This window comes from Paenarthrobacter nicotinovorans (assembly GCF_007670255.1).
Lineage (GTDB): Bacteria > Actinomycetota > Actinomycetes > Actinomycetales > Micrococcaceae > Arthrobacter > Arthrobacter nicotinovorans_B.
The window spans coordinates 57,672-115,342 of record NZ_SZVS01000011.1; the positions used below are offsets into that span (position 1 = coordinate 57,672).

Annotated in this window: 49 protein-coding genes (1 of these 49 only partly in view); 16 read left to right on the forward strand and 33 right to left on the reverse strand. The window is 63.2% G+C overall.

Annotated elements, in window-relative coordinates:
- The first annotated feature begins 169 nt into the window (after positions 1–169).
- Positions 170–391 carry a DUF7455 domain-containing protein gene (locus FDP28_RS16020; protein WP_018778705.1) on the forward strand — a complete coding sequence of 74 codons (222 nt, stop codon included), beginning with the start codon at positions 170–172 and terminating at the stop codon, positions 389–391.
- A 229-nt stretch (positions 392–620) separates the two neighbouring features.
- Here the strand turns inward: FDP28_RS16020 and FDP28_RS16025 are convergent, their stop codons facing one another.
- From FDP28_RS16025 to FDP28_RS16040, 4 genes are all read right to left on the reverse strand, one after another.
- A complete protein-coding gene (locus tag FDP28_RS16025) occupies positions 621–1,931 on the reverse strand; it encodes an RNA polymerase sigma factor (RefSeq protein WP_144662537.1) in 1,311 nt (436 codons plus the stop codon).
- 244 nt (positions 1,932–2,175) lie between these two features.
- Positions 2,176–3,459, reverse strand: a complete 1,284-nt coding sequence (locus FDP28_RS16030; protein WP_144662538.1) for a DUF4192 domain-containing protein — start codon at positions 3,457–3,459, stop codon at positions 2,176–2,178.
- A gap of 77 nt (positions 3,460–3,536) precedes the next feature.
- Entirely contained in the window at positions 3,537–4,892 is a 1,356-nt protein-coding gene (locus tag FDP28_RS16035) for an MFS transporter (protein WP_144662539.1), read from the reverse strand.
- Positions 4,893–4,926: 34 nt separating this feature from the next.
- Positions 4,927–5,865, reverse strand: a complete 939-nt coding sequence (locus tag FDP28_RS16040; protein WP_144662540.1) for a proteasome assembly chaperone family protein — start codon at positions 5,863–5,865, stop codon at positions 4,927–4,929.
- A 276-nt stretch (positions 5,866–6,141) separates the two neighbouring features.
- On the opposite strand from FDP28_RS16040, the gene FDP28_RS16045 reads away from it, so the two are divergent.
- From FDP28_RS16045 to FDP28_RS16065, 5 genes are all read left to right on the forward strand, one after another.
- Complete coding sequence (locus tag FDP28_RS16045; protein ID WP_144662541.1) at positions 6,142–7,665, forward strand: leucyl aminopeptidase; 1,524 nt, start codon at positions 6,142–6,144, stop codon at positions 7,663–7,665.
- Between the two features lie 293 nt (positions 7,666–7,958).
- Positions 7,959–9,341 carry a dihydrolipoyl dehydrogenase gene (gene lpdA / locus FDP28_RS16050; RefSeq protein WP_144662542.1) on the forward strand — a complete coding sequence of 461 codons (1,383 nt, stop codon included), beginning with the start codon at positions 7,959–7,961 and terminating at the stop codon, positions 9,339–9,341.
- Positions 9,342–9,454: 113 nt separating this feature from the next.
- Positions 9,455–11,209: a 2-oxoglutarate dehydrogenase, E2 component, dihydrolipoamide succinyltransferase gene (sucB, locus tag FDP28_RS16055; RefSeq protein ID WP_144662543.1), complete on the forward strand. Its 1,755-nt coding sequence runs from the start codon at positions 9,455–9,457 to the stop codon at positions 11,207–11,209.
- Between the two features lie 138 nt (positions 11,210–11,347).
- On the forward strand, positions 11,348–11,701 hold the full coding sequence (locus tag FDP28_RS16060) for a hypothetical protein (RefSeq protein ID WP_144662544.1): 354 nt from the start codon (positions 11,348–11,350) through the stop codon (positions 11,699–11,701).
- Positions 11,702–11,893: 192 nt separating this feature from the next.
- On the forward strand, positions 11,894–12,322 hold the full coding sequence (locus FDP28_RS16065) for an OsmC family protein (protein ID WP_018778715.1): 429 nt from the start codon (positions 11,894–11,896) through the stop codon (positions 12,320–12,322).
- 102 nt (positions 12,323–12,424) lie between these two features.
- Here the strand turns inward: FDP28_RS16065 and FDP28_RS16070 are convergent, their stop codons facing one another.
- Complete coding sequence (locus FDP28_RS16070) at positions 12,425–15,922, reverse strand: S41 family peptidase (RefSeq protein WP_144662545.1); 3,498 nt, start codon at positions 15,920–15,922, stop codon at positions 12,425–12,427.
- 85 nt (positions 15,923–16,007) lie between these two features.
- On the opposite strand from FDP28_RS16070, the gene FDP28_RS16075 reads away from it, so the two are divergent.
- Entirely contained in the window at positions 16,008–16,913 is a 906-nt protein-coding gene (locus FDP28_RS16075) for a TIGR01777 family oxidoreductase (protein WP_144662546.1), read from the forward strand.
- Between the two features lies 1 nt (position 16,914).
- On the opposite strand, the gene FDP28_RS16080 is transcribed toward FDP28_RS16075, so the two are convergent.
- Positions 16,915–18,510, reverse strand: a complete 1,596-nt coding sequence (locus tag FDP28_RS16080) for a serine/threonine protein kinase (RefSeq protein WP_144662547.1) — start codon at positions 18,508–18,510, stop codon at positions 16,915–16,917.
- Positions 18,511–18,663: 153 nt separating this feature from the next.
- Here FDP28_RS16080 and lipB point away from each other — a divergent pair, with 153 nt between their 5' ends.
- The 3 genes from lipB to FDP28_RS16095 all read left to right on the forward strand — a co-directional run bounded on the left by lipB (position 18,664) and on the right by FDP28_RS16095 (position 21,213).
- The gene (gene lipB / locus FDP28_RS16085; protein ID WP_144662548.1) at positions 18,664–19,332 is read left to right on the forward strand and encodes a lipoyl(octanoyl) transferase LipB; all 669 of its coding nucleotides are present in this window, start codon (positions 18,664–18,666) and stop codon (positions 19,330–19,332) included.
- Positions 19,329–20,336 carry a lipoyl synthase gene (gene lipA, locus FDP28_RS16090; RefSeq protein ID WP_144662549.1) on the forward strand — a complete coding sequence of 336 codons (1,008 nt, stop codon included), beginning with the start codon at positions 19,329–19,331 and terminating at the stop codon, positions 20,334–20,336. Before lipB ends, lipA begins: the two co-directional genes overlap by 4 nt.
- Before the next feature lie 115 nt (positions 20,337–20,451).
- Positions 20,452–21,213 carry a DUF4191 domain-containing protein gene (locus FDP28_RS16095; protein ID WP_144662550.1) on the forward strand — a complete coding sequence of 254 codons (762 nt, stop codon included), beginning with the start codon at positions 20,452–20,454 and terminating at the stop codon, positions 21,211–21,213.
- 98 nt (positions 21,214–21,311) lie between these two features.
- On the opposite strand, the gene FDP28_RS16100 is transcribed toward FDP28_RS16095, so the two are convergent.
- Positions 21,312–21,749, reverse strand: a complete 438-nt coding sequence (locus FDP28_RS16100) for an RDD family protein (RefSeq protein WP_055977749.1) — start codon at positions 21,747–21,749, stop codon at positions 21,312–21,314.
- Positions 21,750–22,062: 313 nt separating this feature from the next.
- Between FDP28_RS16100 and glnA (FDP28_RS16105) the strand changes: the two genes are divergently transcribed.
- A complete protein-coding gene (gene glnA / locus FDP28_RS16105; protein ID WP_144662551.1) occupies positions 22,063–23,487 on the forward strand; it encodes a type I glutamate--ammonia ligase in 1,425 nt (474 codons plus the stop codon).
- 71 nt (positions 23,488–23,558) lie between these two features.
- Here glnA (FDP28_RS16105) and FDP28_RS16110 read toward each other — a convergent pair whose 3' ends face one another.
- The 4 genes from FDP28_RS16110 to glnA (FDP28_RS16125) form a co-directional block, all read right to left on the reverse strand.
- The gene (locus FDP28_RS16110) at positions 23,559–23,909 is read right to left on the reverse strand and encodes an MATH domain-containing protein (RefSeq protein ID WP_144662552.1); all 351 of its coding nucleotides are present in this window, start codon (positions 23,907–23,909) and stop codon (positions 23,559–23,561) included.
- Between the two features lie 75 nt (positions 23,910–23,984).
- The gene (locus FDP28_RS16115) at positions 23,985–24,515 is read right to left on the reverse strand and encodes a GNAT family N-acetyltransferase (protein WP_144662553.1); all 531 of its coding nucleotides are present in this window, start codon (positions 24,513–24,515) and stop codon (positions 23,985–23,987) included.
- Positions 24,516–24,549: 34 nt separating this feature from the next.
- Positions 24,550–27,561: a bifunctional [glutamine synthetase] adenylyltransferase/[glutamine synthetase]-adenylyl-L-tyrosine phosphorylase gene (locus tag FDP28_RS16120; protein WP_144662554.1), complete on the reverse strand. Its 3,012-nt coding sequence runs from the start codon at positions 27,559–27,561 to the stop codon at positions 24,550–24,552.
- A 9-nt stretch (positions 27,562–27,570) separates the two neighbouring features.
- Positions 27,571–28,911, reverse strand: coding sequence for a type I glutamate--ammonia ligase (glnA, locus tag FDP28_RS16125; protein ID WP_144662555.1), 1,341 nt, complete (start codon positions 28,909–28,911; stop codon positions 27,571–27,573).
- Between the two features lie 190 nt (positions 28,912–29,101).
- On the opposite strand from glnA (FDP28_RS16125), the gene panB reads away from it, so the two are divergent.
- Positions 29,102–30,007 (forward strand): 3-methyl-2-oxobutanoate hydroxymethyltransferase, encoded by a 906-nt coding sequence (gene panB, locus FDP28_RS16130; protein ID WP_144662556.1) that lies wholly within the window; start codon positions 29,102–29,104, stop codon positions 30,005–30,007.
- A 40-nt stretch (positions 30,008–30,047) separates the two neighbouring features.
- Here panB and FDP28_RS16135 read toward each other — a convergent pair whose 3' ends face one another.
- Positions 30,048–30,212, reverse strand: coding sequence for an SPOR domain-containing protein (locus FDP28_RS16135; protein ID WP_144662557.1), 165 nt, complete (start codon positions 30,210–30,212; stop codon positions 30,048–30,050).
- A gap of 108 nt (positions 30,213–30,320) precedes the next feature.
- Here FDP28_RS16135 and map point away from each other — a divergent pair, with 108 nt between their 5' ends.
- The 3 genes from map (at position 30,321) to FDP28_RS16150 (ending at position 32,265) form a co-directional block, all read left to right on the forward strand.
- Positions 30,321–31,199, forward strand: coding sequence for a type I methionyl aminopeptidase (gene map / locus FDP28_RS16140; RefSeq protein ID WP_144662558.1), 879 nt, complete (start codon positions 30,321–30,323; stop codon positions 31,197–31,199).
- Between the two features lie 72 nt (positions 31,200–31,271).
- Positions 31,272–32,075 (forward strand): polyphosphate--glucose phosphotransferase, encoded by an 804-nt coding sequence (ppgK, locus tag FDP28_RS16145; RefSeq protein ID WP_144662628.1) that lies wholly within the window; start codon positions 31,272–31,274, stop codon positions 32,073–32,075.
- A 7-nt stretch (positions 32,076–32,082) separates the two neighbouring features.
- Positions 32,083–32,265 (forward strand): SDR family oxidoreductase, encoded by a 183-nt coding sequence (locus FDP28_RS16150; protein WP_260842502.1) that lies wholly within the window; start codon positions 32,083–32,085, stop codon positions 32,263–32,265.
- A 61-nt stretch (positions 32,266–32,326) separates the two neighbouring features.
- On the opposite strand, the gene nrdR is transcribed toward FDP28_RS16150, so the two are convergent.
- The 3 genes from nrdR to FDP28_RS16165 all read right to left on the reverse strand — a co-directional run bounded on the left by nrdR (position 32,327) and on the right by FDP28_RS16165 (position 34,900).
- Positions 32,327–32,830 carry a transcriptional regulator NrdR gene (gene nrdR, locus FDP28_RS16155; protein ID WP_144662559.1) on the reverse strand — a complete coding sequence of 168 codons (504 nt, stop codon included), beginning with the start codon at positions 32,828–32,830 and terminating at the stop codon, positions 32,327–32,329.
- Positions 32,831–33,003: 173 nt separating this feature from the next.
- A complete protein-coding gene (gene hisD / locus FDP28_RS16160) occupies positions 33,004–34,362 on the reverse strand; it encodes a histidinol dehydrogenase (protein ID WP_144662560.1) in 1,359 nt (452 codons plus the stop codon).
- 4 nt (positions 34,363–34,366) lie between these two features.
- Positions 34,367–34,900 (reverse strand): hypothetical protein, encoded by a 534-nt coding sequence (locus FDP28_RS16165; RefSeq protein ID WP_144662561.1) that lies wholly within the window; start codon positions 34,898–34,900, stop codon positions 34,367–34,369.
- Positions 34,901–35,009: 109 nt separating this feature from the next.
- On the opposite strand from FDP28_RS16165, the gene FDP28_RS16170 reads away from it, so the two are divergent.
- Complete coding sequence (locus FDP28_RS16170; protein WP_313955648.1) at positions 35,010–35,510, forward strand: flavin reductase family protein; 501 nt, start codon at positions 35,010–35,012, stop codon at positions 35,508–35,510.
- 49 nt (positions 35,511–35,559) lie between these two features.
- Here the strand turns inward: FDP28_RS16170 and dnaE are convergent, their stop codons facing one another.
- From dnaE to FDP28_RS16260, 18 genes are all read right to left on the reverse strand, one after another.
- On the reverse strand, positions 35,560–39,117 hold the full coding sequence (gene dnaE, locus FDP28_RS16175; protein WP_144662562.1) for a DNA polymerase III subunit alpha: 3,558 nt from the start codon (positions 39,115–39,117) through the stop codon (positions 35,560–35,562).
- Positions 39,118–39,139: 22 nt separating this feature from the next.
- The gene (locus FDP28_RS16180; protein WP_144662563.1) at positions 39,140–40,066 is read right to left on the reverse strand and encodes an RluA family pseudouridine synthase; all 927 of its coding nucleotides are present in this window, start codon (positions 40,064–40,066) and stop codon (positions 39,140–39,142) included.
- Positions 40,059–40,655, reverse strand: a complete 597-nt coding sequence (gene lspA, locus FDP28_RS16185) for a signal peptidase II (RefSeq protein WP_144662564.1) — start codon at positions 40,653–40,655, stop codon at positions 40,059–40,061. Before lspA ends, FDP28_RS16180 begins: the two co-directional genes overlap by 8 nt.
- A gap of 118 nt (positions 40,656–40,773) precedes the next feature.
- Entirely contained in the window at positions 40,774–41,463 is a 690-nt protein-coding gene (locus FDP28_RS16190; protein WP_144662565.1) for a DivIVA domain-containing protein, read from the reverse strand.
- A 155-nt stretch (positions 41,464–41,618) separates the two neighbouring features.
- Positions 41,619–41,906 carry a YggT family protein gene (locus FDP28_RS16195; RefSeq protein ID WP_144662566.1) on the reverse strand — a complete coding sequence of 96 codons (288 nt, stop codon included), beginning with the start codon at positions 41,904–41,906 and terminating at the stop codon, positions 41,619–41,621.
- 108 nt (positions 41,907–42,014) lie between these two features.
- Complete coding sequence (locus tag FDP28_RS16200; RefSeq protein WP_144662567.1) at positions 42,015–42,551, reverse strand: cell division protein SepF; 537 nt, start codon at positions 42,549–42,551, stop codon at positions 42,015–42,017.
- Positions 42,552–42,636: 85 nt separating this feature from the next.
- Entirely contained in the window at positions 42,637–43,401 is a 765-nt protein-coding gene (locus FDP28_RS16205) for a YggS family pyridoxal phosphate-dependent enzyme (protein ID WP_144662568.1), read from the reverse strand.
- Complete coding sequence (locus FDP28_RS16210; RefSeq protein ID WP_144662569.1) at positions 43,394–44,107, reverse strand: purine nucleoside phosphorylase YfiH/LACC1 family protein; 714 nt, start codon at positions 44,105–44,107, stop codon at positions 43,394–43,396. The genes FDP28_RS16205 and FDP28_RS16210 overlap by 8 nt, the downstream gene beginning before the upstream one ends.
- A 26-nt stretch (positions 44,108–44,133) precedes the next feature.
- Positions 44,134–45,351 carry a cell division protein FtsZ gene (gene ftsZ, locus FDP28_RS16215; protein ID WP_144662570.1) on the reverse strand — a complete coding sequence of 406 codons (1,218 nt, stop codon included), beginning with the start codon at positions 45,349–45,351 and terminating at the stop codon, positions 44,134–44,136.
- Positions 45,352–45,566: 215 nt separating this feature from the next.
- Positions 45,567–46,526: a cell division protein FtsQ/DivIB gene (locus FDP28_RS16220; RefSeq protein ID WP_144662571.1), complete on the reverse strand. Its 960-nt coding sequence runs from the start codon at positions 46,524–46,526 to the stop codon at positions 45,567–45,569.
- Complete coding sequence (gene murC / locus FDP28_RS16225; RefSeq protein ID WP_144662572.1) at positions 46,519–47,889, reverse strand: UDP-N-acetylmuramate--L-alanine ligase; 1,371 nt, start codon at positions 47,887–47,889, stop codon at positions 46,519–46,521. The genes FDP28_RS16220 and murC overlap by 8 nt, the downstream gene beginning before the upstream one ends.
- Positions 47,886–49,001 (reverse strand): undecaprenyldiphospho-muramoylpentapeptide beta-N-acetylglucosaminyltransferase, encoded by a 1,116-nt coding sequence (murG, locus tag FDP28_RS16230; protein WP_144662573.1) that lies wholly within the window; start codon positions 48,999–49,001, stop codon positions 47,886–47,888. The genes murC and murG overlap by 4 nt, the downstream gene beginning before the upstream one ends.
- A 6-nt stretch (positions 49,002–49,007) precedes the next feature.
- The gene (ftsW, locus tag FDP28_RS16235; protein ID WP_144662574.1) at positions 49,008–50,309 is read right to left on the reverse strand and encodes a putative lipid II flippase FtsW; all 1,302 of its coding nucleotides are present in this window, start codon (positions 50,307–50,309) and stop codon (positions 49,008–49,010) included.
- 2 nt (positions 50,310–50,311) lie between these two features.
- A complete protein-coding gene (murD, locus tag FDP28_RS16240) occupies positions 50,312–51,901 on the reverse strand; it encodes a UDP-N-acetylmuramoyl-L-alanine--D-glutamate ligase (RefSeq protein ID WP_144662575.1) in 1,590 nt (529 codons plus the stop codon).
- Complete coding sequence (gene mraY, locus FDP28_RS16245) at positions 51,883–52,992, reverse strand: phospho-N-acetylmuramoyl-pentapeptide-transferase (protein ID WP_144662576.1); 1,110 nt, start codon at positions 52,990–52,992, stop codon at positions 51,883–51,885. The genes murD and mraY overlap by 19 nt, the downstream gene beginning before the upstream one ends.
- The gene (locus tag FDP28_RS16250; RefSeq protein WP_144662577.1) at positions 52,989–54,479 is read right to left on the reverse strand and encodes a UDP-N-acetylmuramoyl-tripeptide--D-alanyl-D-alanine ligase; all 1,491 of its coding nucleotides are present in this window, start codon (positions 54,477–54,479) and stop codon (positions 52,989–52,991) included. Before FDP28_RS16250 ends, mraY begins: the two co-directional genes overlap by 4 nt.
- Positions 54,480–54,485: 6 nt before the next feature.
- The gene (locus FDP28_RS16255) at positions 54,486–56,117 is read right to left on the reverse strand and encodes a UDP-N-acetylmuramoyl-L-alanyl-D-glutamate--2,6-diaminopimelate ligase (RefSeq protein WP_144662578.1); all 1,632 of its coding nucleotides are present in this window, start codon (positions 56,115–56,117) and stop codon (positions 54,486–54,488) included.
- Between the two features lie 101 nt (positions 56,118–56,218).
- Positions 56,219–57,671 carry the 3' portion of a peptidoglycan D,D-transpeptidase FtsI family protein gene (locus FDP28_RS16260; RefSeq protein ID WP_144662579.1) on the reverse strand. It continues 344 nt past the right edge of the window, so only the last 1,453 of its 1,797 coding nucleotides appear in the window; its start codon lies off the right edge, out of view — the gene reads right to left on this strand; it ends in the stop codon at positions 56,219–56,221.

Here is a 57,671-nt window from a genome sequence, read left to right on the forward strand (position 1 = left end):
GGTTAGCCGCGACGGGCCCTGCGTACCGGTTGCCACTCCCGGCCCGCGGCAAAAGGCCCAGTTGCGTTATGGACATGTGATACGCGGACAGCGAAAGTGACCCATCCTTGCCATGGATCTGCGTCGAATGCTGGTTATATGGATGTACAGAACTACTAAGGAGGCCGACATGACAACAGCAGTTGCAGACCGCACACTGAACGCCGCTGACCGGTGCGATCGTTGCGGAGCCCAGGCGTATGTCCGCGTTGTACTCGAGTCCTCCGGCGGTGAGCTGCTTTTCTGCGGCCACCACGCACGTGCAGTTGAAGCCACGCTCCGGCCCATGACTTCCGATTGGCACGATGAGACCGAGCGCCTCAACGAGAAGGCACCAGTCCCCGTCGACTAGAAGTGCAACCCGGCAAAGCCCGGAGTCACATCGCGCAGAAGGGCCCTTCCCCATTGGAAGGGCCCTTTTGCTGTGCCCCCCGGGTTCCGCGGTTCCCGCGCGGCTTGCAGTTTGCTGCGGCCGGGCCGGCGCATCCACGGCGGAGAACAGTCCACGCAGTGAACAAGAAGGCGGCCCAGCCGGAAATCCGACTGGGCCGCCTTCATGCGTCCTGGGTTGCGCGGACCGTTTAGTCCAGGTAGTCCCGCAGTACCTGCGAGCGGGACGGGTGCCGCAGCTTGGACATGGTCTTGGATTCGATCTGGCGGATACGCTCGCGCGTCACTCCGTAGACCTTGCCGATTTCGTCTAAAGTCTTCGGCTGTCCATCGGTGAGGCCGAAGCGCATGGCCACGACCCCTGCCTCGCGCTCGGACAGCGTGTCCAGCACGGAGTGCAGCTGCTCCTGCAGCAGCGTGAAGCTCACCGCGTCAGCCGGGACGACAGCTTCGGAGTCTTCGATCAGGTCGCCGAATTCCGAGTCACCGTCCTCACCGAGGGGTGTGTGGAGCGAAATGGGTTCACGACCATACTTCTGGACCTCGACAACCTTTTCGGGCGTCATGTCCAGCTCCAGGGCCAGCTCTTCAGGCGTGGGCTCACGGCCCAGGTCCTGAAGCATCTGGCGCTGAACGCGGGCCAGCTTGTTGATGACTTCAACCATGTGGACCGGGATACGGATCGTGCGGGCCTGGTCTGCCATGGCGCGGGTAATTGCCTGGCGGATCCACCAAGTGGCGTAGGTGGAGAACTTGAAGCCCTTGGTGTAGTCGAACTTCTCCACTGCGCGGATAAGTCCCAGGTTGCCTTCCTGGATCAGGTCCAGGAACAGCATGCCTCGCCCGGTGTAACGCTTGGCCAGCGAAACGACGAGGCGGAGGTTGGCCTCAAGCAGGTGGTTCTTGGCGCGCTTTCCATCATGGATGACGAATTCGAGCTCGCGCTTGAGCTTGGGATCCATGGATCCGTCGTCTGCATTGATCTTTTCCTCGGCGAACAGGCCAGCCTCGATGCGGAGGGCAAGATCGACTTCCTGCTCGGCATTCAGCAGGGCAACCTTGCCGATTTGCTTCAGGTAGTCCTTGACGGGGTCTGCAGTTGCACCGGCCGACATGACCTGCTGTACAGGTGCGTCGTCGTCATCGGCGTCCGAGTAGACGAAGCCGGAGCCGGACGGGGCAGCCTTGTCCTTGGCGGCAGTTGCGCCGTCCTCGGTGTCGTCGTCGCCGACTTCGACTTCCTCCGCTGCTGCGGGGTCAAAGTCTTCGTCCTCGACGCCTGGCTCTTCAGGATCGACGGCGGAGTCGCTCGCTGCTTCAGCAGCGGCCTTGGCGCCAGGCTTGGGTCCACGCTTCTTGGGGGCAGGCTTGTCAGAGTCGCCCTCTGAAGCCTTGTTGGCAGCACGTGTCGCGGCGCGCTTTGCCGATGTGGCCGCCTTCTTTTCCTCAGCGGACAATTCGGCCAGGGCGGCGGGTTCCTTCTCGACGGAAGACGGGGTCACAGAAAACCTTTCTAGCGGCGGTCTGTGGAATCACCATACGGGCAACACCACTATGACCCTGTCAAGTCCGCGATCAATTTCAAATGCGATCGCCGCCTGCAGAGTCTTTGATTACAACTACAGACGACACTGAATTGTTCCCGGCAGCCGGGCCAATCCAAGCATTCAAACGCGGACCCAACCGGGTCTCGGCATCCATTGTCTCACGGTTTTGCCAAACGTACGCCTGTTGGATGGCGTGGAACTAAACCGGGACATTCCTTGACCCCTTCCAGGCTGAGTCGGGACGGCGCGCCCACCCACAAACTGACCCCTGTCCCATGACCCCTATCAGCAGCTCCGCCAACCGGTAGTTGGCATGGGCCTCGAGGGCCCGGCTCAGGCAAGCGTGGGCAACGGTACCCATGCCCTTGCACCAAAAGATCCATCCTTGGAGCGTCAGTGCTGCGGCAGCCACTTCTCCCTGTTCTCCGTCGACGCCAAGTCCCGCCAGGAGTTGCTGCAGTACATCAAGGTCCTTCCAACATGGCAGCTCCGGACGCATGCCCAGCAGGACATCACCGTAGGTGTACACGTCGAGGGGCTCACTTGATCCGTCAGCACTGCCAGCCGACGGTCCGGGCCCGGTTGCACCCCGGTCCTGGCTAGCACGAGTGTCCACGCCCACGTCGCTGGGGTCGAAGGATCCGGCGAGGGGGTCCTCTGCCTCGAAGAATCCGAACCCGGCAGCTCCGGCCTTGGCAGCTCCGACGCCTGCAGCTGCCATCACCACTACGGCATCCCGCCAAGCCGGTATTTTCAGGGTGGTTCTGAGGAAACCCATGAGTCCTGCATCAGCTGAAGGCTCCAAGGGATCCCCTCGGTGGTGCCTGTCCAGCACGTGGCGCCACACAGCAAGTACAGAATCAAAGCAGGCCTCGCTGCGCCACAGGGGCAGGACGTGGTCGTCGAAGCCGTCTTCCGCTTCCAGCACCCGGGAGTCATGCGCTCCGGGCCGAGCCAAACGCAGTCCGTCAGCCCCCTTCCCAGGGAAGGGTCCAACAGCGCTGCCCTGGTACACGAGCTCTGTGCTGAGCCGGCTCTCCTTGATCCGTTCGATCGGGAATCCCGGAATCGGGCAGCAGCCCCCATCCTCGCAATAGGCGCCGCGCCAGTAATCTGTGCCCACCAACCATGCATCGCGGACAGTAAGGCCAGCGCGGTCAAAGCTGGCCCGCAGGGCATCGAGAAGTGGTGCGGTCCGCTGGATGACAGTGCCGTCATTCCACCCCTCCGCGGTGTACACGGCCAGAACAACGCCGTTGGCGGCCTCGTCGGCGATCAGATAGCTGAGGATTTGTTCGGCAAAGCAGGGCAGCCAGTCAGCTGGGGACAGGACGGGCAAGTCCACGCGGAGTGTGGCCCCCAGGACCTTTCCTTGCATGGTGATGGCCACGAGGCTGTCTTCAGGCCAGTAGCCCAGCATGTGGGGAATGTAGCCAAGGATGTCTTCGGGCTGGTGAATGCTGAGCGTTCTGTTGGTAGTCATGCTTCCAGCCTGCGCATCGGCGGAGGCAAGAAACAGGGAGCACTTTGCGTATGTGGAAAAGCCCCGGGAAAGGGATGCTACTGCTCCCCCGCCACCTTGGAGCGTGCTTCACGCCGCCGTTCCAGGCGCTCACGCCGCTGCCGTGCGAGCGCCGTTGCCAGTGGCGGCACGTGGATCCCTTGGGCGGCCATTTGCCGGCGGACCTTGCGGCGGGTCACAACAATGAGCAGGGTTCCGATCGCGAGCAACAGGAATTGGACGCTGAGGGCAATCCGGAACGGCGCCAGTCCGTACAGCTCCCCACCGGAAAAACCGCTGGCATTCAGGAGGTCGAGAACCAGGCCGATGAGGTAGATCGCGATCAGGGCTGCGATGAAGCCGCCCACATTGACTATCCCGGTCGCCGTACCGATGCGATGCGAAGGATTGAAGGTCCGCGCGAAGTCAAAGCCGATCATGGATCCTGGTCCGCCTACCGCCAGGACCACCACCAGGATGACCAGGAGCCACAGTGGAGCACGCTCGGGAAGAAGCAGTACGGCCGCCCAAGCGACGGCCGTTGCGGTAGTGATCAACAGCACCATGGCGGACCGTCGCATGGGATGCCGGGCCACGAACCGGCCGAAGCCAGGCCCGGCAACGATGGCGGTGGCCACGAACAGGGCCATCAAAGCAGAGACTGTTCCGGCGTCGAGTCCTTGGGCGGAGAGCAGGAACGGGTAACCCCAGGTCATCGCGAAGAGGTTGCCGCTGAACTGGACAGTGAAATGGCTCCAGAGCCCGAGCCGGGTTCCTGGCTGCTTCCAGGCGCGGGACAGGGAAACACCCGTGGCCCTCAGGCCTTGGGCCGTCACCGTGGCCGGATGTCCGGGAGGCGCATCCCTCAACAGAGTAAGGACCAGTACAACCGCCAGCACGGACATCGACGCCAGGGTCAGGAAAGCCGGCGTCCATCCCGCCGAGTGCAGCAGCAAAGCGAAGGGAACCACGCTGAACAGCTGGCCCAACTGCCCGCACATGCCGGTCAACTGCGTCACCAGCGGAACCCGGGACGGTGCGAACCACAGAGGAACCAGCCGGATGACGGAGATGAAGGTCATGGCGTCGCCGGCGCCCACCAGGACCCGGCCAAGGACGCCTCCAGGGATGCTGTCGGCGAAAGCCAGCTGCAGTTGTCCCGCCGCCATGAGGACAGCACCGCCGGCCACCATGACCCGGGATCCAAACCGGTCCACCAGCACGCCGACCGGGATCTGGAGACCGGCATAGACCAACAGCTGCAACACGGTGAAGAAGGAAATCGCCGAGGCACTGGCATGGAAACGTTCAGTTGCCTCCAGCCCGGCGACCCCGAAGGAGGTACGCTGCGCCACAGCCACGAGGTAGGCAAAGATGCCTATGGTCCAGATCAGCCAGGCGCGGGGAGAAGTCACACCTCAATTATGCCGGTCAACCGTTAAAGCTGATTTATTGAGGCGTGTCTTTACGAGCCAGGTAGGCCTCAACAGCAGCACCGATGTCCTCGGCATCGGGCAGCTCGTCGTTCTCGTAGGCAAGCAAGGAACGACGCACCATGCCTTCGGACTTCTCGTCGTAGCGGGCCTCAAGGTTGGCGACGACGGCCTGCACTTCTTCGGAAGCCTCAATCTGTTCGGCGATCTGCCGTCCGACCTCCCGGCCTGCTTCCCGGAGACGGTCCGTAGGAAGCATGAGGGACGTTGCGGCCCCCAGGTATTCCAAGCCGGCGACGGCGGCCGTCGGGTACTCGGCTTCGGACAGGTAATGCGGAACGTGGACAACATAGCCCGCCACGTTGCGCTCCGCCTCGGTGAGCCGGAGTTCAAGGACGTGGCCGATGGCAGCAGGAACCTCGACCGTAGGTTTCCAACTGGAGATCCCTTCGATCAGCTCAGGCCGGTTGCCGTGTACCGTCACACCGACGGGGCGCGTGTGCGGTACCGGCATGGGAATGGAGTGGATCCACGTGACGAGGTTAACGTCCAGCTTCTCCACAATCCCTACGACGGCGCGGGCGAAGCGCTCCCACTGCAGGTCCGGCTCAAAACCTGCCAGCAGCAGGAACGGCTGTCCCAGCCCATCCGTGAGCTTGTACAGGCCAAGCTTGGGCGCCTTGTAGTCCTGGAGGTGGTCTTCCACAAAGCTGATGTGTGGCCGGCGCGACCGGTAGTCAATGAGCTGGTCGGCATCGAACATGGCCACGACCTCGGCGTCGAGTTCATCCAGCAGTTCCGCATTAATCTGCCGGACCACGTGACCGGCGTCGGCAAATCCCGTGAATCCCATGACCATGTTCAGGCCACGGAGTTCGGGACTGTGGAAGGTCTCAATGTTGCTCGCGTAGAGAGCTTCTGGGTCCAGGAGGGTGCCGGATATCCGTTCAAACACGGCGTATTCCTTTCACGGGGCAAGTTCGGATGGTCTATTTGGGTACAACGCTGCACAGGAAGCGCGCATTCCTGCTGGGGGATGTGCGGCAGATCTCATTTAATTGCTGTCCGCGGGCGCCGAGAGACTACGATCGAAACGGGCCCGCGTCCGCTAACGACGCTGGGCCTGAAGACCAAGGCCGCCGTCGAATGAGGACGTCGGGCGCGTACCGGGGCAGGCCGCCAAACATGCGGCCCCGCCATGCACTGCAGAGAGAAGTGAGGACACATCCTCGTGGTCAAGACTACTGACATCAACCTGTCCGTCATCGCCAAGGACCTGAAAAAGTCCCCCAGCGACGCCCTTGTGATCGGCGTTGCGCAAGGCGCTGAAGGGCCTGTGCTGCTCGCCAATCCCCTGAGCGCCAAGGCTGCCGAGTCCGTTGCGGGCTCCCTGAAGTCCCTGGGAATCAGCGGCGCGGCCGACCAGGTGCACCGGCTTCCCGGACTGCCGGAAACAGGCGCCGGAATCCTGGTCCTGGCCGGTGTCGGCAAACTCCAGCCCGGCGGCGGCCTCAGCGAAGAGGCGCTGCGGCGCGCAGCAGGGTCGGCTGTGCGCCAGCTCGCGGGACTGGCTGCAGTGACGCTGGCTTTCCCGACGCCGGCACTTGCCGACGTTGCTGCCGTCGCTGAAGGTGCCGCCCTGGGAGCCTACTCCTACACCGAGCACCGCTCCTCCACGGACGGACTGAAAGCACCGGTGGCCAAGGTCCAGATCTTCTCCGAAGTGGACGCAAAGGACGCACAGCCGGCGCTGGACCGCGCCGTTGTGCTTGCCAGGGCCGTCAACGCCACCCGGACACTGGTAAACCAGCCTCCCAGCCACCTCTACCCCGAGTCTTTTGCGGAGTCCGCCAAGGAACTCGCCAAGGGTCTTCCCGTGAAGGTCACCGTCTGGGACGAGAAGCGCCTCGAAAAGGAAGGCTTCGGAGGCATCCTCGGCGTAGGCAAGGGCTCCACCCGCCAGCCGCGCCTGGTCAAGGTGGAATACGCTCCGGCCAAGGCCACCAAGAAGATTGCCCTCGTAGGCAAGGGCATCACCTTCGACACGGGCGGCATTTCCATCAAGCCGGCCCTCGGCATGGGCGACATGAAGAGCGATATGGCGGGCGCCGCCGTCGTTCTTAACACGGTCCTGGCGCTTGCGTCGATGGGCCTGCCCATCAACGCGACCGCCTGGCTCTGCATCGCAGAGAACATGCCCTCGGGCGCCGCAGCGCGGCCCGCGGATGTCTTCACCATCCACGGTGGCAAGACCGTGGAGGTCCTGAACACCGACGCCGAAGGCCGCCTGGTGATGGCCGACGGACTCGTCGCTGCCAGCCTTGAGAAGCCCGACGTCATCATCGACGTTGCCACGCTGACCGGCGCCCAGTTGATTGCCTTGGGTCTGCGCACGGCCGGTGTGATGGGTTCGGATTCCGTCACGGCCGCGCTGAAGTCGGCAGCTGACCGCGCAGGCGAGCTGGTGTGGCCCATGCCGCTGCCTGAGGAGCTCCGACCCAGCCTGGACTCGCAGGTTGCCGACATCGCCAACATCGGTGAGCGCAACGGCGGCATGATGACCGCTGCGGTCTTCCTGCGCGAGTTCGTGGGCAAGGACGGCAACGGCGAACAGATACCGTGGGCCCACGTGGACATTGCCGGGCCGTCGTTCAACAACGGCAGCCCCTACGGCTACACACCCAAGCAGGGCACGGGCTGCACAGTCCGCACCCTGGTTGCCTACGCCGAAGACCTTCTGGCGGTCTCCGCCTAGCGGCACGCCCCCGCTCCCTTCCGGGTTGCGTGGTCCGTCGGCGCCCCCGCCAGGGCCGCGCAACCCCGGAATTATGCGGCGTGTAGCGCTGTGTCACAAGTGAACGTGAGTCTCGACACAAGCGCTCCACAAACACCCGCAGAGGGTGGAGCATGGGTAGGTGGTTCGCTAAGGTGAACACGATAGTCACAAATGCAAGAGAACTTAGGTGCTGGCATAATCACGGCAGAACAAGTTCCAAAGACCAGATGGCACGCAGTCCCGTGTCATCCTTCACGCGAGGGAGCGTTTTAGTGGCCGATCAGGCAACTGCGCAAGAATTCGACATCCTGGTACTCGGTGGCGGCAGCGGCGGCTACGCCACTGCCCTGCGGGCCGTGCAGCTTGGGTTCACCGTTGGCCTTGTGGAAAAGGCAAAGCTCGGCGGAACCTGCCTGCACAACGGCTGTATCCCCACCAAGGCCCTCCTGCACTCGGCCGAACTGGCTGACCACGCACGCGATTCCGCCAAGTACGGCGTGAACGTCACGCTCGACAGCATCGACATGTCGGCCGTGAACGCCTACAAGGACGGCATCATTGCCGGCAAGTTCAAGGGTCTGCAGGGACTCATCAAGTCCAAGGGCATCACCGTCATCGAGGGTGAAGGAAAGCTCCAGGGCAACAACACCGTCGTCGTGAACGGCACGGCCTACACCGGCAAGAACATTGTCCTGGCCACCGGTTCCTACTCACGGTCGCTTCCGGGTCTTGAAATCGGCGGCAAGGTCATCACTTCCGACCAGGCCCTCACCATGGACTACATCCCCAAGAGCGCCATCGTCCTCGGCGGCGGCGTCATCGGCGTCGAATTCGCTTCCGTCTGGAAGTCCTTCGGCGTGGACGTCACCATCATCGAAGGCCTGCCCTCCTTGGTTCCCAACGAGGACGCCTCCATTGTCAAGAACCTCGAGCGTGCCTTCAAGAAGCGCGGCATCAAGTTCACCACGGGCATCTTCTTCCAGGGCGTCGAGCAGAACGACGACGGCGTCAAGGTCACCTTGGTTGACGGCCAGACCTTCGAAGCAGACCTGCTGCTCGTCGCTGTTGGGCGCGGTCCCGTCACCGCCAACCTCGGCTACGAAGAAGCAGGCATCACCATCGATCGCGGCTTCGTCATCACCAACGAGCGCCTCCACACCGGCGTCGGCAACATCTACGCCGTTGGCGACATCGTCCCTGGCGTCCAGCTCGCGCACCGTGGATACCAGCAGGGCATCTTCGTCGCCGAAGAGATCGCCGGCCTGAACCCGGCCATCGTTGAAGACATCAACATCCCCAAGGTCACCTACTGCGAGCCTGAAATCGCCACGGTCGGTTACACCGAAAAGGCAGCCAAGGCGAAGTTCGGCGACGACCAGGTCCAGACCCAGGAATACAACCTTGCCGGCAACGGCAAGAGCTCCATCCTTGGCACCGGCGGTATCGTCAAGCTCGTACGCCAGAAGGACGGCCCCGTCGTTGGTATCCACATGATTGGTTCACGCATCGGTGAGCAGATCGGTGAAGCCCAGCTGATCGTGAACTGGGAAGCCTACCCGGAGGACGTGGCCCAGCTGGTCCACGCCCACCCCACCCAGAACGAAGCTTTGGGCGAAGCCCACCTCGCCCTCGCGGGCAAGCCGCTCCACGGCTAAGTCTTTACCCAAGACAAACGGGTCGGGTGCATGCAGCGGAATCTGCCGGATGCACCCGGCCCGGACCAGCAGAATTCATCCGCACAAAGATCAATAAGGAGAACGGGGACGACATGTCTGAATCCGTTAACTTGCCCGCCCTCGGTGAGAGTGTCACCGAAGGAACCGTCACCCGCTGGCTCAAGCAGGTTGGTGACCGGGTGGAGATCGACGAGCCGTTGCTCGAGGTTTCAACCGACAAAGTAGACACTGAAATCCCTTCTCCTATCTCAGGCGTCATCGAAGAAATCCTCGTCGCTGAAGACGAGACGGCTGAAGTCGGTGCACCTTTGGTCCGCATCGGCGACGGCTCCGGCTCCGCCGCTGAGGCTGCCCCGGCCGAGGAAGCCCCGGCTGAGCAGGCAGCACCGGCCGCCGAAGAGGCTCCTGCCGCCCCGGCAGAGGAAGCAGCAGCACCGGCAGCCGAAGCCCCCGCCTCTTCCGGCGGCGAAGGCCACGAAGTGACCCTCCCGGCACTGGGCGAAAGCGTCACCGAAGGCACCGTTACCCGCTGGCTCAAGGCTGTCGGTGACACGGTGGAGGTTGACGAACCACTTCTTGAGGTTTCCACCGACAAGGTCGACACCGAGATTCCCTCCCCCGTTGCCGGTACCCTCCAGGAAATCCGCGTCAACGAAGACGAAACCGCTGAAGTCGGTTCCGTCCTGGCTGTCATCGGTTCGGGCGCTGCTGCTCCTGCTTCCGCCCCGGCTCCGGCCGCACCGGCAGAAGCCCCTGCCGCACCGGCACCGGCTGCTGCTCCGGCTGCAGAGGCACCGGCCCCCGCCGCTCCGGCACCTGCCGCCGCACCCGCTCCTGCCGCTCCTGCTCCGGCTGCTGCCCCTGCTCCTTCTGCTGCGCCCGCCGCTTCTGCCGAGGCTGCAGGCTCCTCCGAGTCCGGCTACGTCACTCCCCTGGTGCGCAAGCTTGCCAACCAGCACGGCGTAGACATTGCTTCGGTCTCCGGCACCGGCGTTGGTGGCCGCATCCGCAAGCAGGATGTCCTGGCTGCAGCCGAAGCCAAGCAGGCCGCCGCAGCTCCTGCTGCACCGGCTCCTGCTGCTGCTCTCGCCGCCAAGGCTGCCGCCCCCGTCGTTGCTTCGTCCTTGCGTGGCACCACGGAGAAGGCTCCCCGTATCCGCCAGGTCATTGCCCGTCGCATGCGTGAGTCCCTGGAGGTCTCCACCCAGCTGACGCAGGTGCACGAGGTCGACATGACCAAGATCGCCAAGCTCCGCCTCAAGGCCAAGAACTCGTTCCAGGCCCAGAACGGCGTCAAGCTGACCTTCCTGCCCTTCATCGCCAAGGCTGTAGCCGAAGCACTGAAGCAGCACCCCAAGCTGAACGCCGCGTACGACGAATCCAAGCAGGAAATCACGTACCACAACGCTGAACACCTGGCGATCGCCGTCGACACCGACAAGGGCCTGCTGGTTCCGGTCATCTCCGACGCCGGCAACCTGAACCTCGCCGGTCTCGCCGGCAAGATCGCTGATGTCGCTGGCCGTACCCGCGACGGAAAGATCGGCCCGGACGAGCTCTCCGGCGGTACGTTCAGCATCACCAACATCGGTTCTGTTGGCGCCCTGTTCGACACCCCGATCATCAACCAGCCGCAGGTAGGTATCCTCGGCACCGGTGCCATCGTCAAGCGCGCTGTCGTAGTCGCTGACGAAAACGGTGACGACTCCATCGCCATCCGGTCCATGATGTACCTGTCCCTGACGTACGACCACCGCCTGGTGGACGGCGCGGACGCAGGACGGTTCCTGCAGACTCTGAAGGCACGCCTTGAAGAGGGTGCGTTCGAAGCAGACCTCGGTCTCTAAGTCACTCCATCTGCGGGCACCGCTTGCAGGGTAAGACGGGCAGGTTGCCGGGGAAACCCGGGAACCTGCCCGTTACGCTTTTACCGCCTTCGCGTGGCTTTGCTACAGGACGTAGAACCGACTGGATAAGCTTAGGCCATGAGTATTCTCTTCAACATTCTGGTGTTCTTGCACATCGTCGGCGCAGCCATGATCGTGGGCTACTGGATCGCCACCCTCAGGGAGCCAACCGTCCACCCGCGCCAGCGCGACGGTGCCTTCCTCCAGCTCCTCACAGGCATCGCCATGATGGGCGTCCTTCCCATGCTGCCGGATGCTGATCCGAACTACTTCAAGCTTGGCGTAAAGTTTGCCATCGGCGTGGCCGTCGCAGTATTGGCCGTCATCGGCTCACGCAAGGTCAAGAAGGGCGAGGCAGTATCGACGGGCCTTGCCCACGGCGTCGGTGGACTTGCCCTGGTGAACATCGCCATCGCCACCCTCTGGCACTGACCCGACGCGATTTTCGGCCTGCGCCGGCGACCTTGCAACGCGCTTTCTTCGGCTACCATCGCGTAAGTCCAGGGGTCACAATCCACTGACAGCAGAATGGCCGTGCAGTCCGGAAGTTCAATACCTAGGATTGAAACCGGTGGCACCTGCCAAAGGCCGGTTGCCGAATCACAACGACCCTAAGGAGTGGACATGGCAGCAACACGCACCGCACACACGGTTTGGAACGGCAACCTTATTGAGGGCGCTGGAAACACCACGCTGGACAGCTCAGGCCTGGGAACGTTCGACGTCACGTGGAAGGCCCGCACCGAGCAGTCAGGCGGCAAGACCAGCCCTGAGGAACTTATCGCTGCGGCCCACTCCGCCTGCTTCTCCATGGCTTTCAGCCACGCCCTTGCCGGTGAAGGCTTCACCGCCGAGGAAGTCAACACCAAGGCCGACGTCACCTTCGTTCCGGGCACCGGCATCACCGGCAGCCACCTGACCATGACCGCAAAGGTTCCGGGCCTCTCCCAGGAGGACTTCCGTCGTATCTCCGAGGACGCCAAGACTGGCTGCCCTGTCTCCGGCGCCCTTGCCAGCATCGAGATCACCCTCGATGCCACGCTCGCTGAGTAACCTCAGCATCGCTTAAGGCCCTAAAAGGCAAGAGCCCCTGCCACTCCGCCCGGAGTGACAGGGGCTCTTCCCGTTCCATGGACCTAAGTCTCCTAAGTACCGCTACTTCTTCAGCTGCGGACGCGCGGGCAGGGGTGCCGGACGCACCTTCCTGTAGCCTTCACGCAATGGAGGACGATCGGTGGGCAGCTCTTGGATCATTTCCTTGAGCGCGCCGATACCGTACTCCAGTTGTGGATCCGTGCCGGCCGCGTAGGCATGGGGCGGGAACAGGACCTGGATATCCGGATCCACACCGTGGTTCTCAACGTCCCAACCGATCCCTCCGCTGAACCAGGTGGCATAGCGCGGTTGGGTGACGCCGGTGCCGTCGGCCAAGGTGAAGCGGTTGTCAATGCCCACCACACCGCCCCAGGTCCGCGTTCCAATGACCGGGCCGATGCCCCTGAGCTTGGAGACCTGGGTGATGATGTCGCCGTCGGACCCGGCAAATTCATCGGCCAGGATGATCACGGGGCCGCGTGGAGCATGATGCGGGTAGGTGCGCGGCTTCTCGCCACGCGGCATGCTCCATCCGGTCACTTTTCGACCGATCAGTTCGGCGACCAGCTGGGAGGTGTGACCCCCGCGGTTGCGTCGAACATCGACAATGAGCCCGTCCAAGGCCGTCTCCGTATCAAGATCGCGGTGAAGTTGGGCCCAGCCGTTGGCCATCATGTCCGGAACGTGGAGGTACCCGAATTTGCCCCCGGAAGCCTCCCGGACAGTCCTGCGGTTGGCCCGCACCCAGTCCTGGTAGCGGAGCCTTTCCTCATCACGGATGGGAACCACAGCTACCCGCCGTTGCGATCCGGCAGCTTCGCCGTGTGCCTTACCGTTGAGCAGCGTCAGTTCAACCGTCCGACCGGCCGCGCCCACCAACTGCATCGCAGGTGTCAGGCCCGCTGAAAGCTCGACGCCGTCAATCGCCAGGAGCACATCGCCCACCTTCGCGTCGACGCCTGGTCGCGTCAAAGGCGAAGTAGCAAGGGGATCAGATGACTCGCCAGCGAGGATCCTGGTGATTTCCCAACCGTGGGCGCCGAGCTGCAGCTCCGCTCCCAGGCGGCCTTGTCCGTTGCGGCCCGGTTCCGTGACCGCTGCGGGACGAACGTAGGCGTGTGAGGTCCCCAGCTCACCGTGGAGTTCCCAGAGCAGATCCACCAGGTCATCGTGCGAACCGAGCCGGTCCACGATCGGGCGGTACCGCTTGTAGACGGACTCCCAGTCCTGGCCTGCCATGTCAGCGGTCCAGAAGAAGTCGCGCTGCAACCGCCAGGCCTCATCGAAGGCTTGTCCCCAAGCAGCTACGGGGTCCAGGATGACGCGGATCCGGTTGAGATCCACTTTCACGTGGTCCGCCGAGTCCTCTTCCACTTTGCTGTCCGCGGGTACGGAAACGACGTTCTTGTCCAGGACGTAGACGATCCGGCCAAGGTCACCGGACACGCGGAAGTTCTCTACTGCGGGGACGATGGTTGCCGGTTTGCGCTTGGCGAGGTCATAACGCACCAGGGACGGTGCGGTCTTCTTGTCCTGGAGGGTGCCTTTGCCCTCACCGGTGACGCCGGAGAGTTCGGTATCCAACCACAACAATGCCCCGTCGCCAACAGCGAGGTCCGAGTAGTTTCCCTGGGGCACCGGCACGGTGATGACGCGGTGGGCAAGCCCTTCCGCATCAACCCGCACAGCCGGGACGTCGTCGTCGGACTTCTCTGCAGCCGGCGGCGCGTCCTCCAAGGTGTCCACTGAAGGCCCGAAGGGCGACGGCGTGTCTGCTGCGAGCGCCACCATGTACGGCTTGATGGGGCTGGGGAACGAAAGATCGAAGGAGTGGCCGTCGTACACGGGGTCGAAGCTCCGGTTTGAAAGGAAAGCAAGGAACTTCCCATCGGGGGTGAACCGGGGCCATTCGTCGCAGAACCGGCCATCAGTGACGTCAATAATCGCGGCATCGCCCTCTTCGGGACGGGCGATCCTCAGTTTGGTGCGCGAGCCGAACGATGTCACGGGTTCGGACCAGGCGAGCCACTGCGAATCGCCGGACCACGAGAGTTGCTCGATGCTGCCTTCGCCCACACTGACGAGCTTCGTCAGCGTGCCGGTGGAGGTCTCGGCCACGAAGACGTCACCGAAGGACGTACCGACGGCGACCCAGCGGCCATCCGGGCTGGCTTCCAAAGTGCTGGTGCGCGTGGGCTTGGGAAAGTCGATACGGAGCTGGGCTGCATCCTCCGGAGCAGGCTGCGCTTCAGGAGCGGAAATGCCACCGGCCGTATCGGCTGAAGGCTCGACCGGGACCGAAACCCCGGTGCCCGGGGCGGGCACGGCCGCCGGCGACGTGGACTGCGCCGACGAGGCGGTCTGTCCCACCACGTTGGAGACGGAAACCGGCTTCGGCAGGGAATCGTCTTCCTTCGCCGGAACGGGTGCCTCCACGGCCTTCAATACTTCCGCCGCCGCCAGGCGGGAGGCGATGCGCTTGATGTACAGCGCTTCCACTCCCCCGTGGTCCGCCACATAGGCGATCCTGCCGTCGGTCAGTGGACGCGGCAGCCGGGCACGGACTCCCGGCGTGGCTTCCACCACGCGCGAGGGCCCATCCTTGTGCCGAAGCCAATGGATGGTGCCGTGCGATTCCACGGCGCTGGCCGTCCCCGCAGCGTTCGGGACCACGTCACCGAGGTGTGCCGAAGCTTTCAGGGGCGCAGGACGGCGTGCCGGTGAGGCCGAGCCGAGGGAGATTTCCAGCTTGGCGGGTTGGGCGTCAGCGTCGAGGGAGGGAAGAATCCACAGCTCGCCGGCAGATTCGAAGATGATCTTCTTGCCGTCCGCGCTGGCGTGCCGCACATAGAAATCTTCGTGGTCAGTGTGCCGGAGCAATCCGGAACCGTCGGGGAGGACCGAGTACAGGTTGCCGAAGCCTTCGTGGTCCGAGAGGAAAGCGATCCTGCCTTCCACCCACAAGGGGTCCGTGAGGTTGCCATCGAGCTGTGGGACCAGGCGCTCAAACTCGCCGTTGCCGTCAGCGTCGATCCACAGCTTGCCCGCCGTGCCTCCGCGGTACCGCTTCCACCAAGCGGGTTCACGCGAGAGGACACTGGCCAGCACCACAGGCTTCTCGTCGCCGACCTCCGGTCCGAACGCCACGGCCTCCACCGGACCAAAGGGAAGTTCGACGGCGGCACCACCGTCGAGCGGGAGGCTGTAGGCATGCGTGTGGCGGCTTTCGGCCTGCTGGAAGGCACTGGTGACAACCACGTTGCCTGCCGGAGTGAAACCCTTGACCTTCGTGGTGCTGTGGCCGAAATAACTCAACTGACGGTAGCCACCGCCGTCGACGTTCGCCGTCACGACTTCCGGGGACGTTCCCACCACCACTGTCCACACCAGCTGCTTTCCGTCCGGCGTAAACCGGGGGTTCCTGGCAGGAAGCTGCTGCGAGGAAACGCGCCAAGCGCGGCCTCCTTCGAGCGGCGCGACCCAAACGTCGTCTTCGGCCACGAAAGTGACCAGATCGCCGTGAACATGCGGGAAACGGAGGTAGCTGGAGGAGGTCATTGTTCGATCATAGTCAAGAGGCGGCTACCGTCGGCGGCACCGACAGGCGTTTCCGCCAGACGTTGGCCTTATGGTGAGATGGGTCATGCGCATCGTGATGTCCGGAGCTTCAGGAATGATTGGGACCGCACTGGCCGAGCATTTGGCCGGCCGGGGTGACGAGGTGGTGCGGCTCGTGCGGCGACCCGCTGCCGCGCCCGGAGAATTCACCTGGGATCCGGCCAAGGGCGAGCTGGATGAAAGCATTCTGGACGGCGCGGATGCCGTGGTGAACCTTTCCGGCGCTGGGATCGGGGACCGTCCTTGGACTAAGAAACGGCTTAAGGTGCTGCGCGATTCCCGCCTCCAACCCACACTGACTCTGGCAGGTGCCATGGAGCGGCTTGAAAATCCACCTGCATCCTTCATCAGCCAGTCCGCTTCCGGTTATTACGGGGCGGACAGTGCAGGGGTTCTGCGTGAGGATTCGGCTCCGGGCGGCGGAGTGCTCGGTCCGTTGTGCGTCGAGTGGGAACAGGCCGCCAGGACCGCACCGGCCAGTGTCCGTGTTGTCACCCCCCGCACCGGTGTGGTGTTGAGCACCTCAGGCGGTGCCTTGGGCCCACTGCTCCCCCTGCTGAAACTTGGGCTGGGAGGACCCTTCGGTAACGGCCGCCAATACTGGCCGTGGATCACCCTCGCCGACGAGGCCTCAGCACTCGCTTTCCTTCTCACATCCGGGCTGGAGGGCCCGGTCAACGTCTGCGCTCCGCAGAGCGCGGACGTGAACACGATTGTCGCGGCCCTGGCAAAGGCCTATCACCGGCCGGCTTTTTGCCGGGTGCCGCGCCCTGCCCTGCGGCTGGTCCTGGGGAAGCTCGCGGATGAACTGGTTCTGGCAAACCAACGCATGGAGCCTGGCAGACTCTCCGACGCCGGCTTCCGGTGGCAGCATCCGTCCCTCGCGGAGGCTATGGCCTGGCTGCACGGGGACGAGCACCGGGAACGGTAGGTCAGTTACCTGGCGCTGTTATGTCCGAAAGCCACCAGCGTCCATCCACGCGGACCAAGGACAAACGGAGCGCCTTGCCGACTCCCGCCTGCGCCGTCCTGATGACGGTCCCGTGCGCATCGCGTTCCTCATAGGCAGAGGTGGTTGCGGTGACGTCCACCTCAACGCGGTCCGCGGCCGTGGACGGCCGAACCTTTATCGCTGACAGCAGCGTGGTGATCCCGGCAAACCTCGTCCCGGATTGGCGCAACTGGGCGCTCAACAATTGGTCCGACTCCCCTGCCGGAGATCCTTTGGCGTTGACGGCCTCAAGAAGTTCCAGGTGGCCCTCCCGCAAAGCGGAGTCACGCAGTGCCGAAAGTGCCTCCACCGCGAGTGCAGGTTCCTCGGCTCGAAGGGCGCCGTCCACGCGATCGTGAAGGACCTCTGTTTGATCGCCTGGCACGGATGGGTCCTGGGCGGCCAGGCGGCTGACCTGGGTTTCCTCCTCAGGGCTGCTGATCCGAAGCCATCCCGGTGACTGGTTCCACGCCAAGTTGCCGACGAAGGCACAGGCCGCCAGGACCACCACGAACAACGGGGCAATCCGGGTGAACCTGGACTTTCGGGGTTGGTTTGCCTGCCGCCTGGTTCGCGGTTGGCCGCCTGCCCGGGGCGACAGCGGCACCCTGAGCCTCCATCGGAACCTGTGGTTGGCGCGGCGGGGCGAACGCCCGCGGGCCTCCCGACGCGTCAGAAGCTCCGGGATGACGGAATGGTGCACAGCTCCGGACAAGTCCAGCGTCCTGGGTGCGGCACTCCTGAAAACTGCGGTGCCGAACTCCTTCGCCGTCGGACGCAGAAGCGGATCCGGATCCAAGGCAGCTTCGAGGGCCGCCGCCAGGCTCTTGGGCACCTCAGGCACCAGCAGGGACAGCGGTGGCCTCAGTTGGGTTGTTTCAAGCACGACGCCGGTCAGGCAGTACCAGCCGATCGCCGCCAACGAAAATACATCCCGGTGCGGACGGAGCTCCCTGCCGTCGTCGCCTGTTGCTGCCGGGATGAATGGATCCCTGAACCCGTCGGTTCCCACATCATGGCCTTGTTCCGGATCACCCACCCGCGCGGCGAGACCCAAATCGGCCAGCAGCGGCATACCGACAGCGGTGAACAGGATGTTTCCCGGCGAAACGTCACCGTGCACAATGCCGTGGGAATGCAAATAGGCCAACGCCTGCGCAACCGGGGTGAGCACTGTCACTGTTTCGCCGATGCTCAGTCTTTGCCGTCCGGAGACCAGATTCGCCAGGGATCCACCTGCGGCATAGTCCATTACGATCCCCAGCGTCCCGGCGGGGCCATCGGCTGGCTTCAGGACTTCGTGGACGCGGACAAGATGCTGATGGTTGAGGTGGGACAGGAGCATGACTTCTCGTGCCGCATTTCCCAGGAGCTCCGCTTGTGCTTCCCGGCGGGGACATTTGATCGCAAACCGGGTCCCGTCGGCCAGCCGCGTGCCAAGCCATACCCTGGAGCTGCTGCCCTGACCAAGCTGCCGGGTAATTTCGTAGCCGGGAAGAAGGGGTGCCACGGCGTCGGTAGTTGCCAGAGTTTCCATGGATAAGGTCTACCGGAGACGGAGAATATCTGCAGACGTTATCCACAGATCATGGCTGGACCTCTCCTCCACAAGCGCCAACACCGCATGATACGACTGAGAGGTTCACCACAAAACCATGGCCAATCTCCTGCTGGGTCTAAGCTTGAACGCATGACTCTTGAGTTTTCACAACTGGGTCTTGCCCCGGACTTCGTTGATTACATGCAGGGCTGGGACCTGCAACGCGAGATCCACAACAAGGTTGTTGCGGGCGAGCAGAACAGCACCGTCTTGCTTCTGGAGCACGCCGCCGTCTACACGGCCGGCAAGCTTACCGAAGATCACGAGCGGCCCTTCGACGGAACCCCCGTTGTCCCTGTGGACCGAGGCGGAAAGCTGACGTGGCATGGTCCCGGTCAGCTCATCGCCTACCCCATCCTCAAATTGAAAAACCGGGCTGGAATCCGCGACTATGTGGAGCGCCTGGAAGCCACAATGATCGCCGTCATGGTCGATTACGGCATCAAAGCCGTCACGGTCAAAGGCCGCGCCGGCGTCTGGGTCCTGGCCGACGACAAGGGCCCGGACCGGAAGATTGCCGCCATCGGCATCCGCGTACTGGACGGCGTCACCATGCACGGTGTCGCCATCAACTGCAGCAACGACCTGGCACCCTATGCCCAGATCATTGCCTGCGGCATCACTGACGCCAGCGTCACCACAATGTCGCTGGAAACCGGCCGGACCATCAATCCCGCCGACATCGTTGACCGCTTCGTGGAAGAATTCCGCAAGCATGAAGAAGCACTCGTTTCCACCCCCGAAGGAGCACTCCAGTGACCCTGGCACCTGAAGGCCGCAAGTTGCTGCGTGTTGAGCAGCGTAACTCGGCGGTTCCTGTTGAGCGTAAGCCTGAGTGGATCAAGGCCAAGGTCCAGATGGGTCCGGAGTTCGTCGGGTTGAAGAACCTGGTGAAGAAGGAAGGCCTGCACACGGTGTGCGAGGAGGCCGGGTGCCCGAACATTTTCGAGTGCTGGGAAGACAAGGAAGCGACGTTCCTGATCGGCGGTTCCGAATGCACCCGGCGCTGTGATTTCTGCCAGATCGATACCGGCAAGCCCTCCCCGCTGGACCGCTTCGAACCGACCAAGGTCGCCCGCTCCGTGCAGGCCATGCAGCTGCGCTACGCGACCGTGACCGGGGTGGCCCGTGACGACCTCGAAGACGAGGGCGTGTGGCTGTACGCCGAAACGGTCCGGAAAATCCATGAACTGAACCCCGGCACCGGGGTGGAGTTGCTGATCCCGGACTTCTCCGGCAAACCCGAACACATCGCCGCGATCTGCGACTCCAAACCCGAAGTGTTCGCCCACAACGTTGAGACCGTGCCCCGCATTTTCAAGCGGATCCGTCCGGCGTTCCGCTACGAACGGTCCCTGGATGTCATCACCCAGGGCCGGAACCTGGGCATGGTGACCAAGTCCAACCTGATCCTGGGCATGGGCGAGACCCGCGAGGAAATCTCCGAAGCCCTGCGCGACCTGCACGCCGCCGGATGTGACCTGATCACGATCACCCAGTACCTGCGCCCCTCCGAACGGCACCTGCCCGTGGACCGGTGGGTCAAGCCCCAGGAATTCGTGGACCTCCAGCACGAAGCCGAAGAAATCGGCTTCCTCGGCGTCATGTCCGGGCCCCTGGTGCGTTCCTCCTACCGCGCCGGCCGGCTCTGGGCCACCGCGATGCGGAAGAAGGGCTGGGACATCCCCGAAGCCCTCGCCCACATCGAGTCCTCCGGCACCACCCGCCAGGAAGCCTCCACCATCCTCGCCGCCCACCACTGAACAGACCACGCCTGAACAGTGGCGGCAGCAGTACCAGTAAGCAGTTCCGAAGGACCGGATGCCTCATGTAACGGCGTCCGGTCCTTCGGCGTACATCACGTAGAATTAAGGCACTATGGCGAAATCCCCTGATTCCAGCAATTCGACACCCTCGGCCGACGCACCCAAGCGTGGGCTGTTCCAGCGCAAGCCCAAGGAAGCCAAGGCCAAGAAGCCGAGCCAGCTGAAGCAGATCGCTGAAGTCTTCAAGATGACCCGGCGAAATGATCCGCAGGTTGTCTGGATCATGCTGCTGGCGTTCCTCGCCGTGGTTGCCGTGGCCTTCCTGATCGGTTTCCTTCTGGAAAACTGGGTCACCGGTCTCATCATCGGCATTCCGTTGGGCCTCCTCGCAGCCGTTTTCATCCTTTCCCGCCGGGCAGAGAAAGCTGCTTTCGCCCAGATCGAGAACCAACCAGGCGCCTCCGGTGCCGCCTTGGGAACCCTTCGGCGCGGCTGGATTACCCAGGACCAGCCTGTTGCTGTTAACCCGCGCACCCAGGATGCCGTGTTCATGGCAATCGGACGTCCCGGCGTCGTTCTGGTCAGCGAAGGTCCCACGCACCGCGTCAAGCCGCTGGTGGAAGCAGAGCGCAAGCGCTTGGCACGCATCCTGCCCAACGTCACCGTCCACGTCCTGGAATCGGGCCGCGGTGAGGGACAGGTCCCGCTCAACAAGCTGGCCAAGACCATGGGCAAGCTGAAGAACGAGCTCACCAAGGTGGAGGTCAATGCGGTGTCCAAGCGCATCAACTCGCTGGGCAACCGCCTGCCGATTCCCAAGGGCATCGATCCCTACAAGGCCCGCCCTGATCGTAAAGCCGCACGCGGCCGCTGATTTCTGAAGCCTGGTTGCTGAACCAAACAAACCGCCCCCGCCTCTTTATGTGAGGCGGAGGCGGTTTTTGTTTGCTTGGGTCACGGACACCGAAGCGGTCACATACGGATGAGGATCGTGTTCATTGCCTTGTCGTGAAGACCGCGCTGGTCCGGGTCGAAAACGACGGCGGGGATGACCAGGCACAGCAAAAGGGTTCGCACTACGGCCGCCAGTGGACCTGCCGGGCCTCCGCCGAGGCGAACCACGTGGATGCCGGCGATTCTGTGTCCCACGCTGTAACCAAGCGTGCCGATCAGCAATATTTGTTCCACGGCGAAAATAGCCAGGGTTGCCCACTGGTTTCCGCCGAACGCGAAGTTGCTGATGACCAATGCGATGGTCCAGTCGATCACGATGCCCAGGATGCGACGACCCGCGCGCGCCATGGAACCTGGACCGGACTCGGGCAGACCGAGCCTTTCACCAGGATATTTGGAGATTCCGGAGGTGTCCGGACCGCTCAACCAGGAGCCAATGTCTTTTCGATCTACCACCCTCCAAGCGTAGCCGCTGGAGCGGGCACGGGAATGACGGGCGGCCCGCTCCCGAAGGCACGAGAGGGCGGGATGTTCGACCAGCGGACCGCCGTGGACCCGACACCGGGAAGCAGACTACCGTTTACATGACAGATGATTCTGTAACCTGCCGGAAACAATACTGACACTCCCGGGAAATCCCATCTCCCTATGGTGGTATGAGTTGCCAGCCACCATGGCAGGGGGACCTTTTTTGTGTTTCCCGCGCCTCGGTCTGGGCTGCACCACGCGGCCTTCCGGGCCTGTTACTTGATATGCATAAGGAGCATAGATGTTCAAGACTGCGGACGAAGTCCTCAAGTTCATCAAAGACGAAGACGTCAAATTCGTCGATATCCGCTTCACCGACCTTCCTGGCGTCCAGCAGCACTTCAACGTGCCGGCCAAGAGCGTTGACCTGGACTTCTTCGTCCACGGCCAGCTCTTCGACGGATCTTCCATCCGTGGCTTCCAGGGCATCGCCGAGTCGGACATGCAGCTCATCCCGGATGTAACCTCGGCCTTCATCGACACGTTCCGCATCGAGAAGACGCTTGCCCTGAACTTCTCCATCGTGAACCCGCGTACGGGTGACCCCTACCACCGTGACCCCCGTGGCGTGGCAGAGAAGGCAGAAGCCTACCTGGCATCCACCGGCATCGCCGACACCGCGTTCTTCGCTCCGGAAGCCGAATTCTTCGTCTTCGACAACATCCAGTACGAGTCCTCCCCGCAGGGCAGCTTCTACAAGATCGACTCCGAAGAAGCCCACTGGAACACCGGCCGCAAGGAAGAGGGCGGCAACCTCGGTTACAAGACCCCCGTCAAGGGCGGTTACTTCCCCGTGTCCCCCACCGACAAGCAGGCTGACCTCCGTGACGCCATGTGCGTTGAGCTGGACAAGGCAGGCCTTGAGGTCGAGCGCTCCCACCACGAAGTTGGTTCCGCCGGCCAGGCTGAGATCAACTACAAGTTCACCACGCTGACCGCAGCTGCTGATGACCTGCAGAAGTTCAAGTACGTCATCAAGAACACCGCTGACGCCTGGGGCAAGTCCGTAACGTTCATGCCGAAGCCGGTCTTCGGTGACAACGGCTCGGGCATGCACTGCCACCAGTCGCTGTGGAGCAACGGGGAACCCCTGTTCTACGACGAGAAGGGCTACGCCGGCCTCTCCGACACCGCCCGCTGGTACATCGGCGGCCTGCTGAAGCACGCTTCCGCCGTCCTGGCCTTCACCAACCCGACGGTCAACTCGTACCGCCGCCTGGTCAAGGGCTTCGAGGCCCCCGTCAACATGGTGTACTCGCAGGGCAACCGCTCCGCCGGTATCCGTATCCCGATCACGGGCACCAACCCGAAGGCCAAGCGCATCGAATTCCGCGCTCCGGACCCCTCGTCCAACCCGTACCTGGCCTTCGCTGCCCAGCTGATGGCCGGCATCGACGGCATCCGCAACCGCATTGAACCCCCGGCACCGATCGACAAGGACCTCTACGAGCTCCCGGCCGAGGAAGCCAAGGACATCCCCAAGGCTCCGGGTTCCCTGGAAGAGGCCCTGGAAGCCCTGCGCGAGGACAACGAGTTCCTGCAGGCCGGCGGTGTCTTCACCCAGGACCTGATCGACACCTGGATCGAGTACAAGTACGAGAACGAGATCCGCCCGCTGTCGCTGCGCCCGAACCCCTACGAGTTCGAGCTCTACTACGGCGTCTAAGCCCCAGGCTCATACACAAGAAGGCCAGCCCCTCCGCGAGGACGGGGCTGGCCTTCTTTTATGAGCAGGGATTATTCAGACTTGCCTTGCTCACGATCCCTGAGGTTCTTGGTGATGTCATCCAGTTTTTCTTTGACGAAGCTGGCCGCCTCGGAGAGACCCTTTTCCGCACTCCCCAGGGGATCGAGCTGCAAGTAGACCTTGTGGTCGATCGGCAGGTCGTACTCGTCCTTCAGATGGGTGCCGCCCCCGACGCCGTCGAGGGACAAATAGACGAGGGCTTCGGTCCGCGCAATGCCGGCAATGGTGCCAAAGACCACCGTGAAGTCATTGGGCTGAAAGCTGACCGATTGACCCACGTGGCGCCGGTCCAGTTCCCCGGCATTAACAGCTTTTTCAGTCGGGCTTCCGTTGTATTCCATGGACTTTCCCTCCGATTCGAGATCAGTGACAGTTGAATTCTATAAGGACCCTTAGTGTCGAAGGCAAAGTATGTGTCAGGGAAAGGCTTTATACATTGTCCTTTGCGGCCCTGAGTTGCCACCCAAGTAGCGTCCGGAGTCCACGAAGCCGGCTTTTGTGTAAGCGGCCAGCCCCGCCGGATTGCGCTCGTTGACGGACAGCACGACGCCGGTCTGCCCGCCGAGGTGCCGGGCGGTCAGCTTCCGGGCTTCTTCCACTGCGGCTTCGGCCGCCAGCTTGCCCAGCCCGCGGCCCTGCTTGAGAGAATCAATCAGGAATCCCCGCAGAAGCCAGACGGAATGATCATCCGGCCAGCCTGCGAGAGTGGCCGCGCCGGACTGCAGGGTCAGCACACCGACGGCGGTTCCCTCCGACTCGATGACATAGGGCAAACGCGACTCTTCTTCCAACGCGATAAGCATCATCCGCAGAGGCTCTCCGACGAAAGCCCGTTGGCTCTCCTCTATTGCCAACTCCGCGACGGCGCCCAGCTGGATGGCCCGGGCGTCGTCGTCGAGCATTTTGAGCGGAATCAACCACACATCATCGGCGGGCATATTCCACATCCTTCCATGGGAGTGGCACAACAGGTCTCCGGGCCTAATTGGCGTAGAACATCTTCTCGAAGACGGATCTGGCCCTGCGGCTCAGCCGCAGGTAGTGCTCTTCGAAGTGCCCGGCGTTACCGGGTGGGTACCCGCACCACCGCGCGACGGCTTCAAGGTCCTTGCGGGACGAGGGAAGGACATCGGAGGCGCGGCCGGTCACGATCACGTTGGCCGACCGGATACGACTGGCCAGACGCCACGCCTCACGGAGCAAAGCGGCGTCGTCCTTGCCGATGAATTCCAGTTCCTCGGCTGCAGCAAGGGCTTCCAGCGTTGAACTCGTCCGCAACTGCGGATGCTTGCCCGCATGCTGCAGCTGGATCAGCTGCACCAGCCACTCGACATCGCTCAGGCCACCTCGGCCAAGTTTGACGTGCCGTGCAGGGTCCGCCCCACGGGGCAGTCGTTCAGACTCCACGCGGGCCTTGATGCGCCTGATTTCGCGGACATCCTGTTCCTTGAGCTCCTCGGGGTACCGGATGGGGTCGATGAGCGCGACGAAGTCTGCCGCCAGTTCGTCCGAGCCGGCCATCGGGCGTGCACGCAGGAGGGCCTGGGACTCCCAGATGAGGGACCAACGGCGGTAGTACTCCGCATAGGAATCCAAGGACCGCACCATGGCGCCGTTCTTGCCCTCGGGCCGGAGGTCGGCGTCGACCATGAGCACCCGCTCAGCCATGATGGCAGGCTTGAGCGGCTGGGTGAGGAAGCTGGAGATCTTGGAGACGATCGCCGTCGCCTGTTCCTGTGCCTCGGCGTCACTGAAGCCGGGGCGGGCACGGTGAACGTACATCACGTCGGCGTCCGAACCGTAGCCGATTTCGCGGCCTCCCTGCCTACCCATGGCAACCACCAGGACGTCCGTCTTTAGGGGGCCCGAGTCGGCGACTACAGCCTCAGCCACATGCAGGGCTCCCAGCACGGCAGCACGGTCGGCTTCAGCCAAAGCGATCCCCACCGCATCCTGGTCGAGGAGCCCTGCGCTGTCGGCAATAGCGGTCCGCAGGATCTCCCGGCGCCGGATCAAGCGGATGAGCCGCATGGCGTTCTCAGGGTCCGGGTGCCTGGAGAGCTTGGACTGGATTTCCTGCCACTGTGCATCGAAGGGCACCGGGGCCAGCTCTTTGTCGCTGCCCAGCCACGCTACGGACTCGGGCGAGACTTCCAGCAGGTCCGAGATCAAGCGGGAGTTCGCCAGGACCTGGCACAAGCGCTCCGCCGCAGCCTGGGAATCACGGAGCAACCCGAGGTACCAGTGCGTGGTGCCAAGGGCTTCGCTGACCCGACGGAAAGCGAGCAGGCCCGCATCCGGATCAACGCCTTCGGCAAGCCAGCCCAAAAGGATCGGCAGCAACTGCCGCTGCAGCGCCGCCCGACGACTGACGCCCGCGGTCAGAGCCTCAATATGCCTCAAAGCTCCTTGGGGATCCAAATAGCCGAGTGCTGCAAGGCGGCCCTGGGCAGCTTCCGGGCTGAGCTTTGCCTCTTCGCTGCTTAGTTTGGCCGCAGTGTTGAGCAGCGGGCGGTAGAAGATCCGCTCATGCAGCTCCCGCACCGACTTTTTTGTTTTTTGCCAAGCACCCATCAACTGATCTGGATGGGGGCGTTCCTGGGAAAAGGGTCCCAGCACGGCTTTGGCCAGGAAACGCTGGGCATCCTCAGCCACCGGCATCAGGTGCGTGCGCCGCAGCTGGAACAGCTGGATCCGGTGTTCGAGCAAGCGGAGGTAGCGGTAGGCATTGTCGAAGGCTGCGGCGTCCGAGCGTCCGATATAGCCGCCGGCCGACAACGCGGCGATGGCCGACGTCGTGTCCTTGCACCGTAGGGACTCATCGGACTTGCCGTGAACCAGCTGCAACAACTGCACGGTGAACTCGACGTCCCGTAGTCCGCCGCGACCCAGTTTGATCTGGCGCTGCTCCTCGGACGCCGGTATGTAGTCCGTAACCCTCCGGCGCATGGCTTGGACGGACTCGACAAAACCCTCCCGGCCTGCAGAAGACCACACCAGGGGCTCCACGGCTTTTTCGTAACGCTGGCCCAGGTCCTGGTCGCCGGCGATGGTCCGGGCTTTGAGCAGAGCCTGGAATTCCCAGCTTTCGGCCCACCTGGCGTAGTAGCTCAAATGCGAAGCCAGCGTGCGAACAAGTGGACCCGATTTGCCCTCCGGACGGAGATTGGCGTCCACTTCCCACAGCCCAGGCTCGGCAGCGGACGATGAAATTGCCCGGGAAATGCCCGACGCCAGGGCAGTACCAATGGTGGACGCCCTCGCATCCTCCACTTCCTCGGACTCGATGACATAGATGACATCGACGTCCGAGATGTAGTTGAGCTCGCGGGCACCGCACTTGCCCATGCCGATGACGGCGAGTCCGACGTCGGCAATTTCGTCTGCGTCGTAGTGACCGGCCGCTTCGGCCCGGGACACTGCGAGGGCTGCCTCAATGGCAGCGCCAGCGAGGTCGGCCAGCTCGGCGCCAGCTGCGGGCATGAAATCCTGGGGCGAAGCCGCGCACAAGTCCTTGATGGCAAGTTCCGTAAGTCCCCGGCGATACGCCGTCCGCAAGGCAGCGTAGGCCGGCTGACCGGTGATGCCGGCCACCGGCCGATGGGATCCGGGCTCCGCCTTCACTGAGCGAAGCAACATGGCGCGAAGCTCGTCGCTCGAGGCCTGCATCGGCTCAGGGCTGACACGGGTGTCGAAGACGTCCAGGTGTTCGGGCCTGCGCATCAGGAACTCCCCCAGAGCTTCCGAGGCTCCCAGCAAGCGGTACAGCGGCTCACTGGTGTCCGGATCCGCTGCAGCCAGCTTCTTCAGTCCGGGGTTTTTCTCGATCAGACGAACCAAAGACTGCAGGGCCGTATCAGGACTGGCAGCCATGGAAAGTCCGGCAAACAGCGCGTCTTCGTCAATGCCCTCAAGTTCCGGAGCAGCGAGGAAGCGCTGCCCCTTCTCAAGGTCGCTGAAGCCGGCCGAAATGAGCCGTCGTGCAAGGCTCACTGACCCCGCCTAGAGAATGCCGAGATTGCGCTGCAACTCATACGGAGTGACCTGAAGCCTGTAGTCCTGCCACTCTGCCCGCTTGTTCCGGAGGAAGTGCTCAAAGACCTGTTCGCCCAGGATTTCCGCCACGAGCTCGGATTCCTCCATGGCGCGGATGGCATCGTGAAGGCTGGCAGGCAATGGCGCGTGCCCCATGGCTTTGCGCTCCGCGGTGGTCAGCGACCAGACGTCATCCTCTGCGGCGGCGGGAAGTTCATAGCCTTCTTCGATGCCCTTCAGACCCGCTCCAAGCAATACGGCATATGCGAGGTAAGGGTTGGTGGCCGAATCAATACCGCGGTATTCGATACGTGCCGACTGGCCCTTGCCGGGCTTGTACAGCGGCACGCGTACCAGTGCAGAACGGTTGTTGTGTCCCCAGCTCAGGTAGCTCGGCGCTTCGCCGCCGCCCCACAGCCGCTTGTAGGAGTTCACGAACTGGTTGGTGACAGCGGTGAACTCCGGAGCGTGCCTGAGGATGCCGGCGATGAACTGACGTGCAGTCTTGGACAACTGGAATTCCGCGCCCGCTTCGAAGAAAGCGTTGGTGTCGCCTTCGAACAGCGAGAAGTGCGTGTGCATGCCCGAACCCGGGTGGTCGGTGAAGGGCTTGGGCATGAAGGTGGCGTAGGTGCCTTGCTGGAGCGCAACTTCCTTAATGACTGTACGGAACGTCATGATGTTGTCCGCCGTCTGGAGGGCATCTGCGTAGCGCAGGTCGATCTCGTTCTGGCCCGGTCCGCCTTCATGGTGGCTGAACTCAACGGAGATGCCTACAGATTCAAGCATGGTGACTGCGGTACGCCGGAAGTCCTGGGCAACGCCACCGGGGACGTGGTCGAAATATCCGCCCTCATCCACGGGAACCGGGGCACCATCGGGACCAAGGTCCTTGGACTTGAGCAGGTAGAACTCGATTTCGGGGTGCGTGTAACAGGTGAAACCCATGTCCGCAGCCTTGGCCAGGGTCCGCTTGAGGACGTTGCGCGGGTCAGCGGCGGACGGTTCGCCGTCCGGCGTCAGGATGTCACAGAACATCCTCGAGGTCTGTTCGGTTTCACCGCGCCAAGGCAGGATCTGGAAAGTGGAGGGATCCGGCTGCGCCAGCATGTCGGATTCGAACACGCGGGCAAGGCCTTCGATGGCGGAGCCGTCAAAGCCGAGGCCCTCTTCAAAAGCGCCTTCAACTTCGGCCGGCGCCAGCGCCACCGATTTGAGCGAACCAACGACGTCGGTGAACCACAAGCGTACGAAGCGCACGTCACGCTCTTCGATTGTCCGCAGAACGAACTCTTGCTGGCGGTCCATAGGGCCTCTTTCCCGATTCGGTGTCAACGCCGCAGGTTTCATTGAATCGAAGCCACGGCAGCTCAGCCTTCACTCTACTAAGAGTTCACTGCTAATGCCGCAGCAGTAGCTGTGCGTAACACACCGTTTACATAAGGTGACGCTGGGCACAGTGCTGGCAGCCGTCGTCGGCACCGCTTAGGCTCTATCCATGGCCCCGATCAATCTTCCTGAGTCCAGCACGCCTGCCGAGGTTCCCGCCCCCTACGGAAGCGGCCCGGGAACCGGTCCGCAGACGCCCCCCGCGGCAGGCAGGAAGCCGGTCAGCCGGATACGGATCCACCACCTCCAGCAGGCCAAGGACAACGGCGAACGTTTCGCCATGCTGACGGCCTACGAGCAGTACACGGCAGAGATTTTTGACCAGGCCGGAATCGAAGTCCTCCTGGTGGGCGACTCCGCTTCCAACAATGTCTTCGGCAATGAGACCAGCCTGCCCGTTACCGTGGACGAATTGCTTCCCCTGACACGTGCCGTAAGCCGGGCCGCCAAGCGGGCGCTGGTCGTGGCAGACCTGCCCTTTGGCAGCTATGAGGTCTCCCCCGGCCAGGCCGTAGCCACCGGCGTGCGCTTCCTGAAAGAGGGCCTGGCGCATGCAGTGAAAATTGAGGGCACCGCGTACTACGCCGAGACTGTCAAAGCCATGGTCCAAGCCGGTATCCCTGTCATGGCCCACATCGGCTTCACCCCACAAAGTGAGCATTCCCTGGGCGGCTACCGTGTGCAGGGACGGGGCGATGACGCGAAGCGCTTGATCGATGACGCGGTTGCCCTCCAGGACGCCGGCGCCTTCAGCGTGCTCATGGAGATGGTCCCCGCGGAAGCGGCGGCTGCCATTGACGCTGCCTTGAGGGTACCGACAGTGGGCATCGGCGCAGGAAACCAAACCACCGGACAGGTCCTCGTGTGGCAGGACATGGCCGGGCTCCGGGGCGGAAAGATGGCGAAATTCGTCAAGCAATACGCCGACCTGCGCACTACCCTGACCAACGCCGCGGCCGCCTATGGCGAGGACGTCCGGTCCGGGCAGTTCCCCGGGCCGGAACACTCCTTCTAGCCTGGCGGCTCAAACGGCGCCGGCCTCGGTCGAGGCTGGCCTAATCGTCGTCCTGGGCATCCCAGGCGTCGTTGCGTGCTTTGACCTTTTCCAAGGCGTGCTCGGCCTCTTGCCGGGTTTTATACGGGCCAATCAGCTGGGTCCAATCGGACATGGCGTCCTCTTCGATCTCGTGCGTCTTGACGTTGTACCAGTACTCCGTCACGTCTCCTCCTCCTGGCTCGGGCCGTTGGACGCGTAACGTTGGCGCGGTCACAGTGACCTTGCCGCACATTGTTACTTACGTCTCGTGCGTGCCTTATATGATCAATCTATGCCTTCTCTTGCTTCGACCGCACCCATTGGCGCCCTCACCCCGGGAACCATCAGCCCTGAACGCTCCGTCCCCGCGTCGATTCCCCGGCCCGAGTACGTCGGGAAAAAGGCGCCGGCGAAGTTCACCGGCTCAGAGGTCAAGTCACCGGAGACCATCGAAAAGATCCGCAAGGCCAGCAAGATCGCGGCCCAAGCGATCGTCGAGGTAGGCAAGCACATTCAGCCAGGTGTCACCACGGACCAACTGGACAAGGTCGGCCACGAGTTCCTCCTCGACCACCAGGCGTACCCGTCCACCCTGGGATACCGGGGCTTTCCAAAGTCCCTCTGTTCCTCCCTCAACGAGGTCATTTGCCACGGCATCCCCGACTCCACGGTGGTCCAGGACGGGGACATCCTGAACATCGACATCACCGCGTTCATTGGCGGTGTCCATGGGGACACCAACTACACTTTCCTGGTTGGCGACGTGGACGAAGAGTCCCGTTTGCTGGTTGAGCGTACGCAGGAGTCGCTCAACCGGGCCATCAAGGCCGTGGCCCCGGGCCGCGAAATCAACGTAATCGGCCGGGCGATCCAGTCCTACGCCAAGCGCTTCGGCTATGGCGTGGTGCGGGACTTCACTGGCCACGGCGTGGGCGAAGCCTTTCACACAGGCCTCATCATTCCGCATTACGACGCAGCCCCGGCATACAACACCGTGATAGAGGCGGGCATGGTCTTCACCATCGAACCCATGCTCACCCTCGGCACCATCGAATGGGACATGTGGGCTGACGACTGGACAGTTGTCACCCGCGACCACAAACGAACGGCCCAATTCGAACACACGCTGCTGGTCACCGAGACCGGCGCGGAAATCCTGACCCTTCCCTAAGCTCTCCGGAAGGTCCACGCAGCCCGGCTGGCTGTGCCCTGCCCATCCCCTCCTGCCATGATCGGAAATGCATTGTCCAAGAAGGATGAGAAGACCCACAAGAACGCGCCGCTGATCGGTATCGACATCGGCGGTACCGGAATCAAGGGCGGCATCGTCGACCTGAAGAAGGGCAAGCTGATTGGCGACCGTTTCCGGGTTCCCACCCCGCAGCCGGCCACGCCCGAGGCCGTCGCCGATGTCGTTGCCGAGATCGTTGAGGAACTGTCCAAGCGTCCCGACGCGCCGGCAGCGGATTCCCCCGTGGGCGTTACTTTTCCCGGCATCATCCAGCACGGCGTGGTCCATTCAGCGGCCAATGTTGACAAGTCCTGGCTCGAAACAGACATCGACAAGAAGTTCACCCACCGCTTGGGCCGTCCCGTCGAGGTCATCAACGACGCCGACGCCGCAGGCCTCGCCGAAGCACGCTACGGCGCGGGCGAAGGTGTCGACGGCACGGTCCTGGTGATCACCCTCGGAACGGGCATCGGGTCGGCGTTCATCTTCAATGGCCAGTTGGTCCCCAACGCCGAGCTCGGCCACCTTGAGGTGGACGGACACGACGCCGAGACCAAGGCGTCCGCCGTCGCCCGCGAACGCGACGGCCTCAGCTGGGACGAGTACGGCGTGCTGCTCAACCGCTACCTCCAGCACGTGGAGTTCCTCTTCTCACCCGAACTTTTCATCGTGGGCGGCGGCATCTCCAAGCGTTCGGACGAGTACTTCCCCCACCTGGACCTCCGCACCAAGATCGTCACGGCAAAGTTGAAGAACGACGCGGGCATTGTTGGCGCAGCCCTGGAAGTTGCCCTGCACCACAAACTCGCCAAGTAGCTTGTCCATGGCCGGGGCAAGCGGCAGGGCACACGCTGTCGAGGCCGATGTCAGCTGCCCAACCGACGTCGAACGCTTGTTCGATGAAGCGTGCAGGTGGGGATCCGTGACGGCCGTTATCAACAATGCGGCCATCACGGGCAATCTGATCGGCCCCTTGGTGGACGTGCCCGTGGAAACAGGACGCTGATCCCCCGCGGGATGTGGTGCCGGTGGCGGCTGCGGCTTCCCCTCCGCTGCCGCCACCGGAGCTAGAGTTGGCTCGCCTCGGTGCCCTTGGGTTGCTTGCTGGCTGCTTTCGCGTGGCCAACATGTTCGTGGCGAAGCAGGGCAATGGCGGACTCGAAGTCTTCCAACGATTCAAAGGCCTGGTAGACGCTGGCGAAGCGGAGGTAGGCCACCTCATCGAGTTTGCGGAGCGGACCAAGAATGGCGAGCCCCACCTCATGGGCATCGATCTCGGCGGCCCCGGAAGAACGGATGTTCTCTTCCACTTCCTGCGCGAGCATGGCGAGATCGTCCTCTGTGACAGGCCGCCCCTGGCAGGCCTTGCGGACGCCGCTGATCACCTTGATGCGGCTGAACGGTTCACCGACGCCTGAGCGCTTGATGACCGAGAGGCTGGTAGTTTCCACGGTGGTGAAGCGACGGCCACACTCGGGGCATTGCCGGCGGCGGCGGATGGAAGAGCCGTCGTCCGCCATTCGGCTGTCGACGACGCGGGAATCAGGATTCCGGCAGAACGGACAATACACGCTGGGCCTCCCCTGACAACTCCGGCACGTGGGCCAACCGGCAAGCCGCCGGATACGCAAAAGGTGCCGGAAGATTCACTTCCGGCACCAGTTTACGTAGGTACCCGCGATAATGACAAGCTTGTAATTACTACATGTTGTGGTGGGCACCCTTATATGTAGTGGTTATCGCTCTACTGAAAGCGGATCCGGACAGCATCTCCATGGCCCGGGAGGTCTTCCGCCCCGGACAAGCTGACGATGTGCCCGCTGACCTGCTCCAAGGCAGCGCGGTTGTAGTTGATCACCTGCACTGCGCGCAGGAAGGTGGTCACGTTCAGCCCGGAAGAGAACGCCGCAGTGCCACTGGTGGGCAGCACGTGGTTGGATCCGGCGCAGTAGTCGCCCAGGCTGACCGGGCTGTAATCCCCCACGAAGATCGCTCCGGCGTTGTGGATGCGGGCAGCCACCGCTGCGGCATCCGCCGTCATGATTTCCAGGTGCTCCGCGGCATACGCATTGCAGACCGCGATCCCCTGCTCAAGGTCATCCACCAGGACCACGCCCGACTGTGGGCCGGACAAAGCCTCCAGGACACGGGCGCTGTGCTTGGTCTGGAGGGCTTGCCGTTCCAGCTCACGGACGACGGCGTCAGCCAGCTCCGCGGAATCGGTCACCAGGACCGAAGCTGCTTTGGGATCGTGCTCGGCCTGGCTGATCAGGTCCGCCGCCACCAGTGGCGGCTGGGCGGTGGAATCGGCGAGGATGGCGATCTCCGTGGTTCCCGCCTCCGAGTCGATGCCCACCACGCCCTTGACCAGGCGCTTTGCCGTGGCGACGAAGATGTTGCCCGGACCAGTAACGACGTCGACGGGCTCGATGGGCAATTCGTCCCCGGAACCCGGGATGCCGTAGGCAAACGACACGATGGCCTGCGCGCCACCGATCGCGTAAACCTCGTCAATGCCCAGAAGCTTGGCTGCTGCGAGGATCGTGGGGTGCGGCAGTCCGCCAAAATCCTTCTGCGGCGGTGACGCCAAGGCGATGGATTCGACGCCGGCAGCCACAGCGGGAACGACGTTCATGATGACGGAGGAAGCCAAGGGAGCGAGACCGCCGGGCACGTAGAGACCCACCCGGCCTACCGGGATCCAGTTCTGGCTCACAACGGCGCCGTCCCCGAGGGATACGTCCACACTGGCGGGGCGCTGGCGGTCGGCGAACTGCCGGGCCCTGCTGATCGACTCTTCCAGGGCCGCCCGTACGTCCGGATCAAGCCCGGCCAGGGCCTCGTCCAGCGCTTCCCGAGACACCCGGGGGTGGGACTGTTCCACGCCGTCGAACTTACTGGCCAGCTCCGTCAGCGCGCTGAAGCCGCGGGTGCGGACAGCGGAAATAATGTCCTGGACCTTCTGTTCCGCATCCGCCATGGTCTGATGGCGCGCCCTGGGAACAGCTGCACGGAGTTCCGCCAGGGACAGGCGGCGGCCCCGGAAGTCAATGCTCCGGAAGTTAAGGGCGGCTGGGGCGGAAGTATCGGAGGAAGTGGTCACCCGGCTATTTTACGGGCTTCTTGGAAAGAACCCCGAACAGTGACAGGACGAAGGTGACAAAGGACGTCGCACCGGTCCACAGCAACAGCACGGCATAGGACCGGAGGGTAAAGCCGTACCCCGGGCCAAGGCTGGGGTTGGGCGGAGGCCCCCACAGCTGTGCCGCGAGCAGGCCGGTAAGCCAAGCGGTGAGCGCACCCGCCACACCTCCCAGCAGTGCGTATACCAACCGGCGCCGCGCGGCTGCTCCTTCGAGCTTTCCGTCGAGCAGGAGCCCCACGACGCACCCGGCCACCAGCATGAGGGCCGCCAGGACCAAGTCGCGCGGCAGCCATGACGAGGGGTTGTCGGGGTTCGACAGATCGGGATTTCCGGAAATGAGATTAAGACCGCCCGGAGCCATCAGCCACCACAACAGGCCGACGACAAGTCCGGCAACCGCAGGCAGAACCAGCCAAAGGAAGTCCCTTCCCGCGCGTGATCCGGGGGCCGGAGCCGGTTGGGAAACAGTCGGAAGGTTCACAAGGGGCTCGGTCATGCAACCCAGATTAACAAAGGTTTACGCTGGCCCGGCAAAAAGAGGGAACCGGCGCCCGGGAGGAATACTCTGGGAGAAGAGTACGAGCCCACCCCAGGAGAACACCACCGTGGCAAGCGAACCATCCGGCTTTGAACAGACTTTCAGGGAAATGTTCCGCAGGCACGCCGCCGGAGTTGCCATCATCACGGCCAATCTCAACGGCAAACCCTTCGGATTTACCGCGACGTCGGTGGCCTCATTGTCCGCCGAGCCACCCCGCTTCACCTTCAACATGGCCAGGAGTTCCAGTTCATGGCCTGCCGTGGCAAACGCGGAATACATCGGCGTCCACATGCTCGGGCTCGAAAACCAGGCATTGGCCAACAGGTTCGCCCGCACCCGCGACCGCTTCGAAGGCGATCATTGGGAACCAGGTCCCCACGACGTGCCGATCCTCAAGGACGTCAGCGGGTGGCTGGTCGGCAAGATCCAGATGCGCTTGTCTTTTGAGAACAATGCAGTGGTCGTAGTGGAGGTAGTGGATGGCCAGGTGGGCGGAGACGGTGCACCGCTGCTGTACCACAGCGGCGCCTACAGCAAGCCGGCTCCGCTGGACTACGAAATTTAGCGCAGCCCAGCGGAGGTGCAGCGGCGCGGGGACCCGGCCTGCCTTGGTTTCAATGGTCCAGGCAGGCCGGCCCAAGCAGGACCTTGAGGTCTCCAAAGAGCGACGGACTGGGATTCACCCGAAGATGCACGGGCAATCCCATGACCTCTACCTTGGTATCGCCCATCAGCTTCAGCCTGACCTCTGAATTCCCTCGGTGCGTCCGGAGGACATCCCGCAGGTCCGTGACCACTGCTTCAGTGGCTTTGAACGTGGGGATGGTGATGACCACGGGGCCGTTGACGCTTTCACTCAGATCGGGCACCGAGAGTTCCATGCAGTTCAGGGTCACTGCGCCATCGTCCCGCCGCTGCAGGCGGCCCTTGACCACTACGATCAAGTCTTCAGCCAGGACGGAGGCGATAGGCCCGTAGACCTGGCCAAAGAACATGACCTCCATTGAAGCCCCAAGGTCCTCAATCTCCGCCCGGGCGTAGGCGTTGCCGCTGGCCTTTGCGATCCTTCTGCTCAAGGAGGTGATCATCCCCGCAATGGTGACAATGGCGCCGTCGTGCGGTCCGTCCTCGGCGATGATCGACGCAATGGACTGTTCGGCGTGCTGGCTCAGGACCCCCTCCAGCCCCTGCAGGGGGTGGTCCGACACGTACAGGCCCAACATATCCCGTTCGAAGGAAAGCTTGTCCTTCTTGTCCCATTCGGGCAGATCGGGAATCTCCGTGGTGAGCGAAGCTTCCGGCTCCTGGTCTTCAAACCCGGCAAAGAGATCGAACTGGCCAATCGCCTCATTGCGTTTGAGCGTAATGACCGAATCGATGGCTTCTTCGTGGACCATCGCCAGGGCCCTGCGATGGTGGCCGAGGGAATCGAAGGCGCCGGCTTTGATCAGCGATTCGATGGTCCGCTTGTTGCAGACCACGGCAGGGACCTTCAGGAGGAAGTCCTTGAAGGACGTGTACTTCCCCTCGGTCGCCCGGGTGGAGACCATCGCGTCCACGACGTTGACGCCAACGTTGCGAATGGCGCCCATGCCGAAGCGGATGTCCTGGCCCACCGGGGTGAAGTTCAAGGACGATTCGTTGACGTCCGGCGGCAGCACGGTGATGCCCATGCGGCGGCACTCGTTGAGGTAGATCGCGGACTTGTCCTTGTCGTCGCCCACCGAGGTCAGGAGGGCGGCCATGTACTCCGGCGCGTAGTGCGCCTTCAGGTAGGCCGTCCAGTAGGAAATCACCCCGTAGGCGGCCGAGTGCGCCTTGTTGAAGGCGTAGTCGGAGAACGGAAGGAGAATATCCCACAGGGTCTTGACGGCCTCCATGGAGTAGCCGTTGTCCTGCATGCCTTGGGAGAACCCGGCGAACTGCTTGTCCAGTTCGGACTTCTTCTTCTTACCCATGGCACGCCGAAGGATATCTGCCTGGCCCAGCGAGTAGCCGGCCAGCTTCTGCGCCACGGCCATGACCTGCTCTTGGTAGACGATCAGGCCGAAGGTGCCGCCCAGGATCTCTTTGAGCGGTTCCTCAAGCTCCGGGTGGATCGGGATGACCTCCTGGATGCCGTTCTTGCGCAAGGCGTAGTCCGTATGGGCGTTGGCGCCCATGGGACCTGGCCGGTACAGGGCAAGGACTGCGGAGATGTCTTCGAAGTTGTCAGGCTTCATGAGCTTCAGCAGCGACCGCATGGGACCGCCGTCGAGCTGGAACACGCCCAGGGTGTCGCCGCGGGCCAGAAGCTCGTAGGACGCTGCGTCGTCCAGCTCAAGTGTCTCGAGGTCGAGTTCAATGCCCCGGTTCATCTTGATGTTTTCCAGGGCGTCCGAAATGATCGTCAGGTTTCGCAGGCCCAGGAAGTCCATCTTGATCAGGCCAAGGCCCTCGGACGTGGGGTAATCGAACTGGGTGATGACCTGGCCGTCCTGGAACCGGCGCATGATCGGAATGACGTCGATGATGGGATCCGAGGACATGATCACACCGGCAGCGTGGACACCCCATTGGCGCTTCAGGCCCTCGATGCCAAGCGCAGTCTCGAAGACCTTGGCGGCCTCAGGGTCCGTGGCGATGAGCTGGCGGAAGTCCCCCGCCTCGCTGTAACGCTTTGACTCGGGATTCTGGATGTCCGCGAGGGGGATGTCCTTGGCCATGACGGCAGGCGGAAGGGCCTTGGTCAGCGTCTCGCCCATGCTGAACGGGTAACCAAGCACACGCGAAGAGTCCTTCAGCGCCTGCTTGGTCTTGATGGTTCCATAGGTCACGATCATCGCCACGCGTTCGTCACCGTACTTCTTGGTGACGTAGTCGATCACTTCCGAGCGGCGACGATCATCGAAGTCGACGTCAAAGTCGGGCATGGAAACGCGGTCGGGGTTAAGGAAGCGTTCGAAGATCAGGCCGTGCTGGAGCGGGTCGAGGTCGGTGATCCTCATGGCGTAAGCCACCATGGAGCCTGCACCGGAACCACGGCCCGGACCTACGCGGATGCCGTTGTTCTTGGCCCAGTTGATGAAGTCGGCCACCACGAGGAAGTATCCGGGGAAGCCCATGGACGTGATGACGCCGAGCTCATAATCGGCCTGCTTGCGTACCTTGTCCGGGATTCCGTTGGGGTACCGGTACTTCAGTCCCGCATCGACCTCCTTGACCAGCCAGGAGGTTTCGTCCTCTCCTGGCGGGCAAGGGAAGCGGGGCATATAGTTGGCGCCGGTGTTGAAGGACACTTCGCAACGCTCCGCGATCAGGAGCGTGTTGTCGCAGGCTTCGGGATGGTCACGGAACAGCTCCCGCATTTCCTGCGGAGATTTCAGGTAGTAACCACTGCCCGAGAAGGCGAAGCGCGAACCGCCGTTGTCGTACGTAGGCTCAAGCAACGTGGAACCGGATTGGATGGCCAGCAAGGCCTCGTGCGCCTTGGCGTCGTGTTCGTGGGTGTAGTGGAGGTCGTTGGTGGCGACCAGAGGGAGGTTAAGTTCCTTCGCCAGGCGGAGCAGGTCTCCGGTGACACGCCTTTCAATGTCCAGGCCGTGGTCCATCAACTCGCAGTAATAGTTTTCCGCGCCGAAGATGTCCCGGAACTCCGCGGCGGCTTCGACGGCCTCCCGGTAGAGCCCCAGGCGAAGCTTGGTCTGCACCTCACCCGACGGGCATCCCGTGGTGGCAATGAGTCCTTCGGAGTAGGTGTTGAGCAGCTCCCGGTCCAGGCGGGGCCACTTGCCGAAGACAGAATCCAGGGAGGCAATGGAGGAGGCCCGGAACAGGTTCCTCATACCCACGTTGTTGTAGCTCAGCAACGTCATGTGGGTGTAGGAACCGCCACCGGATACGTCGTCCTTGCGCTGGCTTTCGTCGCCCCACCTGACGCGTTCTTTGTCGCCGCGCGCCGTCCCGGGAGTTACATAGGCTTCGACGCCGATGATCGGCTTGATGCCCTTGTCCGTGGCCTTGCGCCAGAAGTCGAAGGCGCCGAAGAGGTAACCATGGTCCGTGGTGGCCAAGGCCGGCATGCCCAAGCGCTCAGTTTCGTCGAACAACTCCCCCAGCCGGGCCGCTCCATCCAGCATGGAGTATTCGGTGTGGGTGTGAAGGTGGACGAACGAATCATTGCTGGAAGTCACCACGACAGTCTACCGTCCCGGGCTAGGCGGACCCTGTTGCCAGAAGGTCCAAGGCGTACTGGAGATCGGCCGGATAGTCGCTGACAACCTCCACCCATTCGCCCGTGCGAGGGTGGGTGAAGCCAAGCTGGCGGGCATGCAGCCATTGCCGGGTCAATCCAAGGGTCGCGGCCAGGCGGGGGTCGGCCCCGTAGGTGAGATCTCCGGCACACGGGTGGCGCAAAGCGGAGAAGTGGACCCTGATCTGGTGGGTGCGACCCGTCTCCAGGTGCACTTCGACCAAGGTCGCCTTGCCGAAGGCCTCCAAAACCTCATAGTGGGTGACGGACGGCCGACCGTCCTCGATAACCGCGAACCGCCAGTCATGGCCGGGGTGGCGGCCAATGGGCGCATCAATGGTGCCTACCAGCGGGTCGGGCAGGCCCTGCACGACGGCGTGATAGACCTTCTCGACGGTACGTTCCTTGAAGGCCTTCTTCAGCACCGTGTAGGCGTGCTCAGTCTTCGCCACCACCATGACACCGGAGGTCCCGACGTCGAGCCTGTGGACAATGCCCGCCCGCTCAGTGGCGCCGGAGGTGGAGATACGATAACCGGCACCCGCGAGGCCGCCAACCACCGTCGGCCCAACCCAGCCCGGAGAGGGGTGCGCTGCAACTCCCACAGGTTTGTCGATGACAACAAAGTCCTCATCGTCCAGCAGGATCTTCAGGCCTTCCACAACTTCCTCCACCACTTCAAGGGGGTCACGACGCTCGGGAACCGTGACGTCCAACACGGCGCCGGCAGTAAGCTTTGCCGATTTGCCCAAGGCCGCACCACCACTGGTGACATTGCCTTCAGCTATCAGCAGTGCTGCGGCGGACCTGGAGATGTCCAGCAACCGGGCCAGCCCGGCATCGGCACGGACGCCCGCCAGCTCGTCGGGTACTACGACGGAATTACTCACCGGCGCCACTCCCACCGGCCGGCTTCCTGTCCGAGGCAGGCTTGGCTGCCACGTGCCGGCTTCCGTCCATGCCGATCCCCCGCAGGGTGAGCAGGCAGATGATGACGACGCCGGATACCACCGCTGAGTCAGCGATGTTGAAGATGGCGAAATTGGGCAACTGGATGAAGTCGACAACGTGGCCCATCGCGAAAGAGGGTTCGCGGAACAAGCGGTCGGTCAGGTTGCCGAGGGCACCGCCCAAAAGCAGGCCCAGGGACAACGCCCACCAGGCCGATCCCAGCTTACGAAGCTGGAAGAGAATTGCCACGGAGACAGCGGCCATGACGATGGTGAATATCCACGTCACATTTTCGCCGATGGAAAATGCTGCGCCGGAATTCCTGATGTAGTACCAGTGCAGCAGCGGGGGCAGGACCGGGATACGCTCCCCCTCGGTCATTGTGCTGGTCACCCAGAGCTTGGTGAGCTGGTCAAACGTGTACGCGAACGCGGCGAAGCCGGCAAAGAGCCAGAGCATGGCCGGACGCCACTTCCGCCGCGCGTTGGGCGCAGCCTGCGAGGCGTCATCGCTAAGGTCGTCTGTCATAGTGCTTTCATTCGGGAGGCGTGGCGGGCTGCTTCTTGGCGCGGTTGTCCGCCTTGGGCTTTAACAAGCAAAGGCCGGTGGCCGAGGAGTCCTCAGCCACCGGCTTTCAGAATACTTGCTAAACGTCTGCGGTTGCTTCGCCGACCTCAGGGGCGGCAACGGAGCCACGGGCGTCCAGATCGCGCAGCTGGCCTTCGATGTAGGCCTTCAGGCGTGAACGGTAGTCACGCTCGAAGCCACGGAGCTGCTCAACCTTGCGCTCCAGGACCGAACGCTGCTGCTCGAGGGCGCCAAGGATCTTGCGGGACTTCTCCTGGGCGTCGTTGACGAGGCTGGAAGCCTCGATCTGAGCCTCGGCAATGATCTTTTCCTTCTGCTGAGCACCATCGGCGACGTGCTTGTCGTGCATCTGCTGCGCCATGGCAAGCAGGCCGGCAGCGGATTCAGCGGAGGGAGTCACACTGTTGCTTGCGGCCGGGGCCTTCGCAGCTGCGGCAGCCTGCTCGGCTTCCTTCTTCTTGGCAGCTTCGGCAGCTTTGGCTTCGGCTTCTGCCTTCGCCTCAGCTTCCTTGTCGACCTTGACGGGAGCCGGAACCTTTTCGACGACCGGAGCCGCGGCGGTTGCAGCAGGCACAGCGGAACCAGCTTCGCCGAGCTTCTTGCGAAGCTCGTCATTCTCCTGGTTCAAGCGGCGCAGTTCCACCACGATCTCGTCGAGGAAGTCATCTACCTCGTCCTGGTCGTAGCCTTCGCGGAACTTGGTCGGCTGAAAGCGCTTGTTGACAACGTCTTCTGGCGTCAAAGCCATCTGGTCACCTCGTTGGTCTAGTTAGTCAGTAGGCCTTCCGGCCGTTCAAAACTACGGTACCTAAATATCATCTGTTTCCTCCAATTCAACACCATCGTGTTGAATTGGCGAATTTGCGGCCTGTGGACCATCGGTGGCCCTGGTTCCGCGGGCGGCTACGCCAGGTTGTTGGTAATAGCCATGGCGATGCTCACGGCGATTATCAGGATCAGGAAGCCCAAATCCAAGGATATTCCGCCCAGCTGGAGTGGCGGTATCAGCCGCCGGAGCCTTGCCAAGGGCGGATCCGTGACGGAGTACACCACGTGTGCTGTTACCAATGCCACACCGCGCGGCCGCCACTGGCGGGCAAACATCTGAACCCACTCGAAAACGAGGCGGATGATCAGGGCGATGAAGAACAGGAACAGCACGATATAGATAAGGCCGAAAACAATGCCCACGAGTTAGCTCAGATCTCCCACTTGTTCCGGAATGTCGATCGGTCCCTACTATTGCAACACAGATGCCAGGCAGGGTGACCCACCTGGCATCTGCTTAACAGCTTGTTGTCAGCTCTGGTTGAAGAAGCTGGCCTGCGTCTCGCTGGCCTTCTTGTCATCTCCGATGACTTCAACATACGACGGCGACAACAGGAAGACCTTGTTGGTAACCCGCTCGATGCTGCCGTGCAGGCCAAAGACCAATCCGGCGGAGAAGTCCACCAGGCGTTTGGCATCGGCCTCACCCATGTCGGTGACATTCATGATGACGGGGATGCCGTCCCTGAAGCTCTCACCGATGACCTTGGCGTCATTGTAGGAGCGGGGATGGACGGTGGTGATCTGCCTCAAGCCCGAGGCATCTTCGCGGCTGGACGCCGCACGCTTAATGGGTGTCACGGGTGCGCGGTATTCCTCTTCGACCTCAACTGGGGGCATTTCACGGACAACTTCCCGGACGGGAGCCGGCGCGCGTCGCTCTTCCCGTTCCTGTGCCTGGGGGCGTTCTTCGTCGTGGTGCGCGGCGACGGACTGCTCAGATTCGTAGTGTTCATCGCCGTCGGCGAGCCCAAGATAGATCATTGTCTTGCGCAGAGCGCCAGCCATGGTGCACTCCTATCGTTTCTGCAGTAGGCGGGCCGCCATGACTTGACATATTGGAACCCCGGCCCGTCATTCCAATACTTTGACGCTACCCCACGGCTGGACGGGAACCGAGAATATCGGAGCCAATTCTCAGGTGTGTCGCCCCGAACTTCACGGCGGCCTCCAGGTCCTGGCTCATGCCGGCCGAAATGCCCGTTGCGCCGGGGTGGTCCCGGCGCAGGGCCTCGGAAATGCCGGCCAACCTGGCGAACGCTTCCTCGGGATCGGCACCCAGCGGCGCAACCGCCATGAGGCCGGACAACCTGAGCCCGGGGGCGGACTCAATGCGTTCTGCGAGGTTCCCCACGAGTTCGGGCGCGGCACCGCCGCGGTGCGAACCGGCGTCGTCGTCCAGACTGACCTGGATGAAGCAATCGAGGTCGGTCCTTCCGGTGGCCTCCTGCTCCCGTGCGATGGCTTTGGCCAATGCATCAACCACTTGGAGCCTGTCGATCGACTGGACCGAGGACGCGTATTTGGCTACGGACTTTGCCTTGTTGCTTTGCAGTTGACCGATGAAGTGCCAGCGAAGGTCCAGGCCGGATAGTTCGGCAGCCTTCGCCGCAGCTTCCTGGTCACGGTTTTCGCCGACATCGGTGATTCCCAAGGCGGAGAGTCGTCGGACGTCGTCGGCGGGATGGAACTTGGTGACTACTATCAGCCGGGGAACTTTTGTCCGGCCGGCTGCCGCAGTGGCTGCCTGAATCCGGCGTGTAACGACGGCAAGGCGTTCCGCCAGTTGCACGGAGCGGGCGTCACCGTCCCCGGCGATACCGCCATGGTGGCCGCCGTCGTTGCATAACTCAGTCATGCGTCCATACCAATCCTGCGAAGCGGCCGGTGCTTGGATCCCGCCTGTAGGAGAACAGCGCCTCGCTCTCCAGGGTGCACTCCCCCAGGTATTCCACGGCGACTCCCGCCGCGTCCAACTGGGCACGAACCCCGGCCGGCAGGTCCAGCGAGGGCGTGCCCCAGGACGTGGAAGACCAGGTGGCCGGCACTGCAGCGGCAACCTCGGAGCGCAGTTGCTCTGGAACCTCGTAGCATGCTCCGCAGATGGAGGGGCCAACCCAGGCACGTATGTCCAAGGCGCCATGGTCACGCATCCCGGCAACCGTCAAGGTCACTACTCCCGAAGCCACCCCCGGCCGTCCGGCATGGGCAACCGCGATGACCGGTTTGGCGCTGGAATCAGTTCCCACCAGGACCACAGGCACGCAGTCGGCCACCATCACCGCCAGCGGCTGGGGCGAACCGTTGGGGATGACCGCGGCAGAGACCATGGCATCGGCGGTGGGGCCGGCGCCGTGGGAGGCGATGAACTCGACGTGGTTGCCATGAACCTGGTCCATGAATTGAAACTTCCTGGAGCCCAGGGCTGCTGCTTCTTCCAGCTGGACACGGCGTATGTTCACGTCGTCGGGGTTGTCCCCCACATGGAGGGCCAGGTTCCCGGCGCCCGTATCCGTGAAGGCTACGGAGACGCCGGGCAGGACTTCATCTCGCCACAAAAACACCAAGTACTGACTCTTCCGGACGCGGCTTACTTCAGGAAGTCAGGTACGTCGAGGTCGTCCGAGCGGCTGCCCGAAAGATCCGGTTCAACCACAGCAGGCAGATCGACGTCGAATCCTGAGTCGGCGGGCAAGGCGGAAGGACGCTGCTGGCCCCAGTTGCTCAGGCCGGAGGCGCCGATGCCTGCCGTTGCGTGCTGCGGAGCAGCGTTCGACGGCGCACTGGACGGCGCGGCCGGCCGGTCAGCCGGCACGGGGTTCTGGGCGGGACGGGACTGGTCCATCGACGGCGAGGTGGCCTTGACGTCGTCAAACCCTGCGGCGATGACCGTCACGCGTGCCTCGTCACCAAGGGCGTCGTCGATGACCGCACCGAAAATAATGTTGGCTTCGGGGTGGGCAACTTCCTGGACAAGGCGGGCTGCCTCGTTGATCTCGAAGAGGCCAAGGTCCGAGCCACCCTGGATGGAGAGCAACACGCCGTGGGCGCCGTCAATGGAGGCTTCCAGGAGCGGGGAGGCAATGGCAAGCTCGGCAGCCTTGACAGCGCGGTCCTCGCCCCGGGCGGAGCCGATACCCATCAGGGCCGAGCCGGCACCCTGCATGACGGACTTGACGTCGGCGAAGTCCAGGTTGATCAGGCCCGGAGTGGTGATGAGGTCGGTGATGCCCTGAACACCGGAAAGGAGCACCTGGTCCGCTGAGCGGAAGGCGTCCAGGACGGAGACGTTGCGGTCGCTGATGGACAGGAGGCGGTCGTTGGGGATGACGATCAGGGTGTCGACTTCGTCGCGGAGCGCGTCGATGCCTGCCTCGGCGGAACCGGCACGACGGCGGCCTTCGAACGTGAACGGACGGGTCACCACGCCAATGGTCAGCGCGCCGAGCGAGCGGGCGATGCGCGCAACCACGGGAGCGCCACCGGTGCCGGTGCCGCCGCCTTCTCCAGCGGTAACGAAGACCATGTCAGCGCCGCGGAGAACTTCTTCGATCTCGTCAGCGTGATCCTCTGCGGCCTGCTTGCCAACCTCCGGGTTGGCGCCGGCGCCGAGACCGCGCGTCAGTTCGCGGCCGACGTCAAGCTTGACATCGGCGTCGCTCATGAGCAGCGCCTGCGCGTCAGTATTGATGGCGATGAACTCGACTCCCCGAAGGCCGACCTCGATCATGCGGTTGACTGCGTTCACGCCACCGCCGCCGATGCCGACGACCTTGATGACGGCCAGGTAATTCTGCGGTGCTGCCACGTTTCGTGCCCCTTGCTTGTGTCCTATAGCGAAACTGATCGAGTCCAACGTGAATCCTTGGACCTTAACCCTCTAGTTGAAGGTTATAGTTATGTCAAGTAACTCTACTGCGACGGTATTTCCTCTGGTTCGCACATGCAATGACCGCTTGCGCGTGTCGTGTGAATGTCGCGAATTAAGGCTACCGGCGCCTGCAGTGTCACTCTCGAAGCTTGTTATTTGGTGAATGGATGCCGCGGCACGCTGACGTCGTAGACGCTCACGGGAACCTTGGGATCGGCCGGCATCTTGAGCAACGCCTCAAGTGCCTTCGCCTTCAACTCCCTGTCCTCGGCATTGCCCCACACTACCGTCTTTCCGTCCACCAGTTTGAGTTCCACCGCATCCGGCGAAGCAGCGGACGCGGTGGACATCCTGGCCCGGACGTCCGCAGGCAAGGTGTCCAGAACGGCAGCAATGGCCTTGAACAGTTCAGTGTTGGTTGACGCCGCGCCCGCGTCGATCAAAGGGAGCGCCACGGCCGAAAGGTCCTTTGTAGCTCCCAGCTGCACTCCATCGACATCAACCATGATGTAGGAATCGCCTTGCTTGAGCAGAGCCACCGGGACGCGCTCGTTGACGTGAACCAGGAGCCCGGACGGTGGACGGGCCTCCATGGTCGCTGACCTGACCTGCACCAGCGGCTTGAGGAGCTCGTTGATCTCCTGCTCGCTGACCTGCGGCAGAGGCTTACCGTCAAGGGGTGACAACGCCTTTTGGACGGCGTCGGGCGTCAACAATGTGGTGCCGTCAACCGTTATGGACCGCACTGCCAACGCTGGGGAAAAGATGGCCCCAGCGATCAGCGCGGCAACAAGGGCAGTCACTACGGACACGGTCCACCACACAACCCGGCGTTGGCGCCGGCGCTTGGGCTCCGGAAAGGCAATGACGTTGTCCCCGGATGGCCCGGAGGACTTGGACGCCTTCCCGGCGTTCTTGGCATTGGATGATTTCGCAGATTTGCCGGCGGACTTGCCCACTGCTTTGCCGCCCGATGCGGCCTCGGGTTCAAGATCACGCTGGGCGCTGATGACGCCACCGGAGTCACCGCCGCCCGAACCGGAAGGACCCGCAGCGTCCTGGCCGCCCGCACGGGCGGTCGGCTTGAACGTCGGCTTCCGGGTGCTAGCCACCCAGCGCCTCCACGATCATGGGCCCATACGCTGTGACGTCTCCGGCTCCCACCGTCAGGACCACATCACCCTCACCCGTGGCCGCGACGATGGCATCCACGGCCTCAGCGGCCGCGACAAGGCGCCCGGTGGACAACTGCTCAGTAATCAACGTGCTGGTGACACCGGGAATGGGATCCTCGCGCGCAGGGTAGATATCCAGGACCAGGGCCGTGTCCGCGGCATCCAAGGCGGACGCAAACTCACGGGCGAATTCGCGGGTCCGGGAAAACAGGTGCGGCTGGAAGAGAACGTGCACCTTGTGCTCCCCCGCCACCGAACGTGCCGCTGAAAGGGCTGCCCGGACCTCCGTGGGATGGTGGGCGTAGTCGTCATAGACCCGGACTCCGCTCCCCTGTCCCTTCAGTTCAAACCTCCTGGAGGCACCTGTGAAGTGACCCAACGCTGCCGCGGCGGCAGCTGGAGCCACCCCAAGTTCAAGGGCGACGGCGAACGCCGCTGCAGCGTTCAGCGCATTGTGGCGGCCCGGTACCTTCAGGTCGAGGCGGTGGATGTCATCGCCAACTCCCACCGAAACATCTCCCGGGCCACCGTCATGGAGCTTGATGTCGGCGTCCTGCGATGTCCCGTAGCTAAGGACACGGGTAGTTCCGGCGGCGGCGGTGCGTCGGGCGAGGGCAAGCGCGCCCGGGTCGTCGGCGCACGCAAGCAAGAGGCCATCCGGGGGCAACAGCGCTGCGAAGGCGTCGAAGGAGGCAAAGACCGCTTCTGGCGTCCCATAGTGGTCCAAGTGGTCGGCTTCAACATTCGTCACCACCGAGATCAGCGGCTGATAGTTCAGGAACGAGCCATCGGATTCATCAGCCTCTGCCACAAAGATGTCCGAAGAACCGTGCGCTGCATTGACGCCCAGCGAAGGAACGTTTGCCCCGATGGCGAAGGACGGGTCCAGGCCTGCTTCCTTAAGGAGCACGGCAATCATGGACGTGGTGGTCGACTTTCCGTGCGTGCCTGCGACAGTGACCACCCGGTGACCGGCCATGGTGGCAGCCAGCCCTTCAGAGCGGTGAAGAACGGTCAGTCCGGCGCTGCGTGCCGCGACGAGTTCCGGATTGTCGGCCCTGATGGCCGAGCCCGCGACGACCGTCTGGGCATCGCCAAGGTTGGCGGCGTCGTAGCCAACAGCGATCCGTGCGCCAGCTGCTGCGAGGTCCCGCATGACCGGAAGGTCCTTGGCGTCGCTGCCGCTCACCGAGACCCCACGGGCCACCATGATCCGGGCGACGGCGGACATGCCGACGCCGCCGATGCCAACGAAGTGGACCCGGCCGAGGTTCTCGAGGGGGACGATGCTGTTGGTCATGCGGATACCGCTTCCAGGACAAGATCAGCCATGCGCTGATCGGCGTTTCTAATACCAAGGGCTTCAGACTTCCGGGCCATGGCGTTCAACCTGCCACGGTCCGAGAGCAGGGGAATCAGCTCCTGCTCCAGCCACTGCGGACCAAGGTCCTGGTCGGCCACGAGCAGTGCACCGCCGGCTTCCACCAACGGAGCAGCGTTCAACGCCTGCTCCCCGTTCCCGATCGGCAAGGGTACGAAAACCGCGGGAACACCAACCGCAGCGACCTCGCTGACTGTTCCCGCTCCAGCGCGGGCCAGCAGCACATCGGCGGCGGCGTAAACGTTCTCCATCCCATCCACGTACTCGACCTGCCGATAGCCCTCACCGGCCAGCAGGCCGCCGTCGTCGTTCATGACGGCTTTGCCGACGCCGGTGATGTGGAGCGTCTGGATGCCGGCCGCGGCGAAGGCGGGCAGGGCGGCCGCGATGGCCCGGTTGATGCTGAGGGCACCCGACGAACCGCCGGTCACGATCAACGCCGGCCGGTCGGGGTCCAGGCCGAGCAGGGCCTTGGCAGCCGGAGCGGCCGAGCCCCGGTCGAGCGTGGAGATGGCGCGCCTCATCGGCATCCCCACGCGGCGGGCGCCCTTCAGGCGTGTGCCTGCGAACGCCACGGCGACGTGGCGGCTGAACCTGGCACCGACGCGGTTGGCAAGGCCTGCCTTCATGTTGGCCTCGTGGACGACGATCGGAATACCGAGTCTCCGGGCCGCGAGATACATGGGCGTGCACACATATCCACCCACCCCCACCAGGACGTCGGCCTGCGCGTCTTCGAGGATGCGCCTGGCCTGCTTGACTGCCCCGGCGAGGCGGCCCGGAAGCTTGAGCAGGTCAACGGATGGCCGGCGCGGGAAGGGAACGCGGTCGATGGTGGCCAGCTGGTAACCGGCCGCCGGAATCAGCCTGGTCTCCATTCCCGACGGCGTTCCTACAGTCAGGATGGACGCATCCGGCCGTTTTTCCTTGATGGCATCGGCGATGGCCAGCAAGGGGCTGATGTGCCCGGCCGTTCCGCCGCCTGCGAGGACGACCGACAATGGCTTGGACGCGTGGGAATCAGAAGTCATGAAGTGCTAGGTACGCTTTCGTGCGGGTTTGGGTGAACGGCGCGGCAGGAATCGTGGACGTTGCTGGGGTGGCAGCTGGCCGCGGGCCAAAGACAACACTACGCCCACACCACACAAGGACATGATCAATGCCGAACCGCCGTACGAGATGAAAGGCAAGGGCACTCCCACCACGGGAAGCAGCTGCGTGACCACCGCCATGTTCATGCTCGCCTGGCCCAGGAGCCACACCATGATCCCACCAGCCAGGGTCCGCTGGAAGGGATCGGTCTGGCGAACCACCACCCGGAAAATCGCAATGCCCAGGATGGCAAACAGCACCAGGACCACAATGGTCCCCACCAAGCCGAGCTCCTCACCGATGATGGCGAAGATGAAGTCGTTGTGGGCCTCAGGGAGCCAGTTGTATTTCTGCCGGCTCTGGCCAAGACCCAGGCCTGTCCAGCTCCCCTGCGCCAGGCCGTACATGCCGTTGGTTGACTGGAAATCGAAGTCGAACTGCTCGGTGCACGATGCCGAAGCAGTGCCCAGCCAGGAAGTAATGCGGCACATGCGGTTGGAACTGCTGACCGTGGCAAGAATGGCCCCGACCACGCCCACGACGCCCGCGATGCCCAGCATTCGTCCGGGGACGCCGGCGAAGTAGAGGCCAGCGGCTGCGATGGCCGCTATGACAATGACAGTACCGAGGTCGTTGCCGAGCATCACCAAACCGATGACCAGGCCTGCTCCCGGGACTACCGGGATGATGACATGCATCCAGCGGTTGAGGAGCTTCTGCTTCCGTGCAAGAACCGCGGCAATCCACACGCACAGGACAAGCTTGGACATCTCGGAGGGCTGGAGCGTGACGCCACCGATGTCGATCCAGTTCTTGTTTCCATTGACGCTGTTGCCCATCACCTGAACCAGGGCGAGCAGCACCACGACTGCGCCAAGGGCCCACCACGACAACTTCTTCATCCAGTCAACGTTGGTCCGCGAAATGATGTACATCGCGATAAGGCCGACGACGCCAAACGCGGCTTGCTTCATGGCATCGGCGTAGGGCGACTTTCCTTCTGAAATGGCCTCGACGCTGGAAGCGGACAGCACCATCATGATGCCAATGGCCGTCAGGGCCAATGCACAGCCCAGAATGAGGTAGTACGTGGAGCTGTTGGGAGCCTTGCTTCTGCCTTCAAGGCTTTCCCAGAAGCTGCGCCAGTGCCGACGGAGTCCTTGGGGCTGTCGGCCGCCTTGGGGCGTGGCCTTGTCCTTCCCGTCCTTTGGCTCCTTGCCGCGGGTGCGGGTGGGCGTGCTGACCATTGTTACTCCTCGGTGGTCTGTGCCTGCCCTTCCACAAGCTCGCGAACTGCCTGGACGAATGCGTCGCCACGGTGAGCGTAGGAAGAGAACTGATCCATGGATGCAGCCGCCGGCGCCATCAGGACGGTATCGCCGGAGGTGGCTACGCCCGCCGCGGACGCCACAGCCTGGGCCATGACGGTCTCGCCGAAGATTGGCGAAGCTGCGTTACCGGCTGCGGTCTGCACACTCTCAGTGTCACCCTTGGCTTGGGATATCACGGGGACATCCGGCGCGTGTCGCTGGAGCGAGGCCTCAAGCTGGCCGGTGTCCGTTCCAATCAGGACCACAGCCTTGAGCCGGGGTGCGTGCTCCTTGATCAGTTCGTCATAGTTGACGCCCTTGGACAAGCCCCCGGCAATCCACACAACGTTCTGGAAGGCCGAGAGGGCCGCCGAGGCAGCATGCGGATTGGTCGCCTTGGAGTCGTTGATCCACAGGATGTCGTTGTGCTTGGCCACCAACTGGATGCGGTGGGCGCCGGGCAGGTAGTTGACCAGGCCCTGCTTCACTGCGGCAGGTTCAACGCCGTAGGCCCGGACCAAGGCTGCGGCGGCCAGCGCGTTGGCCACCATGTGGCGCGGGGCGACCGGACCGAGGTCCGACATGGCAGCGAGCTCTGCCGCCGAGTCCTTGCGCTCAGCGATAAAGGCCCGGTCCACCAGGAGGCCGTCCACTACCCCCAGCATGCTGATGGCCGGGGTGTTGGTGGTAAAGCCGATGGCACGGCAGCCCTCGACGACATCCGCCTCCTCCACCATGCGTTCTGTTTCGATCTGCTCGGCGTTGTAGATCGCGGCCTTCTGGGTGTTTTCGTACACCTTGGCCTTGTCCGCGAGGTAGGACGCATAAGAGCCGTGCCAGTCCACGTGGTCCTCGGCGACGTTCAGGCACACGCTTGCCACCGGCGACAGGGAGTGGCTCCAGTGGAGTTGGAAGCTGGACAGCTCCACCGCAAAGACGTCGTAGTCAACGGGATCCCGGAGCGCGTCCAGGATCGGTGTTCCCACGTTGCCCACGGCGATTGCCTTCAGGCCGGCGGCCTGCAGCATGGATTCGGTCATTCCCACCGTGGTGGTCTTGCCGTTGGTTCCGGTGATGGCCAGCCATTCGGTCGTCTTGCGTCCTTCGCGGACGCGCAGGCGCCAGGCCAGTTCGACGTCGCCCCAGACCGGGATGTGCTTCCGCTTGGCCGCTGCGAGCAGGGCTTGGTCCGGGCGCCAGCCGGGCGAGGTCACCACCAGGTCGGGCAATGCGTCGTCGATCAACGGGAGGGTGTTGACGGCGTCTTGCCCCAGGAGGACATCGACAGCGCCCACGATCTTGAGGGTGTCCGCCTGGGCTTTGGCTTTGTCGGTGGTTGCGGCATCCACCACCACCACCTTGGCGCCAAGCTCGATCAGTGTGTCGGCAGCCGAGAAGCCGGACAGGCCGATGCCTGTCACAACAACCCGCAGCCCGCTCCAGTTGGCATCCCAGCTGGTGAGGTCCTTGAGCCGGTCAGAGGTGGAAGTCATGTTTTCGGGGCTTTCGTTCACAGCAGCACCACCCATTCAGCGTAGAAGATTCCCAGGCCCGCGGCCACGAAAAGCCCGGCAAGGATCCAGAACCGGACCACTACCGTGACCTCGGCCCAACCCTTCAGTTCGAAGTGGTGCTGGAGCGGGGCCATCTTGAAGACCCTCTTACCGCCGGAGAGCTTGAAGAAGCCCACCTGGATGATGACCGAGAGCGTAATGAGGACGAACAGGCCGCCAATGAAGGCCAGCAGCAATTCCGTGCGGGAGAGGATGGCGAAAGCTGCGACCGCTCCGCCGATGGCCAGCGAACCGGTGTCGCCCATGAAGATCTTGGCCGGTGAAGTATTCCACCAGAGGAATCCCACCAAGGCAGCACTGAGGATCGCGGCGAGCAGGGCGAGATCCATGGGGTCCCGTACCTGGTAGCAGCCGCTGCCGAATTCCCTGGGAGAGCCGCAGGCCTGGTTGTTCTGCCAGATTCCCATGATCGTGTACGCGCCGAAAACCATGATGGACGCGCCTGCGGCAAGGCCATCCAGGCCATCCGTGAGGTTCACACCATTGGTGGCTGCCGTGATGATCAGGTTGGACCACACAATGAACAGGATGGCACCCAGTACCGTCCCGCCGAAGGCAAGGTCCAGCCAGGGAATGTCCCGCACCAGCGAAATCTGCGTCGAAGCGGGCCGGAGTCCGTCCTCGTTCGGGAACTGCAGGACCAGCACGGCGAAAATGATGCCGACTGCCGCCTGGAGGATGAGCTTGGCGCGTGCATTAAGGCCCAAGCTGCGCTTGTTGGAGATCTTGATGTAGTCATCGAGGAACCCGACAAAACCCATGCCGACCATGAGGAACAGCAGCAGAAGCCCGGACGCCGAAGGACCGGCTGAACGGGGATTCATCATCCACATGATCAGGTGGGTCACGAAGTAGCTGATGAGCACTGCCGCCACCACGACGGTTCCACCCATGGTGGGGGTACCGCGCTTCGTGTGGTGCGAGGTGGGCCCATCATCACGGATGAATTGCCCGTAGCTCTTGGCTACCAGGAACCGGATGAACAGGGGTGTGCCAATCAAGGCCACCAGAAGGGCGACGCCGGCGCCGATCAAAAGTGCAATCACAGCAGCTCGTTCCCTTCGCTTGCGGCAGGTTCTGCCGCGCTTTCTCCGGTGGGCTCGGCCCGTGGAGGTAATGCTATCCGATCACCCAAGTGCCTCAGCCCAACCCCGTTGGAGGACTTGAACAACACGAGGTCGCCCGGCCTGAGTTCGTTCTGCAGGAGCTCGTAGGCTTCCTCCACGGTCTCCGTGAAGGAGCATTCGTCACCCCAGGAGCCTTCCTGGATCGCCGAAACGTACAGGGCGCGTGCTTCGCGTCCGACAACCACCAGCCGGGAGATGTTCAGCCGCACCACCTGTGTGCCCACCGCCGTGTGCTCGCGGATGGAGTCTTCGCCCAGCTCAAGCATGGCTCCCAGGACGGCCCACGTCCTCCGGCCTTGCCCGATGTCCGCCAGGGTGCGCAGTGCTGCGCGCATGGATTCAGGGTTGGCGTTGTAGGCATCGTTGATGATGGTGACGCCATCTTCGCGTTCGGTGCGTTCCATCCGCCACCTGCTCGCAGCCTGTTGCGAGCTCAAGGACGATGCGATGTCGGCGGCCGGAATGCCCGCGGCGAACGCCGCGGCAGCGGCGGCCAGCAGGTTCGTCACATGGTGGGCGCCGATAAGGCGGCTGTGGACATGAACCGAGGGGCCGCCGTCGGGAAGCACGAGATCAAAGCCGGGGTAGCCGTCAGCGTCCACCACCACGTTGCGGGCCTCAACCTCTTCGGTGGTTGCCGGCTGGGCCGAGAATCCCAGCACCTTCGCCTTGGTACGTGAACGCATGGCAGCCACACGGCCATCGTCAAGATTAAGCACAGCGGTGCCGTTTTCGCTGAGGGCTTCGACCAGCTCGCCCTTGGTTTTGGCAATATTCTCCACGCCGCCGAACTCGCCGGCGTGCGCGGTACCAACCATCAGGACAACTCCGATGTCGGGTTTGACCATGCCGGCCAGGTACTTGATGTGCCCCAGGCCCGTTGCACCCATTTCGATGACCAGGAAGCGGGTCCGGGCGTCAGCTGCGAACACCGTAAGCGGAACGCCTACCTCACCGTTGTACGAGCCTTGCGGAGCCACCGTGGCTCCGGCCGTGGACAATATCCCGGCCAGGAGGTCCTTGGTGGTCGTCTTTCCCGCTGAGCCGGTGATGCCGACGACCGTGAATTGCTCACCGCGCCGTTCACGCTCGGCCCGGATACGGCGCACGGCTTCAGCGGCCAGGGCGCCCATGGCCAGCACGGCATCGTCCACCACGACGGCGGGATACCGGTTGCCGTCGGCGTCGGCAACTTCGCGTTCGGCCAGGGCCAGGACGGCTCCCCGTGCGAACGCGGCGTCGACGAAGCTGTGACCGTCGGCGTGCTCGCCGGGCTTGGCCACGTACAGCGCGCCAGGAGTGGCCTCCCGCGAGTCAGTGACCACAGAGGAAGGAACGATGCCCGGATCTCCGGTCAATCGGCCATGGGTGATGTCGGCGATCTCCGCCGCAGTAAATGCAATCATCTCGGTTTAGGACTCTATCCGCTGGTCCGATGAAACGCTGAATCCCCTGGATGTCAAGGCAGCCCTCAGCTCTACCCTGTCGTCCAGGGCAAGGTTCACGCCTTTCACTTCCTGCCAGACCTCATGGCCACGTCCTGCAATGAGAATGGTGTCCTTGGCCGTCGCTGCCTCCACGGCACGACGGATGGCAGCATCACGCGGGTAGGACTCGATGATTTCGCAGTCCAGGTTCTCTTCCTCACGTGCCGCGTAGGCGCCCGCCAGGACGTCCGCGCGGATCGTCGCGGCGTCCTCGTCATGGGGGTCGTCATCGCTGATGATGACGACGTCCGCAAGTCGGGCTGCAATGGCTCCCATGGTGGGTCTCTTGCCTTGGTCACGCTGGCCGGTGGCACCAAAGACCACGATCACCCGGGAACCTTCCTCAGGCGAGCGGACGGCCGTCAGGGCCCGGGCCAGGGCATCGGGATTGTGGGCAAAATCAACGACGGAAGCAGGTTCGGTGGAGACCAGTTGCATCCGTCCTGGAACCGCGACGGTGAAGGGATCATGGGCGTCGAGGGCTTCCTGGAGATCTGCTTCGTCCACACCCGATGCCAGGACCATGACGGTGGCCAACGCGGCGTTGGCCACGTTGAAGTCCCCCGGCAAGCCGGTGTGTACGCGCAAGCTCCGGCCGTCCCGGTGCTTCAATTCGAATTCCGATCCAAGACCACGCGCGTTGACGGAAGAGACGTGCCAGTCAGCGTCGTCGCTGGTGGCCGAAAGAGTCGTCACGGGGATATCGGCCTGCCCGGCAAGCCTGCGGCCCCAGTCGTCGTCCACCGTAACGACGGCCCTCCGCGCACGGGCGGCCGTAAAAAGTTCGGCCTTGGTGTTGAAGTACTCCTCCATGCTGCCGTGGAGGTCCAAGTGGTCCTGGGTCAGGTTGGTGAATCCGGCGACTTCGAACATGACGGCATCCACGCGGCGGTAGGAGATCGCATGTGAAGAGACCTCCATGGAAGCCGCATCCAGTCCCCGCTCGCGCATCAAGGCCAACAGCGCATGGACGTCGGTGGACTCCGGTGTGGTCAGGAGGCTGGGAATAGGCTCTCCCCCGGCCACGATCTCGATGGTGCCGATCAGTCCGGGACGCCGGCCCAGGGCGCGCAGCAACGAGTTGATGAAGTAGGTGGTGGTGGTCTTGCCGTTGGTTCCGGTGACCCCGAACAGAGATGGGTAGGACGCGTCCTCCGGCTGGCTGCGGTAGATCAAGGCGGCCAAAGGCCCGACGACGGCCCGCGGCTCTTCGACGATGAGGACCGGGACTGGTTGTTCGGCTGCCAGCGCAAGCTGGCGTGCTCCGGCGTCGTCCGTCACGACGGCGACGGCACCGGCGTCGATGGCCTGTGGAACGAAATCGGCACCGTGGCGTGTCGCGCCCGGCAGTGCCAGGTAGAGGTCGCCCGCTTCCACTGCACGGGAATTCAGGGTGATGCCCGTGACGCCGATGTCCTGGCTGCCGTCCGGAGCTGTTACACCCAGCGCACTGGCTATGGCGGCCAGGGGCACCGCCGCCACGGAGGCGGGACGGAAGCCTGACCTTCCGGCGTCCGGCGTGGCGGTATTGGAAGCTGGCTCGTTGTGCTCTGACACGTGGTTCTCCGTTGGTGCTCGTGGAACGACCGGCCGGGGGCCAGCGGCGCCCGGGCCGTAGTTGTGGATCGAATGGTGCCCGAAACAGACGCCCAAAAAGCTTACTTGACGAACTGGGGCAGCCGCGCGGGAGTCCCTGTGGAAGGTGCCACGTTGTAGGTCCGCAGGACCTGTGACATCACCGAGCGGAATACCGGTCCGTTGGTGATTCCATAGATATTTCCCTTGGGGCGCTGCAGGACTACTTCCACGATGAACCGGGGGTCGTCCATGGGAGCCATACCCACCATCGATGCCGTGTAGCCATCGAATCCGGGCAATCCGTCCTCCCGGGGTGCCTGCGAGGTACCAGTCTTGGCCCCGACGCGGTAACCGTCGATGGCGGCGTCCTTGATCTGCCCCTCGGTCACCGCGCTTTCAAGGATGTCGCGGACCTGCTGGGCTGTCTCCTTGGAGACCACCTGGCGGGAATCCTTGGCAGGGGCTTTCTGCTCCTGGCCGTCAGGACTGATATACCCGTCAATCAAACGGGGCTGCAGCATCACACCGTTGTTGGCGATACTTTGGAAGGCCCGGACGGTCTGGAGCGTCGACTGCGAGACTCCCTGTCCGAACAGCACCGTGTACTGCTGGCGTTCATCCCACTGGTCGGGCGTGGCGAGAATACCCGTAGCTTCGCCCGGAAGACCAATGTCCGGTTTCTCCCCAATGCCGAATTTCTTGAGCCAGTCATAGCGCTGCTCTTTGCTCAAGCGGCTTCCGACCATCACGGTGCCGGTATTCATGGACCATCCCAGGATGCCCGCAAGGGTGCGCTCTTCGGTGCCGTGCTCGAAAGCGTCCGTGAACGTCTGGCCGTCAATGGTGTAGGCCGACGGGATGGTGAAGTGGTCCAGCGGGAAGGACTTGCCTTCCTCGATGGCAGCCGCCGCTGTGATCATTTTTTGGACAGAGCCGGGCTCGTAGGCGGCGGTTACCGAACGGACGCCACGGTCCTTGGCGTCGACCTTGCCGGGGTCGTTGGGGTCAGGGGCATTGGTATCGGCCAGAGCGATGAGGTTGCCGGTCTTGGCGTCCATCACGACGATGGAACCCCATTCGGCGTTCATCTTGTTCACCTGGCTCTGGATGGCCTGTTGCGCGAAGTACTGGATGTCCGTGTTGATGGTCAACTTGACGTCACTGCCATCCACGGCGGGCGTCAGCTCGTCCGTGGCCACCGGGATGCGGAGACCGTCTGCGCCGATCTCGAAGACTCGTTTTCCTTCCGTGCCGCGAAGAATCTCGTCCTGGGTTTGCTCAATACCGGCCTGGCCAGTAGTTCCGTCCTTCAGGAAACCAACCACCCCGCCGGCCACGCTGCCGTTCGGATACACACGCTTGCTGACGCCTTCGGCGCTGAGCCCGGGGATGTACAGCTTGGTGATGCGGTCTTCCAGCTCAGGCTTGATGTCCTTGGCCACGACGAAATAGCGCTTATCCCCCGTCAGGGACTCGCGCATTTTGGCGACGTCGGTGCCCAGCAGGGCTGCAAGATCCGCGATGCCCTGGTCC

Coding starts and splice junctions, on each gene's coding strand:
- FDP28_RS16060 (WP_144662544.1), top strand. CDS start 11,348: ATGAGTATTCTCTTCAACATTCTGGTGTTCTTGCACATCGTCGGCGCA.
- lspA (WP_144662564.1), bottom strand. CDS start 40,655: ATGACAGACGACCTTAGCGATGACGCCTCGCAGGCTGCGCCCAACGCG.
- glnA (WP_144662555.1), bottom strand. CDS start 28,911: ATGGACCGCCAGCAAGAGTTCGTTCTGCGGACAATCGAAGAGCGTGAC.
- FDP28_RS16095 (WP_144662550.1), top strand. CDS start 20,452: ATGGCGAAATCCCCTGATTCCAGCAATTCGACACCCTCGGCCGACGCA.
- murG (WP_144662573.1), bottom strand. CDS start 49,001: ATGACTTCTGATTCCCACGCGTCCAAGCCATTGTCGGTCGTCCTCGCA.
- FDP28_RS16070 (WP_144662545.1), bottom strand. CDS start 15,922: ATGACCTCCTCCAGCTACCTCCGTTTCCCGCATGTTCACGGCGATCTG.
- FDP28_RS16200 (WP_144662567.1), bottom strand. CDS start 42,551: ATGGCTGGCGCTCTGCGCAAGACAATGATCTATCTTGGGCTCGCCGAC.
- FDP28_RS16190 (WP_144662565.1), bottom strand. CDS start 41,463: ATGGCTTTGACGCCAGAAGACGTTGTCAACAAGCGCTTTCAGCCGACC.
- FDP28_RS16150 (WP_260842502.1), top strand. CDS start 32,083: ATGGCCGGGGCAAGCGGCAGGGCACACGCTGTCGAGGCCGATGTCAGC.
- FDP28_RS16205 (WP_144662568.1), bottom strand. CDS start 43,401: ATGACTGAGTTATGCAACGACGGCGGCCACCATGGCGGTATCGCCGGG.
- lipB (WP_144662548.1), top strand. CDS start 18,664: ATGACTCTTGAGTTTTCACAACTGGGTCTTGCCCCGGACTTCGTTGAT.
- sucB (WP_144662543.1), top strand. CDS start 9,455: ATGTCTGAATCCGTTAACTTGCCCGCCCTCGGTGAGAGTGTCACCGAA.
- FDP28_RS16080 (WP_144662547.1), bottom strand. CDS start 18,510: ATGGAAACTCTGGCAACTACCGACGCCGTGGCACCCCTTCTTCCCGGC.
- ftsW (WP_144662574.1), bottom strand. CDS start 50,309: ATGGTCAGCACGCCCACCCGCACCCGCGGCAAGGAGCCAAAGGACGGG.
- murD (WP_144662575.1), bottom strand. CDS start 51,901: ATGGGTGGTGCTGCTGTGAACGAAAGCCCCGAAAACATGACTTCCACC.
- FDP28_RS16020 (WP_018778705.1), top strand. CDS start 170: ATGACAACAGCAGTTGCAGACCGCACACTGAACGCCGCTGACCGGTGC.
- FDP28_RS16165 (WP_144662561.1), bottom strand. CDS start 34,900: ATGACCGAGCCCCTTGTGAACCTTCCGACTGTTTCCCAACCGGCTCCG.
- FDP28_RS16065 (WP_018778715.1), top strand. CDS start 11,894: ATGGCAGCAACACGCACCGCACACACGGTTTGGAACGGCAACCTTATT.
- panB (WP_144662556.1), top strand. CDS start 29,102: ATGGCCCCGATCAATCTTCCTGAGTCCAGCACGCCTGCCGAGGTTCCC.
- murC (WP_144662572.1), bottom strand. CDS start 47,889: ATGACCAACAGCATCGTCCCCCTCGAGAACCTCGGCCGGGTCCACTTC.
- map (WP_144662558.1), top strand. CDS start 30,321: ATGCCTTCTCTTGCTTCGACCGCACCCATTGGCGCCCTCACCCCGGGA.
- FDP28_RS16075 (WP_144662546.1), top strand. CDS start 16,008: ATGCGCATCGTGATGTCCGGAGCTTCAGGAATGATTGGGACCGCACTG.
- FDP28_RS16115 (WP_144662553.1), bottom strand. CDS start 24,515: ATGTGGAATATGCCCGCCGATGATGTGTGGTTGATTCCGCTCAAAATG.
- FDP28_RS16110 (WP_144662552.1), bottom strand. CDS start 23,909: ATGGAATACAACGGAAGCCCGACTGAAAAAGCTGTTAATGCCGGGGAA.
- glnA (WP_144662551.1), top strand. CDS start 22,063: ATGTTCAAGACTGCGGACGAAGTCCTCAAGTTCATCAAAGACGAAGAC.
- FDP28_RS16250 (WP_144662577.1), bottom strand. CDS start 54,479: ATGATTGCATTTACTGCGGCGGAGATCGCCGACATCACCCATGGCCGA.
- FDP28_RS16030 (WP_144662538.1), bottom strand. CDS start 3,459: ATGACTACCAACAGAACGCTCAGCATTCACCAGCCCGAAGACATCCTT.